Source organism: Herbaspirillum autotrophicum (genome assembly GCF_001189915.1).
In the GTDB taxonomy this organism is placed as follows: Bacteria; Pseudomonadota; Gammaproteobacteria; order Burkholderiales; family Burkholderiaceae_D; genus Herbaspirillum; species Herbaspirillum autotrophicum.
Map to the genome: position 1 here is coordinate 229,842 of NZ_LFLS01000004.1, position 42,059 is coordinate 271,900.

The 42,059-nt window shown below is 54.9% G+C and carries 55 protein-coding genes (1 of these 55 only partly in view); 10 read left to right on the plus strand and 45 right to left on the minus strand.

Annotated features, from left to right (window positions below):
- The 5 genes from msrP to AKL27_RS04945 all read right to left on the minus strand — a co-directional run.
- A protein-coding gene (msrP, locus tag AKL27_RS04925; protein WP_050461665.1) for a protein-methionine-sulfoxide reductase catalytic subunit MsrP crosses the window boundary here: on the minus strand, positions 1-650 show its 5' portion. It extends 331 nt beyond the left edge of the window; only the first 650 of its 981 coding nucleotides appear in the window; the start codon lies at positions 648-650; the stop codon falls past the left edge of the window.
- A gap of 185 nt (positions 651-835) precedes the next feature.
- Positions 836-1,492 (minus strand): HAD family hydrolase, encoded by a 657-nt coding sequence (locus AKL27_RS04930; RefSeq protein WP_050461666.1) that lies wholly within the window; start codon positions 1,490-1,492, stop codon positions 836-838.
- Between the two features lies 1 nt (position 1,493).
- The gene (gene ccsB / locus AKL27_RS04935; protein WP_050461667.1) at positions 1,494-2,639 is read right to left on the minus strand and encodes a c-type cytochrome biogenesis protein CcsB; all 1,146 of its coding nucleotides are present in this window, start codon (positions 2,637-2,639) and stop codon (positions 1,494-1,496) included.
- A 117-nt stretch (positions 2,640-2,756) separates the two neighbouring features.
- Entirely contained in the window at positions 2,757-4,859 is a 2,103-nt protein-coding gene (locus AKL27_RS04940) for a cytochrome c biogenesis protein ResB (protein WP_050461668.1), read from the minus strand.
- 174 nt (positions 4,860-5,033) lie between these two features.
- Positions 5,034-5,699 carry a c-type cytochrome gene (locus tag AKL27_RS04945; RefSeq protein ID WP_050461669.1) on the minus strand — a complete coding sequence of 222 codons (666 nt, stop codon included), beginning with the start codon at positions 5,697-5,699 and terminating at the stop codon, positions 5,034-5,036.
- A 200-nt stretch (positions 5,700-5,899) separates the two neighbouring features.
- Between AKL27_RS04945 and yihA the strand changes: the two genes are divergently transcribed.
- From yihA to cuyB, 6 genes are all read left to right on the plus strand, one after another.
- Positions 5,900-6,649 (plus strand): ribosome biogenesis GTP-binding protein YihA/YsxC, encoded by a 750-nt coding sequence (yihA, locus tag AKL27_RS04950; RefSeq protein ID WP_050461670.1) that lies wholly within the window; start codon positions 5,900-5,902, stop codon positions 6,647-6,649.
- Between the two features lie 219 nt (positions 6,650-6,868).
- Positions 6,869-7,882 carry a porphobilinogen synthase gene (hemB, locus tag AKL27_RS04955; protein WP_050461671.1) on the plus strand — a complete coding sequence of 338 codons (1,014 nt, stop codon included), beginning with the start codon at positions 6,869-6,871 and terminating at the stop codon, positions 7,880-7,882.
- 314 nt (positions 7,883-8,196) lie between these two features.
- On the plus strand, positions 8,197-9,228 hold the full coding sequence (locus AKL27_RS04960; protein ID WP_050461672.1) for a taurine ABC transporter substrate-binding protein: 1,032 nt from the start codon (positions 8,197-8,199) through the stop codon (positions 9,226-9,228).
- Between the two features lie 25 nt (positions 9,229-9,253).
- Positions 9,254-10,027: an ABC transporter permease gene (locus AKL27_RS04965; protein ID WP_050461673.1), complete on the plus strand. Its 774-nt coding sequence runs from the start codon at positions 9,254-9,256 to the stop codon at positions 10,025-10,027.
- Positions 10,024-10,839 (plus strand): ABC transporter ATP-binding protein, encoded by an 816-nt coding sequence (locus AKL27_RS04970; RefSeq protein WP_050461674.1) that lies wholly within the window; start codon positions 10,024-10,026, stop codon positions 10,837-10,839. Before AKL27_RS04965 ends, AKL27_RS04970 begins: the two co-directional genes overlap by 4 nt.
- Positions 10,840-10,847: 8 nt before the next feature.
- On the plus strand, positions 10,848-11,558 hold the full coding sequence (gene cuyB, locus AKL27_RS04975; RefSeq protein ID WP_050461675.1) for a cysteate racemase: 711 nt from the start codon (positions 10,848-10,850) through the stop codon (positions 11,556-11,558).
- A gap of 68 nt (positions 11,559-11,626) precedes the next feature.
- On the opposite strand, the gene AKL27_RS04980 is transcribed toward cuyB, so the two are convergent.
- The 3 genes from AKL27_RS04980 to AKL27_RS04990 form a co-directional block, all read right to left on the minus strand.
- The gene (locus tag AKL27_RS04980; RefSeq protein WP_408609755.1) at positions 11,627-12,826 is read right to left on the minus strand and encodes an ABC transporter substrate-binding protein; all 1,200 of its coding nucleotides are present in this window, start codon (positions 12,824-12,826) and stop codon (positions 11,627-11,629) included.
- Positions 12,827-12,908: 82 nt separating this feature from the next.
- Complete coding sequence (locus AKL27_RS04985; protein WP_050461677.1) at positions 12,909-14,495, minus strand: aldehyde dehydrogenase (NADP(+)); 1,587 nt, start codon at positions 14,493-14,495, stop codon at positions 12,909-12,911.
- 34 nt (positions 14,496-14,529) lie between these two features.
- Positions 14,530-15,669 carry an iron-containing alcohol dehydrogenase gene (locus AKL27_RS04990; RefSeq protein ID WP_050461678.1) on the minus strand — a complete coding sequence of 380 codons (1,140 nt, stop codon included), beginning with the start codon at positions 15,667-15,669 and terminating at the stop codon, positions 14,530-14,532.
- A 180-nt stretch (positions 15,670-15,849) separates the two neighbouring features.
- Between AKL27_RS04990 and AKL27_RS04995 the strand changes: the two genes are divergently transcribed.
- A complete protein-coding gene (locus AKL27_RS04995; RefSeq protein WP_050461679.1) occupies positions 15,850-16,800 on the plus strand; it encodes a LysR family transcriptional regulator in 951 nt (316 codons plus the stop codon).
- A gap of 119 nt (positions 16,801-16,919) precedes the next feature.
- Positions 16,920-17,720 (plus strand): MetQ/NlpA family ABC transporter substrate-binding protein, encoded by an 801-nt coding sequence (locus AKL27_RS05000; protein ID WP_050461680.1) that lies wholly within the window; start codon positions 16,920-16,922, stop codon positions 17,718-17,720.
- Between the two features lie 69 nt (positions 17,721-17,789).
- Here AKL27_RS05000 and AKL27_RS05005 read toward each other — a convergent pair whose 3' ends face one another.
- The 4 genes from AKL27_RS05005 to AKL27_RS05020 all read right to left on the minus strand — a co-directional run bounded on the left by AKL27_RS05005 (position 17,790) and on the right by AKL27_RS05020 (position 20,928).
- Positions 17,790-18,533 (minus strand): aspartate/glutamate racemase family protein, encoded by a 744-nt coding sequence (locus tag AKL27_RS05005; RefSeq protein WP_050461681.1) that lies wholly within the window; start codon positions 18,531-18,533, stop codon positions 17,790-17,792.
- A complete protein-coding gene (locus tag AKL27_RS05010; protein WP_050461682.1) occupies positions 18,533-19,054 on the minus strand; it encodes a carboxymuconolactone decarboxylase family protein in 522 nt (173 codons plus the stop codon). Before AKL27_RS05010 ends, AKL27_RS05005 begins: the two co-directional genes overlap by 1 nt.
- A gap of 47 nt (positions 19,055-19,101) precedes the next feature.
- Positions 19,102-20,199: an NAD(P)/FAD-dependent oxidoreductase gene (locus AKL27_RS05015; protein WP_050461683.1), complete on the minus strand. Its 1,098-nt coding sequence runs from the start codon at positions 20,197-20,199 to the stop codon at positions 19,102-19,104.
- A gap of 90 nt (positions 20,200-20,289) precedes the next feature.
- On the minus strand, positions 20,290-20,928 hold the full coding sequence (locus AKL27_RS05020) for a peroxiredoxin (protein ID WP_050461731.1): 639 nt from the start codon (positions 20,926-20,928) through the stop codon (positions 20,290-20,292).
- A gap of 264 nt (positions 20,929-21,192) precedes the next feature.
- Here AKL27_RS05020 and AKL27_RS05025 point away from each other — a divergent pair, with 264 nt between their 5' ends.
- On the plus strand, positions 21,193-22,341 hold the full coding sequence (locus AKL27_RS05025; RefSeq protein ID WP_232310903.1) for an ABC transporter substrate-binding protein: 1,149 nt from the start codon (positions 21,193-21,195) through the stop codon (positions 22,339-22,341).
- 88 nt (positions 22,342-22,429) lie between these two features.
- Complete coding sequence (locus tag AKL27_RS05030; protein WP_050461685.1) at positions 22,430-23,578, plus strand: ABC transporter substrate-binding protein; 1,149 nt, start codon at positions 22,430-22,432, stop codon at positions 23,576-23,578.
- 8 nt (positions 23,579-23,586) lie between these two features.
- Here AKL27_RS05030 and dsbD read toward each other — a convergent pair whose 3' ends face one another.
- The 33 genes from dsbD to rpsJ all read right to left on the minus strand — a co-directional run bounded on the left by dsbD (position 23,587) and on the right by rpsJ (position 42,042).
- Positions 23,587-25,347, minus strand: a complete 1,761-nt coding sequence (gene dsbD / locus AKL27_RS05035; RefSeq protein ID WP_157056801.1) for a protein-disulfide reductase DsbD — start codon at positions 25,345-25,347, stop codon at positions 23,587-23,589.
- A complete protein-coding gene (cutA, locus tag AKL27_RS05040) occupies positions 25,340-25,699 on the minus strand; it encodes a divalent-cation tolerance protein CutA (protein ID WP_050461686.1) in 360 nt (119 codons plus the stop codon). The genes dsbD and cutA overlap by 8 nt, the downstream gene beginning before the upstream one ends.
- A gap of 29 nt (positions 25,700-25,728) precedes the next feature.
- Positions 25,729-26,505: an ABC transporter permease gene (locus AKL27_RS05045; RefSeq protein ID WP_050461687.1), complete on the minus strand. Its 777-nt coding sequence runs from the start codon at positions 26,503-26,505 to the stop codon at positions 25,729-25,731.
- A 1-nt stretch (position 26,506) separates the two neighbouring features.
- Positions 26,507-27,439 carry an ATP-binding cassette domain-containing protein gene (locus AKL27_RS05050; RefSeq protein ID WP_050461688.1) on the minus strand — a complete coding sequence of 311 codons (933 nt, stop codon included), beginning with the start codon at positions 27,437-27,439 and terminating at the stop codon, positions 26,507-26,509.
- A gap of 84 nt (positions 27,440-27,523) precedes the next feature.
- A complete protein-coding gene (rplQ, locus tag AKL27_RS05055) occupies positions 27,524-27,919 on the minus strand; it encodes a 50S ribosomal protein L17 (RefSeq protein ID WP_050461689.1) in 396 nt (131 codons plus the stop codon).
- A 145-nt stretch (positions 27,920-28,064) separates the two neighbouring features.
- A complete protein-coding gene (locus AKL27_RS05060; protein ID WP_050461690.1) occupies positions 28,065-29,042 on the minus strand; it encodes a DNA-directed RNA polymerase subunit alpha in 978 nt (325 codons plus the stop codon).
- A 102-nt stretch (positions 29,043-29,144) separates the two neighbouring features.
- Entirely contained in the window at positions 29,145-29,768 is a 624-nt protein-coding gene (gene rpsD, locus AKL27_RS05065) for a 30S ribosomal protein S4 (RefSeq protein ID WP_050461691.1), read from the minus strand.
- Positions 29,769-29,917: 149 nt separating this feature from the next.
- A complete protein-coding gene (gene rpsK / locus AKL27_RS05070; protein WP_007875349.1) occupies positions 29,918-30,322 on the minus strand; it encodes a 30S ribosomal protein S11 in 405 nt (134 codons plus the stop codon).
- 40 nt (positions 30,323-30,362) lie between these two features.
- Positions 30,363-30,728: a 30S ribosomal protein S13 gene (gene rpsM / locus AKL27_RS05075; RefSeq protein ID WP_050461692.1), complete on the minus strand. Its 366-nt coding sequence runs from the start codon at positions 30,726-30,728 to the stop codon at positions 30,363-30,365.
- Positions 30,729-30,756: 28 nt separating this feature from the next.
- Positions 30,757-30,870 carry a 50S ribosomal protein L36 gene (gene rpmJ, locus AKL27_RS27040; protein WP_014004415.1) on the minus strand — a complete coding sequence of 38 codons (114 nt, stop codon included), beginning with the start codon at positions 30,868-30,870 and terminating at the stop codon, positions 30,757-30,759.
- Positions 30,871-30,901: 31 nt separating this feature from the next.
- Positions 30,902-31,120 (minus strand): translation initiation factor IF-1, encoded by a 219-nt coding sequence (gene infA, locus AKL27_RS05080; protein ID WP_050461693.1) that lies wholly within the window; start codon positions 31,118-31,120, stop codon positions 30,902-30,904.
- 31 nt (positions 31,121-31,151) lie between these two features.
- Positions 31,152-32,483, minus strand: a complete 1,332-nt coding sequence (secY, locus tag AKL27_RS05085) for a preprotein translocase subunit SecY (protein ID WP_050461694.1) — start codon at positions 32,481-32,483, stop codon at positions 31,152-31,154.
- 25 nt (positions 32,484-32,508) lie between these two features.
- On the minus strand, positions 32,509-32,940 hold the full coding sequence (gene rplO, locus AKL27_RS05090; RefSeq protein WP_050461695.1) for a 50S ribosomal protein L15: 432 nt from the start codon (positions 32,938-32,940) through the stop codon (positions 32,509-32,511).
- Positions 32,941-32,967: 27 nt separating this feature from the next.
- On the minus strand, positions 32,968-33,147 hold the full coding sequence (gene rpmD, locus AKL27_RS05095) for a 50S ribosomal protein L30 (protein ID WP_050461696.1): 180 nt from the start codon (positions 33,145-33,147) through the stop codon (positions 32,968-32,970).
- 10 nt (positions 33,148-33,157) lie between these two features.
- Positions 33,158-33,676, minus strand: a complete 519-nt coding sequence (gene rpsE, locus AKL27_RS05100; protein WP_050461697.1) for a 30S ribosomal protein S5 — start codon at positions 33,674-33,676, stop codon at positions 33,158-33,160.
- An 11-nt stretch (positions 33,677-33,687) separates the two neighbouring features.
- Positions 33,688-34,050, minus strand: a complete 363-nt coding sequence (rplR, locus tag AKL27_RS05105; RefSeq protein WP_050461698.1) for a 50S ribosomal protein L18 — start codon at positions 34,048-34,050, stop codon at positions 33,688-33,690.
- A 12-nt stretch (positions 34,051-34,062) separates the two neighbouring features.
- Positions 34,063-34,596, minus strand: coding sequence for a 50S ribosomal protein L6 (gene rplF, locus AKL27_RS05110; protein ID WP_050461699.1), 534 nt, complete (start codon positions 34,594-34,596; stop codon positions 34,063-34,065).
- Positions 34,597-34,606: 10 nt separating this feature from the next.
- Positions 34,607-35,002, minus strand: coding sequence for a 30S ribosomal protein S8 (gene rpsH, locus AKL27_RS05115; protein ID WP_007875335.1), 396 nt, complete (start codon positions 35,000-35,002; stop codon positions 34,607-34,609).
- 14 nt (positions 35,003-35,016) lie between these two features.
- Positions 35,017-35,322: a 30S ribosomal protein S14 gene (rpsN, locus tag AKL27_RS05120; RefSeq protein WP_007875333.1), complete on the minus strand. Its 306-nt coding sequence runs from the start codon at positions 35,320-35,322 to the stop codon at positions 35,017-35,019.
- 7 nt (positions 35,323-35,329) lie between these two features.
- A complete protein-coding gene (rplE, locus tag AKL27_RS05125; RefSeq protein WP_050461700.1) occupies positions 35,330-35,869 on the minus strand; it encodes a 50S ribosomal protein L5 in 540 nt (179 codons plus the stop codon).
- A 6-nt stretch (positions 35,870-35,875) separates the two neighbouring features.
- On the minus strand, positions 35,876-36,190 hold the full coding sequence (gene rplX, locus AKL27_RS05130; RefSeq protein ID WP_050461701.1) for a 50S ribosomal protein L24: 315 nt from the start codon (positions 36,188-36,190) through the stop codon (positions 35,876-35,878).
- A 9-nt stretch (positions 36,191-36,199) separates the two neighbouring features.
- Positions 36,200-36,568 carry a 50S ribosomal protein L14 gene (gene rplN, locus AKL27_RS05135; RefSeq protein WP_006464924.1) on the minus strand — a complete coding sequence of 123 codons (369 nt, stop codon included), beginning with the start codon at positions 36,566-36,568 and terminating at the stop codon, positions 36,200-36,202.
- Between the two features lie 201 nt (positions 36,569-36,769).
- A complete protein-coding gene (gene rpsQ, locus AKL27_RS05140) occupies positions 36,770-37,042 on the minus strand; it encodes a 30S ribosomal protein S17 (RefSeq protein WP_050461702.1) in 273 nt (90 codons plus the stop codon).
- Entirely contained in the window at positions 37,039-37,233 is a 195-nt protein-coding gene (gene rpmC, locus AKL27_RS05145; protein ID WP_050461703.1) for a 50S ribosomal protein L29, read from the minus strand. The genes rpsQ and rpmC overlap by 4 nt, the downstream gene beginning before the upstream one ends.
- 12 nt (positions 37,234-37,245) lie before the next feature.
- A complete protein-coding gene (rplP, locus tag AKL27_RS05150) occupies positions 37,246-37,665 on the minus strand; it encodes a 50S ribosomal protein L16 (protein ID WP_007875315.1) in 420 nt (139 codons plus the stop codon).
- A gap of 2 nt (positions 37,666-37,667) precedes the next feature.
- Positions 37,668-38,495 (minus strand): 30S ribosomal protein S3, encoded by an 828-nt coding sequence (gene rpsC, locus AKL27_RS05155; RefSeq protein ID WP_050461704.1) that lies wholly within the window; start codon positions 38,493-38,495, stop codon positions 37,668-37,670.
- A gap of 9 nt (positions 38,496-38,504) precedes the next feature.
- The gene (gene rplV, locus AKL27_RS05160; protein ID WP_198155889.1) at positions 38,505-38,837 is read right to left on the minus strand and encodes a 50S ribosomal protein L22; all 333 of its coding nucleotides are present in this window, start codon (positions 38,835-38,837) and stop codon (positions 38,505-38,507) included.
- A gap of 6 nt (positions 38,838-38,843) precedes the next feature.
- Positions 38,844-39,119 (minus strand): 30S ribosomal protein S19, encoded by a 276-nt coding sequence (rpsS, locus tag AKL27_RS05165; RefSeq protein ID WP_050461705.1) that lies wholly within the window; start codon positions 39,117-39,119, stop codon positions 38,844-38,846.
- A 9-nt stretch (positions 39,120-39,128) separates the two neighbouring features.
- The gene (gene rplB, locus AKL27_RS05170) at positions 39,129-39,956 is read right to left on the minus strand and encodes a 50S ribosomal protein L2 (protein ID WP_050461706.1); all 828 of its coding nucleotides are present in this window, start codon (positions 39,954-39,956) and stop codon (positions 39,129-39,131) included.
- Positions 39,956-40,273 (minus strand): 50S ribosomal protein L23, encoded by a 318-nt coding sequence (gene rplW / locus AKL27_RS05175; RefSeq protein ID WP_050461707.1) that lies wholly within the window; start codon positions 40,271-40,273, stop codon positions 39,956-39,958. Before rplW ends, rplB begins: the two co-directional genes overlap by 1 nt.
- On the minus strand, positions 40,270-40,890 hold the full coding sequence (gene rplD, locus AKL27_RS05180; RefSeq protein WP_050461708.1) for a 50S ribosomal protein L4: 621 nt from the start codon (positions 40,888-40,890) through the stop codon (positions 40,270-40,272). Before rplD ends, rplW begins: the two co-directional genes overlap by 4 nt.
- Before the next feature lie 3 nt (positions 40,891-40,893).
- Positions 40,894-41,550, minus strand: coding sequence for a 50S ribosomal protein L3 (gene rplC / locus AKL27_RS05185; RefSeq protein ID WP_050461709.1), 657 nt, complete (start codon positions 41,548-41,550; stop codon positions 40,894-40,896).
- Positions 41,551-41,727: 177 nt separating this feature from the next.
- Complete coding sequence (rpsJ, locus tag AKL27_RS05190; RefSeq protein ID WP_050461710.1) at positions 41,728-42,042, minus strand: 30S ribosomal protein S10; 315 nt, start codon at positions 42,040-42,042, stop codon at positions 41,728-41,730.
- Between the last annotated feature and the right edge of the window lie 17 nt (positions 42,043-42,059).

Genomic DNA, 42,059 nt, shown 5'->3' on the forward strand with positions numbered 1-42,059 from the left:
CCGAGCGTCAGCAATGTCAGCGGATGATTGGCTTCGTCCAGACGCAAGCCCTCGGTGTACGGCCATTGCAGTACCCGGTCGCCGATACCCGGCATCTGATTTTTATCTGCCAGCGTCACGAACTCCACGTATTTGGCATTACTGGTCGGTTCAACTTTCTTGATCAGTTCCGACAGTGAATAACCAATCCACGGAATCACCATCGACCAGCCTTCGACGCAACGCAGTCGGTAAATCCGCTCTTCCAGCGGTGCCAGCCTGGTCAGGCTGTCGATGTCCAGCGTCATCGGCTTCTTGACTTCACCTTCGATGGCAATCGTCCAGGGACGGGTTTTCAGGGTGCCGGCATTTTGCGCCGGGTCTGCCTTGTCGGTGCCGAATTCATAGTAATTGTTGTAGGTGGAGGCATCCTTGAAGGATGTTTGCTTGTCCATCACCACATAGGACGAGTTGGGCCTGGCGGCCAGTTTCGCCAGCGGCGCACCTTGCGCAAATGCATCGCGCGAAGCGAATTCCAGCAAGCCGGCACCGGTGACGGAAGCCACCGCCATCTGCTTCATGAAACTGCGGCGCGCGTCGAATACCTCACGCGGTGTAATTTCGGAAGGCAATGGCAGGCCATCACCATGAGATTGACGTTTGATCAGCATAGAAACTCCATATACGATGCGGCGGGATGCAGCTTGGTCGGTTCGACCAATTCGATCTTACACAATTCCGCTACTTTCTTTTTCTTATACGGAGCAACGGCCGTTGCGGATGCAAGGCGCAGGTGGCGACAGGTGACGCCGGGAAATAGTGCCGACAGGCAATGCAGTCCGGATCCGGACCGCCTTCAGGACAGCGCGGCGATACGAGCCGGCAGCTCGGCCAGGGTACGGATGATATGCACGTTGGCCGGCAACTCGGCATCGTGATCGCTGTGCCACAAGGCAAATACTTGCATGCCCGCTGCCAGACCGGCCTGAACACCGGGCAAACTGTCTTCGACCACGACGCAACGGTCCGGTGGCACCCCCATCGTTTCGGCAGCATGCAGGAATAAACCCGGTTCGGGTTTCCAGCTCTGGACATCGTAGGCACTGAAGATACGCCCCTCGAAATAGGGCAACAGATTGGTGACCTTGAGGCAGAGTTCGATTTTTTCGCGCGGTGCGTTGGAGGCCAGACAAAACGGTACCGACAATTCCTGCACCATGTCCAGCGCACCGGGGATCGGTTGCAGATGTTCGCGCAACAGTTGCGCCATCACCGCCCGTAATTCAACCACAAAGGTGTCCGGTACCGGCGCCCCGCGCAAGCGCTCGACTTCGGCTACGCACTCACCCATGCCGACCCCTTTGAAACTGGCCAGCGCCTGCGCCGCCGACATCGTCACGCCGTGGACCGCCGTGTATTGCGCCCATGCCTGGGCAGTGACGATTTCACTATCGACCAGCGTGCCGTCACAATCGAACAGCACCAGATCAACTGCGGGCCCGGCTGCCGTCATGTCAAAGCTCGCCGTAAGAATGCAAACCGGACAGGAACATGTTGACGCCGAGGAACGCGAACGTCGTCACCAGCAAGCCGACCAGTGCCCACCATGCCGCCACTTGTCCGCGCAGGCCCTTCATCAGCCGCATATGCAACCACGCAGCGTAATTGAGCCAGACGATCAGCGCCCAGGTTTCTTTCGGATCCCAGGACCAGTAGCCGCCCCATGCTTCGGCCGCCCACAGGGCGCCCAGAATGGTAGCAATCGTGAAGAAGGCGAAGCCGACCGCGATGGCTTTGTACATGACGTCGTCCAGTACTTCCAGCGCCGGCAGACGATCGACCAGATAACCTTTGGATTTGAGCAGATACGCCACCGCGACCATGGCCGCCAGGGCAAAAGTGCCGTAGCCGATGAAGTTGGCCGGTACGTGAATCTTCATCCACCAGCTTTGCAAGGCCGGCACCAGCGGCTGGATCTCGGCCGCATCGCGCGACACGGTGTACCACAGCAGGAAACCGACCGCCGCAGAAATCACCAGCAGCACGAACGCGCCCAACTGACGGGTACCGTAATGTTGCTCATAGTAAAGATAGAACAATGCGGTGATCATGCAAAACAGGATGAATACTTCATACAGATTGGAAATCGGAATGTGACCGATATCAGCGCCAATCAGGTAGGACTCATACCAGCGCACCAGCATGCCGGTGAAACCAAGAATCACGGCCGCCCAGCACAGCTTGGAACCGATCGCGCCGCCTGTTTCGGAGCGTGCAATCAGGCCGCCCCAGTAAAACAGTGTCGACAGGAAAAACAGCGCGCTCATCCACAAGATTGCCGATTGGCTGGAGAGAATGTATTTCAGAAAGAATTTCTTCTCGGCCATGTCGAGCGAACCGCCATACAGCGCGATGGCCGACAGCGACAAGACTGCCAGCACCACCATCAGCCAGCGTATCGATTTCCAGTTCCAGCCCAGCCAGGCAAAGGTCGGCGCCGCCAGCAGCAGCACGCCCTTTTCGTAATAATCCATATGCGCGCCATAGCGATTCAGCGCAAACAGAGAGGCCGCCACCAACGCCAGGGCATACAGCCAGTCAAGCACGCTCAGGCGCTTGAAAAATCCCGGCTCCTGTTGATAGGTTTGAGTCAGTTCCATCGTGTTCTCCAATTCCCTTCCTGCACGCTATCCTACATGCCTCCATGACCGGATATATACGTACAGGAAAATAGTCGCTACGGCATGCCGCCATAATCGTTCATATGCGGCGCAAGCTTACGCCGATTGCGTCAGTTTCGCTTTGAGCGTCTCAAATTCTTTTTCGAAATCCAGCGTCTTGCGTTGCGAACTCATTGCCATTAATGCATGTGATCCGCCATCGTCTTGCGGCCGGATCCAGATCCACAGACGACGTTCGCGAATATACAGCATCGAGAACACGCCGAGCACCAGAAACAGGCAACCCAGATACACGACTTTTTTACCCGGCGAACGTGTCACCTGAAAAACCGACGCCTTGATTTCGTCGAATCCGGTCAATTGCAGATAAACCGGCGCATGGTAGAAGCCGGCATCGGCCAGGGCATTGGTCGACAATTGCAGGAAACGGGCATGCTTCTCGTCGCTCGGCACATCCTTCAGACCGGCCTGTTCGCGCGCCGCCTGCCACAACTCCCACATGCCGCCGTTGAGAATCTTCATGAAAATGTCAGCGGCCTTTTCCTGTTCTGCGGCCGGTACATTTTCCAGGAAGCGCGATACCGCGATGTAACCGAATTCCTTGTCGTTGCCGGCAAAGATCGTCAATCCGCGCAGCGCCGATTGCTGCAATTGCATGCGCAACTGTTCCGGCACATCGTTGCCGGTCATTGCATGTTTCGCATAACGTTGCGCTGCCAGTTCGCGCATGGCCGGATTCACCAGTGCCGCGCGCAAACGCATCCATTCGACCACGCTGTCTTCGTCATCTGCGGGAATGCGCAAATAACGGAACGGCTCGGCCGGGGTATCGCGCATCCCGGCCAGGAACACATAGGCACCATCGACTTGCACCGGTTGCATGTAATTCAGATATTCACGCGCCTGCCCGGTCTTGTCGCGCAGCTTGTATTGCACGCTGGGACCGACGTTTTTCAAATCCTTGCTGTTGGCGTTCTTGGCGCCGGAGCCGAGATGCTTGTCGAGACTGGAAGAAAACTTGCTGTTGAGGCTCTTGTTCTGGGCCACCGAGCGGGCATCATTGTTATTGCTCATGTTTTCGACGTTGAACGGCCGGAAACCCGACCACTCCACCGTGTATTCATTGTCGCCGACAGTCGTCAGCGGTGTCGTGCCATTCACTTCACCGGCGATTTCAAATACCTTGTCCTGACCGCCGGTCATCGAGTGCCCGGTCAGCCGCAGTTTGCTGCCGCCGTCTTCGAAGCTCGACTGATACACCGCCACACCGTTGAATATCAGCGGTTCGTTGACCTTGATCGTGGCCGGGAATTCCTTGCCGGTGACATGATCGCGCACGACCACATCGCTCGCGAACAGCTTCGGCATGCCGGTCGAGTAGTAATCGATGACAAAACGCTTGAGCTGGATCGTGAATGGCAGATCCTGAATCATCACTCCGCTTTGTTGCGGAATGATTGCCGTACTGCTGCTGGCACCTTCAGGAATCAATGTATTGCCGCGGAAGGTCGGATTGCCCAGACCCAGGCGGTGCTTTTCCGGAATTTCGGAAATGATGCCGTTACCCGAAAACGGTACCTTGCCGTAAAACCATTGCTGGAAACGAATCGGCAAATCAGAGTCGAGCAAACCGCCGAGACAGATGATCACGATCGCGGCGTGGGCGAAGATATAACCCCATTTGTTGCCTGCGCCCTGCTTGGCGGCGATCAGCGTTGCATTGTCCTTTTCGACAACCTTGACCTTGTAGCCCTTGCTGACAATCCGCGGAATCAATTGTCTGGCCAGATCCCCGACCGCAAGGGGTGCTGTCCATTCGAGCTTGTGGTGGAAGTTGCGCAGCGACTGTTCGCGCACATTTTCACGCCAGCTCTTGACATCCTTGAGCATCTTGGGACCGTTGCGGGAAATGCACAGCGAGGTGGACAACACCAGAAACGCCATGATCAGCAGGAACCACCAGGCCGAATACAGGGCATACAAACCCAGCTTGGCAAAGACTTCAAACCAGAACGGGCCGAATTGATTTACATAGTTCGGCATCGGCTCGTTTTGCTTGAGCACGGTGCCGATGATCGATGCAATCGCAATCAGCGTCAGCAGGCTGATCGCAAAACGCATCGAGGAAAACAACTCAACCGCCTCGGCAACCCAGCGTTGCTTGGTCTTCAGTTGAATGCCTGCGGTGTTGTCCGTCATATACCTGTCTCTAAAAAATACTGGCCTGCCCAATCCGGAAACCGGCATGGTGCAGTTGCGCCATCTCGGAAATCCATCCGGCTGCTACATGGATCGTCAAACCTGTGATTGCGTTCGCTTTCGTAAAAAAAAAGGGGCGGCTTTTAGCCACCCCCTCCTACCATTCTTTGTTTTTTACTTCAGACCGGCGATGTAGTCTGCAACAGCTTTGATTTCCTTATCCGACAGACGCTCTGCAATCGTCGTCATCTGCGGGCTGTTGGTACGAGCCCCGCTGCGGAAGTTGGTCAGCTCGGCGGCCGTGTAATCCTGATGCTGTCCTGCCAGACGCGGGTACTGCGCAGGAATGCCGGCACCGTTCGGGCTGTGGCAGCCGGCGCAGGCCGGAACATTCTTCGAAGCGATACCGCCGCGGTAGATATGCTTGCCCAATTCCAGTGTGTCCTTGTTCTTGGCAGCGCCCGGCTTCGGTGCCTGTGCGCTCAGATAGGCGGCGAGATTCTTCAGATCTTCGTCGGACAAGGCCTTGGCCAGTGGCGACATGATCGGATTATTGCGATCGGCAGTTCTGAAATTGGTCAGTTCCTTGACCAGGTAGGCAGCGTGCTGGCCGGCCAGTTTCGGATTGGCGGAAATGGTCGAATTGCCTGCAGCACCGTGGCAGGAGACGCATGCCGTGATATTGCGGGTGGCATCGCCGTTGGTGTAGAGCGCCTCGCCCTTGGCCGGATCGGCCTTGACGGCAACGGCCGCCTTTTCGTCAGCCGCATGTGCCAGCGCAGAAACTGCCAGCAATGCAACAAATATGGATTTTAATAATGGAGAAAAGGCACGGTTCATTCAAACACCCTGAGACTTTGATTTTAAGATTCTGCCCTGTTGGCGGCGGCTTCGCGTTGTTTTTGACTGCCCTTCCCCTGCCATTTATGGCTAACTGCGAAAAAGTGCTCCCCAGACTCAACGCAACAAGAGATAACCCCTTATTGTACAATAGCTTTTCGGCATTTTCGCCCCCTCCTACTGCATTTTCTGCTCAAACTATGTCCCAACTTTGGCAAGCCCGCTTCTTTACCACGGTCAACCATCTCCGTGATTTGCCAAATACGCACGTCCCCGAGATCGCCTTCGCCGGCCGCTCGAACGCCGGCAAATCCACGGCCATTAACGTGTTGTGCAATCAAAAAAAACTGGCCTTCGCCTCCAAAACACCGGGCCGGACGCAGCATATCAATTACTTTTCGATTGGTGGTGCCCATGTCGGGCAACATCGCAAAGATGAGACAAAAGTCGACGAAATCCGCGCATTATTGGTCGATTTGCCGGGATATGGCTACGCCGAAGTGTCCGGTTCGGCCAAATTGCACTGGCAGGAATTGCTCGGCGACTATGTCCGCCGCCGCGAACAATTGGCCGCATTGGTCATGATTATCGACTCGCGCCGTCCGTTTACCGAACTCGATCTGCAAATGGTGGAGTGGTTTGCACCGACCGGCAAGCCGATGCATTGCATTTTGAGCAAGGCCGACAAACTCAACCGCAATGATGCCGCCAACGCCCTGCGTCAGGCCCGCACCGTGTTGTCCAGCTATGTCGATGCCGAAGGCAAGCCGTTTCCGTTCACGGCGCAGCTTTTTTCTGCCTTGAAGCGGACCGGGCTGGAAGAAGCGAATGACCGCATTCTGGAATTGGCCGGACTGAACGCGCCGGAACCGGATGCCTCAGAAGAAACCGGAGCCGCCGCCGACAGCGACACGCCGCCAGACAACGCCCAAAGCGACGAGCAGAAATAAAAATGCCCTGAAGATGACCAGCATCTTCAGGGCAAACGCTGATTGTTTGCACGATCAGCCCCGCTCAGGGAGGGAAGGGGAAGCGGGAGGCAACATAAATTGCCTAAGCGTCAGAACCCTGCCCTGCAAAAAAGTTTCCCCTCGCAGGAAAAAATTTGTTTATCGACAATTAATCAGTTTTTCATTGAATTCTGTTAGAAAAATTAGCGAGAAATCTACATGACTTACGCATCGACATCCGCCCGATATCCAGCCATCCGCATGCGCCGCATGCGCAAGGACGCGTTCTCGCGCGCCCTGATGCAGGAAAACGTGATCACTGCTTCAGATCTGATCTACCCGGTATTCATCCAGGAAGGCCAGAATCAGCGCACTGCCGTCGGCTCACTGCCCGGCGTCGAGCGCTTGTCGGTCGACTTGTTGCTGCCGGTGGCAGAAGAATGCGTGGCATTGGGCATTCCGGTACTGGCGCTGTTTCCCGTCATCGACCCGTCGCTGAAAACACCGGATGGCATCGAAGCCATCAATCCGGACGGTTTGATTCCGCGCGCCGTCAGCGAACTGAAAAAGCACTTTCCGGAATTGGGTATCCTGACCGACGTCGCACTCGATCCGTACACCAGCCACGGCCAGGACGGCGTCATGAATGCCGACGGTTATGTATTGAATGATGAAACCACCGCATTATTGGTGCAGCAGGCGCTCACACAAGCGCAGGCCGGCGTCGACATCGTCGCCCCCTCGGACATGATGGATGGCCGCATCGGTGCCGTCCGCAATGCACTTGAAGCACAGCAATTCATTCATACCCGCATCATGGCGTACTCGGCCAAATATGCATCCGCCTTTTACGGTCCGTTCCGCGACGCGGTCGGCTCTGCCGCCAATCTCGGCAAGGGCAGCAAAAGCACGTATCAGATGGATCCGGCCAACAGCGATGAAGCGTTGCGTGAAGTGGCACTGGATCTCGAAGAAGGTGCCGACATGGTGATGGTCAAACCCGGCATGCCCTATCTGGATATCGTGCGTCGCGTAAAAGATGAATTCAAGGTGCCGACGTTTGCCTATCAGGTCAGCGGCGAATACGCCATGATCAAGGCAGCGGCACAGAACGGCTGGCTCGATCACGACAAGAGCATGATGGAAGCCATGCTGGCATTCAAGCGCGCCGGCGCCGACGGCGTGCTGACTTATTTCGCGCGCGACATTGCCCGCCTGCTGAAAAAAGCCTGATCGCCGCCGATCACTCTGCAGTCCTTCGCCCTACCCACGATGCCGGAAAACAGTTCACCTGTTTTCCGGCATCGTCATTTCTGCTCATCAACAATCCTTACCCTCACTCATTGGCCGCCTGCCGCCCGGCATATCTGAAAACCGGATATGCAATCTCCATCTTGGTATTTTTATAAAGCGGCAACTCTCTTTATAGTCGGCACATACGGAGTCGGCACAGACTCCGGTTCTGTTGGCACGGCGCCTGAACGGCGCCCTTCCTTATGGATGACCGTACAACGGCATACAAGCCAAATATCATCAGGGAGTCGGGAATGAAATTGCATCATCTCATCAAGGGATCCATTGTGGCCGCTATCGCCGCACTGGGATTTTCCAGCATCAGCGCCGCCCACGCCGAAGATGTACCAGCCGAAGTCCGGCTGGCATGGGCCGGCGGACCGCGGGTCTGGATTCTCGGCAAAATCGACAAGTCATTCGACAAATCCGTCGGCACCAATGTGCGCTGGATTCCGTTTGCCACCGGCGCCGATGTATTGTCGTTGTTTGCCGCCAAGGAAATCGATATCGCGCGCTTCGGCTCCAGCCCTGCAGTCGCAGGCATTGCCCGCAAACTGCCGATCGAAATCATCGGCATACCGGAAGTGATCGCCACCAGCGAACGCCTGATCGGCCGCAAGAGCAAGAACATCAACAGCATCAAGGATATCGAAGGCAAGACGGTCGCCTATCCGCCCAACTCCACTGCCCAATATGCATTGGAACTGGCCATCAAGGTCAATCGCCTCGACAAGTCGAAGATCAAACTGGTGCCACTCAAACCAGCCGATCAAGTGGCGGCATGGAAGCGCGGCGACATTGATGCGGCCTATGTCTGGGGACCATTCACGCAACAATTCGAAGCTGACGGCGGTCACGAAATCTTCGTCACCAAGCAACTGCAAAAAGACGGCTATCTGATCTATAACAACTTCGTGGTGCGTAAAGAATTTGCAGAAAAATATCCGCAATTGCTGGTCAAGTTCCTGCGGACTTATCAGGAAAAAGTGGATCAGTACAAGAAAGATCCTGACGGTTCGGCACAACTGATCGCCAAGCATCTGGACATTCCTTTTGAAAGTGCGCGCAGCGTATTGACCGGTCTTGAATATCCTTCCAGCGCCGAACAATTGTCTCCGGCATTTCTCGGCAACGGCGCCACCACGGCAACGTCCGGTATCGCCAAAGCGGCCAAGGATACGGCCAACTTCCTGGTAGAAATTGGTGACCTGCGCAAGAGTGACGTGCCCGAATCATTTGCACCGGCAATCAACACCACGTACTTAAAGCAATCGACCGCCAAGTAGTACGGCATCAAGTATCGAGAACAGCATGCATGCATTACAACGCGCTGCAATCAGTACCGGCGCGGTGGCGCTGGTACTCGGCGTCTGGCAGTTATCCGGCAGTCTGCATTGGATCGATCCTTTGCTGCTGCCGCCCCCGACCGAAATCCTGCACAGTACCGCTGAAATCATCGAAGGCGGTTACCGTCAGGTGCCCTTGTCGCATCACATCCTGATCAGTGTGCTGCGCGCATCACTGGCCTTTATCGCCGCCATCATCATCGGTATTCCGCTGGGGCTGGCAATGGGATTATCTCCGGTGACCAGCGCCATCCTTGATCCGTTTGTCCAGTTCCTGCGTCCGCTGCCAAAGATCGCCCTGATTCCGCTGACGGTGGTCTGGTTCGGCATCGATGAAGGATCAAAGTTTTTCCTGATTTTCATTTCCTGTTTTCTGAGCGTCACCGTCAGTGCGGCAGCGGCCGTGGCCGGCGTCAGCAAAAATCGTCTGCGCGCAGCGCAATCGCTGGGTGCCAACCGGCGTCAATTATTTACGCGGGTGGTATTGCCGAATGCGTTGCCGGAAATCTTCACCGGCGTACGGCTGTCCATCGGTATCGGCTGGACCTCGCTGATTGCCGCCGAGATGGTGGCGGCCACTTCCGGCCTCGGCTGGATGGTCATCAATGCCGGCACCTATCTGCGCACGGATGTCGTCATGCTCGGCATTTTGTTGTTGGGCGGGATCGGTTATCTGTTCGATTATTTGCTGGTGCTGCTGCAGCGCTCTTTCATCCCTTGGGCAGGACGCGAATCATGAACCAACCCGTCATTTCTCCTTCACGCATTGAACTGATTGGCGTGAACAAGACATTTCCCGGCAATCGCAACGACACCACGACACCGGTGCTGGACAACATTTCCCTGCGCATGGACGAAGGCGAATTCGTGTGCCTGCTCGGGCCATCGGGTTGCGGCAAATCGACCATCCTCAATCTGATTGCCGGTTTCGAACATGCAGACAGCGGTCAGATTCTGCTGGATGGAAAAAAGATCAGCCGGCCGGGTCCCGAGCGCGGCGTGGTGTTTCAACAACCGACGTTGTTTCCATGGCTCTCGGTGCTCGACAACGTCACCTTCGGCCCGCGCATGGCGGGCGCCAAAACGGCCAGCTATCTGCCGGATGCAGAACGCTATCTGCGACTGGTCGGGCTGCAGGATTTCCAGCATCACATGCCATGGCAATTGTCAGGCGGCATGCGACAACGGGTGGCACTGGCACGCGCATGGTTGCCGAATCCCGAAATCCTGCTGATGGATGAGCCGTTCGGTGCACTCGACGCACAAACCCGTCTGATGATGCAAGAGTTACTGACACGCCTGTGGCAAACCACCGGCACCACCATTCTGTTCATTACGCACGATGTCGACGAAGCCTTGTTTCTGGCAGACCGGGTATTGGTCATGGCGGCACGTCCGGGACAAATCCGCGCCGAATTCAAGTCACCGTTCACACGGCCGCGCGACGTCGAAGAGCTGGTCGCCGATCCTGCCTATGGCGTCCTGAAACAAAAGATCCTGCACATCGTGCGCGAAGAGGCCCACAAGAGCATGACGGCGGACGCATTCTGAGAGATGGCATGCAACCCCTGATCGGCATTCTCGGTGGCATGGGCCCGTTGGCGGCGGTGGATTTCACGCGCAAGATTCTGGATGAAACCATCACCGCACGCGAACAGGAACACGTCCCGGTCTTGCTTTGGAATGTACCCCAGATACCGGATCGTCAGGTCGCCCTGTCCGGCATCGGTGAGTCACCGTTGCCGGCCATGCTGCAAGGGATTGCCGTACTCAATGCAGCCGGTGCCACGCGCATTGCGATTCCTTGCAATACCGCGCATTACTGGTTCAATGAACTGGCAGCTGCCAGTGCTGCACCGCTGTTTCATATCGTCGATGCCACCCTGGCGCTGATTGGCGACAATCCCGGCACTATCGGCATACTGGCGACGCGCGGTGCGTTCCAGGCCGGCATTTATCAGGAACGCCTGGCGGCGCTGAATCTGACCTGTGTCATCAACACCGAACAGGAGCTGGATCAGTTATTCATGCCCGGTTGTTATGCCATCAAGAATGGTCAGCTGGATCGCGGCGGCGACTTGCTGCAACAAGCGGCGGAACAGTTGATGGTCCGTGGCGCCGACACCTTGTTGCTGGCGTGTACTGAAGTGGGGCTGGGACTGGAACACGTGCGTTCCGACTTGCTGCCGCGCGCGATCGACACCAATCGCGCACTGGCCAAAACCTGCGTGCAATACTGGCGGTCACATCCCGCTCATCCGCAGCCATAAAAAAACGGCGCATTCCGGTATCAACCGCAATACGCCGCCAAGAACTTCAAACCGTTTTACTCAATCATTCATTTCCACAACGCGCACTTGGATTCAGCCTTGGTCATATAGGCTTGTTCGCCGGGAATGGTCTGCACCAGCTTGTAGTAATCCCATGGACGCTTGGATTCAGATGGCTTTTTCACTTCCATCAAATACATGTCATGCACCATGCGGCCGTCAGGACGCACTACACCGTTCTGGGTGAAGAAATCATTGATGCGTGTCTTGCGCAGGTACGCCATGATTTTGTCCGGATCGGTATTGCCGACTGCCTTGACCGCATTCAGATATTGCGTGGCGGCCGAAGCATCACCTGCCTGGAACATCGATGGCATCTTCTTCATCTTCATGAAGTAACGATTGGCCCAGGCACGCGACTTGTCGTTCAGATCCCAGTACCAGCCATCCGTCAGGTACATGCCTTGTGTCAGTTGTAAACCGAGTGAGTGAGTATCATTGATGAAGATCAGCAAACCCGCCAGCTTCATCGTCTTGTTCACGCCGAATTCATTGGCTGCCTTGATGGCATTGATGACGTCGCCGCCGGCAACAGCCAGACCCAGAATCTGCGCCTTGGATGCTTGTGCCTGCAACAGGAACGAGGAGAAGTCGGACGTTGCCAGCGGCACGCGAACCTGACCAACCACATTACCGCCGCTCGACTTGATCACTTCGGAGGTGTCTTTTTCCAGTGATGTGCCAAACGCATAATCGGCAGTCAGGAAGTACCACGACTTGCCGCCTTGCCTGGTGATCGCCGCACCGGTGCCGCGTGCCAGCGCCGTGGTGTCATATGCGTACTGAATGGTGTAGGCATTGCACTCTTCATTGGTTTGACGGGTAGTGCCGGCACCCACCGAAATGAAAACCTTTTTCTTTTCACCGGCCACTTTGCCCATGGCCAGGCTGGCTGCCGAATTGACGCCGCCGATCAGCATGTCGACGCCGTCGCGGTCAAACCATTCGCGCGCCTTGTTGGCGGCGATGTCAGCCTTGTTCTGATGGTCGGCGACGACCAGTTCGATCTTCTTGCCATTGATGCTGCCACCGGCATCAGCGATTGCCATCTTGATCGCTTCTACACCGCCCTGACCGTCGAAGTCGGCATACGTGCCGGACATGTCGGTGATGAAACCGATCTTGATGACATCACCAGACGCAGCGGCATTGCCCGACATACCGAAGGCCGCGCACAGCGAAGCGGACAGCACAGCCAGTTTCAACATTTTCTTCAAAATCATCTCCTCATTTTTTTGACATTGCCCTGTCATGACGACAGGGCAGATTCTTGCATTGGATTGCTATCGCTTATGCGCTGATTGCCGCGCGGGTCTGCTCGGTATCAACCAGCCGCAGAATACCAAGCGGATTGGCATTTTGCAGTGCCTGCGGCAATAATGCATCCGGATAATTCTGGTAGCAGATCGGACGCAGGAAACGCTCAATCGCCAGCGTCCCCACCGAAGTGCCGCGGGCATCGGAAGTCGCAGGATACGGACCGCCATGCACCATGGCATCGCATACTTCGACGCCGGTCGGATAACCATTGACCAGCAAGCGTCCGGCTTTCTGCTCCAGCAAGGCGATCAAATCCTGGTGCGCATGCAGATCATCCGGTTGCGCCTGCAATGTCGCCGTCAGTTGACCATGCATGTTGCGTGCGAAATCCAACAACTGGTCGCGGCTGTCGAGTTCCACCACGACTGTGGCCGGACCGAACACTTCATCTTCCAGCGGCGAGTCCTTGCCGAACAACACCGAGGCGTCGGCCTTGAACAAATGCGGTACGGCTTGCGTCGCGCTCTCGCCGCCTGCGGCCAGCACTTCGACGCCGGCGATTTGACGCAGGCGCTGTACACCTGAAGAGTAACTGTCCAGACCACCGCGGTTCAGCATGGTTTGCGGCGCCTGAGTTGCCATCGCCGCCTGCAATTGCGCCACGAACTGCGTGAACGCAGGTGAACGCACGCCGAGTACCAGACCAGGGTTGGTACACAATTGGCCGCAACCGACCACGACCGAACCGATCAATTCCCTGGCAATCTGCTCACCCCGTTGTTCCAGTGCCTGCGGCAACAGAATGATGGGGTTGATGCTGGACATCTCGGCGAACACCGGGATTGGTTGCGGACGTGCCGCTGCCATATCGCACAGGGCGCGGCCACCAGGCAGGGAACCGGTAAAACCGACCGCCTGAATGCCGGGCGCTTTAACCAATTGACCGCCAACGCTGCCGTAGACCATATTGAACACGCCAGCCGGCACGCCGCTGCGCTTGACCGCACGCGCAATCGCGTCTGCCACGCGTTCCGATGTCACCAGGTGACCCGAGTGAGCCTTGAATACTACCGGGCATCCTGCTGCCAACGCGGCCGCAGTATCGCCACCCGCCACCGAAAATGCCAGTGGGAAGTTGCTGGCACCGAAGACCGCGACCGGACCCACGCCGATCTTGTATTGACGGATATCCGGACGCGGCAGCGGTTGCCGTGCCGGCAGCGCGGTATCAATGCGGGCGCCATAAAAATCGCCGCGACGCAAGACCTTGGCGAACAGGCGCATCTGGTTGCTGGTACGACCGCGTTCACCTTGCAGGCGCGCTGCCGGCAGCGCGGTTTCACGCGAGACTTCGGCGATGAAATCATCACCCAATGCATCGATTTCATCAGCGATGGCATCCAGAAATTGCGCCCGCACTTCAGCTGACAATGCACGATATGCAGGATAAGCTTGTACCGCAGCATCTACTGCCGCATTGACTTCCTGCTCAGTGGCTTGCACAAAAGCGACCGGATAAACATCGCCGCCGGCAGCAGCAAGACTTGGTAATGTGACGTTGCCCTGACCGCTGCGCTGACCGCCGATATAGTTATGACCGAGAATGGTTGTAGCCAATTAAAACTCCTTGATTGCCTGAAATGACACTGAATTACATGGACTCGCTGAGCATGCGCGCATAGTCTGCTTCGGAAGCGACGCGCGGATTGGTTTTGTGGCTGTGGTCGGCCAGTGCGCCCTGAATGATCTTGGGGAACATGTCTTCGGTCACGCCCAGTTCTTTCAAACCGGCAGGCAAACCGAGACGCTGATTGAGCGCCTTGATGGCCGGTCCGATTTCCGCTGCATCTTTCAAACCCATCGCTTGCGCAATGCGTTCCAGTTTCTTTTCCTTGATGACGGAATCGGAATCCTTGTTGAAGGCAATGATCGACGGCAGGAAAATGGCATTCAGGGTGCCATGATGCAAACGCGGATTGATGCCGCCGAGCGAGTGGCTCAGGCTGTGCACACAGCCCAGGCCCTTTTGGAATGCCATCGCACCCTGCATCGATGCGCTCATCATGTTGAGACGCGCTTCGCGGTCATGCGGCTCTTTGGTCGCACGTTCGATATGCGCCCACGCACGCCACAGACCATCCAGCGCAATCCCGTCTGCCGGCGGATTGAACGCTGGCGCCATGAAGGTTTCGAGGCAATGGGCAATCGCATCCATGCCGGTGGCCGCCGTCATCATGGCCGGCAGATTCAGTGTCAGCTCCGGATCGCAAATCGCCGACCGCGGCACCAGATAGGGCGACAACACACCGACCTTGCGACCGTCGTCAAGAATCAGGATGGCGCCGCGCCCGACTTCACTGCCGGTACCGGCAGTGGTGGGAATGGCGATCACCGGTGCAGTCGCTGCGGTGATCTTGGCCATGCCGCCTTCGATCACGGCGAAGCTCTTCAATGGACCTTCGTGGGTACCGCACACCGCCAGGCCCTTGGCGAGGTCGATCGAGGAACCGCCGCCGACGGCGATGATGCCGTCGAAACCGCCGTCACGATACAGTTGGACCGCAGCGCGTACTGCACCTTCGTTCGGGTTCGGCGGCGTCTGATCAAACACGCCGGCTTCAGCCGGGTTCTTCAGTTGTGCCAGCACCTTATCAATAATCCCGGCGGCCTTGATGCCGGCGTCGGTAACGATGAACGGACGGCGAATGCCGATGCGGTCGCATTCCTGCTGCAATAACGCCAGCGCGCCGAAGTCAAATTGAACCTGGGTAATATAGTTAATCAGTGCCATTGCACATAGCCTCAAAGTTATAGATATACTTGCATAGTCACCGTCGCAACATGCATCCAGACTTGTCTTTTCGTGGGATCACCCCAGACAGAACAAGCTTTTGAGGCAAAACTCTAAGCCAAAGCAGGTGCTTTGACTAATGAGAGCTTCTGATACAGCTATAACTTCATCTCATACCAAATGCTGCCTTCGCTCAGTTCCATCACCTCCCGCCTGCATCTCAAGCAATTGCGCCTGCTGATCGCCCTTGCCGACCACGGTTCGCTGCTGCGCGCGGCGGAACAGGTTGCATTGACGCAACCCGGTGCCAGCAAGGCTTTGCAGGAAATCGAGCTGACCTTGGGAGCGCAGCTGTTCGTACGCACCAATCGCGGCCTGGAACCGACCGACCTCGGCCATTGCGTCATCCGCTATGCGCGGCTGATCCACACCGATCTCGCGCATCTGCGCGAAGAAATGATAGGCATCATGCAAGGTCATGGCGGCCGGCTGGCACTGGGGGTCATCATGGGCGCCGTACCGTTGCTGACCGATGCCTTGTCGCGTCTGCTGGAGAAGCGCCCGGCCTTGTCGGTAGAGATTGTCGAAGACACCAGTGCACGCCTGTTGCATTTGCTCGACCAGGGTCGTCTGGATATGGCGATCTGCCGCACCAGCATCAGCCAGCGCCCTTACTTATATGACAGCGTCAATATTCACAACGAGCAACTGGCAGTGGTCGCCAACGTCAACCATCCGATGGCAGCACAACCGCAATTGCAACTGGCCGATCTGGCGGAGTCACGCTGGGTGGTGTATTCCGCCAACATGCCGATGCGACTGTCGCTGGAACGGGAATTTCATGAAGCCGATCTGCGCTTCCCCTTGCACTTGCTGGAAACCACCTCAGCCTTCACTACACTCTCCCTGCTGCAAAAAAATCCATTGTTCGTGGCATTGATGTCGGTGGACGTGGCCCAATTTTGCACCGGCTTTGGCATGACCTGCATCCTGCCGCTGCAATTGCAATCGCGCAGCGAGCCATATCAGCTCGTCACCCGCCGCGATACACCGTTGTCGCCCGTGGCACAGTTGTTCATCAAGGAATTCACCGAAGTGCCGCTGCCGGAGAGCGACGCGACAGAACAATGAACACTGTCGCCGAAGATTGAAAATCAATAGAAGAAAAACGCATATGGAGTTGAGAAATACGTCCTTAGTAATCAGATTTTCCGCTGCTAGAATCAATCGCCAATTCACAGTCAGGGAAAATGAACGTGTTTCAATCCAGTTTAGTCCGCAATTTGCTTGTCATCGCATCGCTCACATTTTCCGCCGCTGCGGCGCAAGCAGCCGACGCCCCGCTGCGCATCGGTGCCTCTCCCGGCCCCTTCAGCGACTTCTTGCAAGAGGCCGCCAAGATTGCCAACGCACAAGGCTTTCCGGTCAAGGTCATCGAATTCACCGAACCGACGCAGATCAATGAGGCGACACAAGCCGGCGACATCGATTTGAATAATTTCCAGCATGTGCCTTACATGCAAAAACAGAATGAATCGCGCGGCTACAAGATCGTGTCGATCAAACCCAGCTATGTCGCACCGGCCGGCATCTATTCTTCCAAACACAAATCGCTGACGTCATTCCCGAACGGCGCCAAGATCGGTATCCCCAACGATCCGGCCAACGAAGCACGGGCTTTGTTCCTGTTGCAAAAGGCTGGCCTGATCAAGTTGAAAGCCAATGCCAACACCAATGCCAGCGTCGCCGACATTGCCGAAAATCCGAAGAAGCTCAACATTGTGTTGCTCGACGAAGTGCAATTGCCGCGCGTACTGGTGGATATCGATGCCGGTGTCATCACGCTGAACAAGGGCGTACTGGCAGGACTCAATCCAAAAGATGCATTGCTGCTGGAAGATCAGACCTCGCAATGGGCCATCATCTGGGCGGCACGCGCCGACCGCAAGGATGATCCCCGGATTGCACGCTTCATCAAGATTTTCGAATCGGATCGCATCAAGCAATTCATCATTCAAAAATTCAATGGCACGGTGATTCCAGCCTGGTAATGGGCATCGCCTGAAGCACACATGACACCATCAAAAAGAGCTTGCGGATAATAATCGCAAGCTCTTTTTTTATTCCGCCGGATAACGTCGCGGTCGCAAGCCGGCCTGAAACCAGGTCACCATCGATACCGTGTCGTATACCGGAATGCCGAAGGCTTGCTGGATGTCCGCAGTGAACGGCGCCAGATTGGTACATTCGGAAACGATGGCGCCGATGTCGGGATTTTCGCGCAGCATGCGCGCCGCCAGATCCAGCACCTCCTGTCGCAATACCTGATACGGCACGGTATCGTCACCTTCCTTGATCGAGCGCACGAACTCGGAAGTTTGCGGCATGCCATACACCGGCGTATCGGCGGCAATGCCGACGGCTTCCAGATATTTCCCGCCCAATGCTTCGGCGTTGTATGTCAGTATGCCAACGCGCTGCTTCGATGGAATGATCCGCTGCACCAGCGGCACCTGCAACAGACTGCTGGTGGCCACCGGCACGCCAAGAAAATCCACCAGCTCTTGCTGATAGATCGACAGGAAACCACAGGTCGTGGTGATACCATCGACACCGGCTTCTACCAGCTCCAGCGCGGCTTTCTTGAACGGCTCCAGCAAACTGACGTTGTGCAGGTCGGTCATCTTGGCCGGCACGGCATCTTCGACGATGCGGTACTGCACCGGAAACGGCCAGGTACCGGCATGGCCGATGTCGCCGAGGTAGCGTCGGAAATGCGTCTTGACCATGAGGATGCCGATACTCACGCCGTAATACGTTTTCTTTGCCGCTGTCACATTCAATCCTTCAAAAGTCGTGGTCATTATTGCGCCGGATCCAGTAGGGAATCATCCAGATCGACTTCCAATATGCTGTTGAAGATATTGGTCGCGACCATGGTGCCGCCAAAACCGATCAGATTGACAATCGCCGTGTCGTCATAACGCTGTTTCAGACGCGCCCACAATGCTTCATCCAGTTGCATCGAACGACCGCCGATCTTGCTGCCGAGATCGATCAGCAATTGCTCTTCCTCGTTCGGCTGGAACTCTGCCGGCGCGACGTTTTCTGCGGCCAGTGCGCGCCGGAAATAAGTCGAACACAACAGGCAATCGGATGCCGACGAAATGGCATGCGCATAGATATTGAAGGCACGCTTTCCGAGCAGCTTGATCAGTTCTGCCTTGATCAGATACGAACCGTGATAGGCCAGATGGGCCGGCAGGGAATGCAAAATGGTCCCCTTCATATTGGTGACCGAACCTACTCTGGCGATTTCCTGATCGAATGCTTCGCGCCGTGCTTCATCGAGCGCTGCGCGCTCTACGAGATTGATTCTTGCCATGTGAATTTTTCCTTGCTTACCTTGATTTGCGTGAAGAGAATGGTGAATCAGTGAAAGAACCTGCCCGGACGGAAATCCGTCAGTTCCGGGCGTGATACACCATTGAGAATTTCATCGGCCACTGCCGCACCGATAAACGGTGCCAGCGTTACGCCACTGTGGGTGACCGCGGCATAGTAGCCGGAGGTATCAGGCAGCGCGCCGATGGCGGGAAACTGATCTGCCGGAATGGCGCGCACGCCGATACGCAGTGCTTCTGCCGGCACCCCGCGCAACACCGGCAGCACAATGGCGGCAGCCTGCAGCAGCGCCGCGACCTGAGGCCAGCGCGGATCGGGAATGGTATCGGCCGTGAGCGCCAGATCCAGATCATTGCGACAGATCAGCAAACGACCCGCACCATCGGGCCGAATGTGTACCTGCGGTGAAAAAATCACGCGCTGCACACTACTGGCAACCGGCGGCGTAAACAACATCAAACCGGCCGAGGGTGCCATTGGAATTTGCAGTGCTGGCGGAAAGGCTGCCTGATCGGCCCAGCGACCAGTGCAGTTGATGACGACGTCGGCATCAAGCGTGCCGCCATCAGCGGTAGTCACACCGGTCACCTGAGTGCCTTGGCGACGGATCGCGGTGACACCCAGATGCGGCAGAATGCGGGCGCCATGTTGGCGAGCCGCAGCCAGTAAAGCCTGACTGTAGACCACAGGGTCAACCCAACCGTCATCAGGAAAAAAAGCGACTGGAGCATCGCCAATGGCCCCGGTATCAATATCCGGTTCCAGTTCGCGTACCTGCGCGGCGTCAAGCCATTGCGCGGCATATCCGGATGATTGCAGCAGCGCCACTTTTTGACGGTAGCGCCCGGGGTCGGTGCTACCTTCCCATTCAATGGTGCCACCGCCGTGCCACCAGGGGGACTGTTCGAAACGGTTGCGCAGTTCCGCGTGCGCCCGCATGCCGGCGACGTTCAGTTCGTGGTACGCGCGCGGCGCCTTGTTATGTGAATTGACCCAGGCGAAACTGGCGCTGCTGGTACCGCCGCCGATACGACCGGCATCGATGACAGTGACCGCAGTCCCGGCGCGCGCCAGTTCATAGGCGATGGAAGCGCCGATGATGCCGGCGCCGATAACGATATACATGCTCAATGTCCAAAGCAGCGCCGGGATTGCCGGCGCCACATAAAAAAAGCCCCGTTCAGAACGAGGCCGATGCTGATGAAACGCCTGCCCTTACTTGTTAGGCTGTGGCGTCAGTCGCAAATACGGACGGGCTGCCTTGTAGCCTTTCGGATACTTTTGCTTGATGACTTCTTCATCCTTGACGGTCAGCGGAATGATCACGTCATCGCCATCTTTCCAGTTGCCCGGTGTCGCTACCGTGTAACCGTCGGTCAGTTGCAATGCATCCAGCACGCGCAGCACTTCATCAAAGTTGCGGCCGGTGCTCAGCGGATAAGTAATGATCAGACGAATCGTCTTTTTCGGATCGATGATGAACAAGGAACGCACCGTTGCCGTACCCGACTGATTCGGATGAATCATGTCATACAGATCGGCGACCTTCTTGTCAGTGTCGGCAACGATAGGGAAACCGACCACGGTGTTCTGGGTTTCTTCGATATCCTTGATCCATTGTTTGTGCGACTCCGCCGCATCCACCGACAGTGCCAATGCTTTCACATTGCGCTTGTCAAACTCGGGCTTCAGCTTGGCCGTCAATCCGAGTTCGGTGGTGCATACCGGCGTAAAGTCCGCAGGATGGGAAAACAACACTACCCAGGAATCCCCTGCCCACTCATGAAACTTGATCTTGCCCTGGGAAGAATCTTGCTCAAAATCGGGTGCTGTATCGCCTAGTCGCAGTGTCATATCAATCTCCATGTAACGAAAAATGCCAGTTTCTCACTATAGCCATGGTCGCGGGCCAGCCCAACAACTAATAACGAGTATCTAAATAACAGAATGCTATTTAGCCCGTGAACCCAAGACGCCGGGCTCTTGCAGGCAAACCCGCTGGCGGAAAAAAGAAAATACGCAACCCATCTTATATTTCCCAATAGAAACATTTAGAATTAGCCATCGTCGTTATGGTTAATACGACAACAAATCTGAGCGAATTTTTCGACAGGTCCCATGAAAACACTACGCTGCCTGATACTGTTTGCCATGTTCCATGGCGGAGTTGCCCTGGCAACGCCGTCCGGCGACGAAACCGGAATTACCGATAACCGCATTCTGATCGGCCAGTCAGCAGTCTTCAGCGGTCCCTCTGCCAGTCTCGGCATCCAGTTCAGCAGTGGCGCCATGGCATACTTCAACATGATCAATGCACAGGGCGGCATCTATGGCCGGAAACTGGAGATCATTGCCATTGACGATCAGTACGAACCGGCGCTGACCATTGAGAATACCAATCGCCTGATTCATCGGGAACGGGTTTTCGCCCTGTTCGGTTATGTGGGTACCCCTACCAGCAATGCGGTTTTGCCGTTGATCAGCAAGGAAAAGATTCCCTTTTTTGCGCCGGTCTCAGGTGCCAAATCGCTGCGGGATCCCTTCAATCCCCTCATTTTTCATATCCGCAGCAGCTATGCCGACGAAATCCAGTATCTGGTAAAGCAACTGGCCGGTACCGGCAAAAGCCGTGTGGCAGTGTTCTATCAGGACGACGACTTCGGTCGTGCCACATTGTCGGCGCTCGAAATCAAGCTCAAGGAGAAAGGGCGGCATGTGGTGGTATCGGCACCGGTCATCCGCAACAGCGCCGACATAGACAATGCGGTCGCCACCATTTTGCCGTACCAGCCGGAAGTCATCATTCAGGCCACCGCCTACGTCTCGGCGGCGGCCTTCATCAAGAAAATGCGGGACAAAGGCTATAAGGGCGATTTTTACAATCTGTCCTTCGTCGGCAGTCAGGCACTGGCCGAAGCTCTCGGATCAACCGGCGTCGGCGTGGTCATTTCGCAGGTAGTGCCGTTTCCATGGAAGGCGCGCATTCCCATCATCAACGAGTATCACAAGATTTATGGCGACACTGATGGCGCCAATGTGAACTTCTCCAGCCTGGAAGGATTTATCGCTGCCAAGGTGCTGGTAGAAGGTATCCGGCGTGCCGGCAAACATCTGACCCGGAGCAAACTCATCAAAGCCCTGCGTACCATCAACACCGGCAATTACGATATTGGCGGTTTCAATATCAATTTCTCGGCGAAACACCATTGCGGCTCGGCCTTTGTCGATATGACAGCGATTTCTTCGGATGCCCGTTTCATCAACTAGAGCAATGTTACGATAGAGGCCATAATCAATTCTTCCATTTGTCATACACCGTATATGACATTGCAGTCGATATCAGGAGGAGGGGGAAATGGCTGGTCGCAAACATTCGGTTTTCCTGCTTTGCATCACGCTCGCCGCGCTGCTTTCGCCCGCGGCCCGGGCTGAGCCTGGCATTACCGATAACCAGATCTTGCTGGGTCAGTCGGCGGCATTTACCGGCCCTACCGCACCACTCGGGATTCAGTTCAGTCTCGGCGCCAAGGTCTATCTGGATAAAATCAATAGCAAAGGCGGTGTGTATGGACGCCGGATAGAGATTCGCGCCCTCGATGATCAATATGATCCTGATCTGGCCCTGAAAAATACCGTGCAGTTAATTGAGAAAGATCGTGTATTCGGTCTGTTCGGCTATGTCGGCTCACCTACCAGCAAAGCCGTCATTCCGCTGGTGAGCAAGGCCAAAATTCCGTTCTTCGCACCGATGTCCGGCAATGGTTCTCTGCGCACACCGTTCAATCGCCTGATATTCAATATCCGCGCCAGCCACCGTGATGAAATCGAATTTCTGCTGACGCAACTGATGACCATGGGGCTGAAAAATCTGGCCGTGTTTTATCAGGATGATGCTTATGGACGCACCGGGCTGGCCGGGATTGAAGAAAAGCTGCGCGAAAAGGGCGGCAGGCTGCTGGTCGCCACACCGGTACAAAAAAACAGCACCGACGTCAGTGAAGCCGTGGCAGCGATTCTGCCGTTACGCCCCGATGCCGTGTTGCTGGTCAGTACCTACAACTCCAGCGCAGCACTGATCAAGGCCTTGCGTGCCCAATCCTATCGCGGTCAGTTTTACAGTATGTCGTTTATCGGCAGTCAGGCTTTGCTCAGCACCCTCGGTACCGAGGGCGCTGGCGTGGTGATCTCGCAGATCGTGCCGTTTCCATGGCAGGTATCGCGCCCGGTGGTTGGCGAGTATCAGAAAGCGTTTGCCCAAAGCGGCATTCAGACGCTCGACTTCTCCAGTCTCGAAGGATTCATTGCCGCCAAAGTGCTGGTGGAAGGATTGCGACGTGCCGGCCTCAACCCGACCCGGGAAAAATTCATTCGCGCGCTCGAAACGATACGGCATGACAATTACGATGTCGGAGGTTTCGGCATTCAGTTTTCTGCCACCAATCATGAAGGGTCGAAATTCATCGACATGACGGCCATTTCACGCGATGGCAAATTCCTGAACTGATACAGAAACTACCGCAGCGCATCCAATGACTGCAAGAACTTGTCGCTGTTCTGGAAACCGACGACCCGCTTGCCCGCCAGTTCCTGTCCCTTGGCATCAAAGAAAATGATGCCCGGCGGACCGAACAGCTGAAAGCGTCTGAGCATCGCCTTGTCGTCAGCATTATTGGCGGTGACGTCGATCTGCAGCAATACCATGTCCGCCAGCCGGCTTTTCACGCTTGCATCGGTAAAGGTGAATTTTTCCATTTCCTTGCATGACACGCACCAGTCCGCATAAAAATCGAGCATCGCCAGTTTGCCGTTGGTTTTCGCCAGCGCAGCATCGAGTTCGGCACTCGATTTGACCCGGATGAATTCGGTATGCGCGGCCGGCGCACCGCCCAGATGTGACAACGGCGTCAGGGCATCGCGGCCGCCTGTTGCAACACTCACCAGTTGCAACAGGCCCAGCGCGGCAAACACCAGTCCGAACGCGCGCGCTACCCAACTGGCCTGCGGCTGCCACAACAAATAAGCGCCGTAACCGATACCCAGCACGGCCCAGCCTGCGACATACGACCATGCCGGAATCACCGGCGATACCATCCACAAGGCAGTGGCCAGCATCAGCACGCCAAACAGACGCTTGACCGACTCCATCCAGACGCCGGCGCGTGGCAACAAGGTGCCGGCCGAGGCACCGATCAACAGTAACGGCACACTCATGCCGACCGCCATCGCGAACAGCGCGCTGCCGCCGGTAAGCACATCGCGGGTCTGGCTGATATACACCAATGCGCCGGCCAGCGGTGCCGCTACGCAAGGGCCGACGATCAATGCCGAGATCGCGCCCATGATGAATACACCGGCCAGTTTGCCACTGCCTTGTTTACCGGAAGCCTCGCTCAACTTCGATTGCAGCGACGCCGGCAATTGCAATTGGTAGACGTTGAACATCGACAACGACAAGCCCACCATCAACAACGCGAACAGGCTGAGCACCCACGGATTTTGCAATGCGGCCGACAAGCCTTCACCGATCAGACCGGCCGACACGCCAAGAATCGTATAGACCAGTGCCATGCCGAGCGCATACATCACCGATAACAGAAAGCTGCGTCCACGTCTGGTTTGCGCACCTTCGCCGACAATGATCGACGACAGGATCGGCAACATCGGCAACACGCAGGGCGTGAATGAAAGTCCCAGGCCGAGCAGGAAAAACAGGGACAGAATCGCCAGCAATTTTCCACTCTTCAATGTCGCTGCAATGCCTTCGAGATCCGACAGCGATGACGGCGCGGCATCTGCAATGGCGGGACCGACGGACTTGCCGACCACGTCCGGCGACAAGGTCGCCGGCGTATCCATCGGCGGATAGCACAGACCGGCATCGGCACAGCCTTGCGCGGTTGAGGTCAGTTGAAAAGTGCCTGCTGCGTCCACCGGTATGCGAATCGCGATACGGTGATGATAGGTTTCCACTTCCTTCTGGAAGTTTTCGTCGTACTTCACTTTGCCCGGAGGAATGACCGGCGTTCCCAGCGTTGCCCCCTGTGCTGCGAAGTGAAAACGGTCGCGATACATGTAATAGCCATCGGCAATGTCGTACACCACTTCCGCAGTCCTGGCGTCGACCATGCTGGCGGAAAACCTGAATGCAACTTCCGGCGCCAGATACTCTTCTGCCCGTACCTTCGGTTGCAACAAGATTGCTGCCACCAGGAACAGACCAAGCATCAGGAGCGCACGCGGACGGCGGACGATTGCAGACAATTGCTTAAACATGCATTTCTTTCTTTGTTTCTGTAATGAGCCACTGCAAATAAGCAGGCAAACCACCGGTAATCGGCAACGCAATGATTTCCGGTACATCATAGACATGATTTTTCTTGATCGTCGCTTCCAGCTCAGGATAGCGCGCTTGCGTGGTCTTGATGAGCAGACTGACTTCCTCGGCTTGCGCCACTTTCCCCTGCCATTGGTAGACCGACTTTACCGCAGGCAAGATATTGACGCACGCGGCCAGCCTTTGTTCCACAAGAATATGCGCCAGCGATGTTGCCGCCGCGATATCCGGCACATTGGCCATCACCAATAATGCCTGCCCTGCCAGTTCCGCTGTCGCTGGTACTGTCATTTCACTCTCCCGCTGCAATTCCGGCCGGCTCAGAAACGGCGCCGGGTCAGAATCATTGCCACATAAAATCCGCCGCAGCAATACATGCACAAAATGGCGATATCCATCACCGGATGCGGCGGCCAGGTGCCGAGTATCAACGGCCGAATCAGATTGACTGCAGCACCCAGCGGCAAGATGCGCGAGATCAGCTGCAGCCAGTCAGGCAATTGCGTCACAGGATAGTACACGCCCGACAGGAACACCATCGGCGTCAGGATCAGCGTGAAATAATACGTAAAGAAATCATAACCGCGCGCCAGCGCATTCATGATCAGACCGAGCGCGGCAAACGTCATCCCGATCAGAAACAGCAATGGCAGCACTAGCAAGACCTGCGGATGCAGGCCGATGCCGAGCGCGAAGATCACGCCCAGAATGGCGACACCGCTGAACAACGATTTGGTGGCGCTCCACAACAGTTCTGCGAGCACGATGTCGTCGAGGGCCAGCGGCGCATTCAGCAAGGCGTCCCAGGTGCCCTGTACGCTCATGCGCGAGTACGCCGAGTACAAGGCTTCGAATGAGGCGGCCATCATCACCGACATGCAAATCGAACCGGATGCCAGATAGTGCAGATAGGGCACACCGCCAACGTGGCTGAGCAAACTGCCGAGGCCGTAACCGAATGCAATCAGGGTGATCAGGGGATCGGCAATATTGCCGATGACACTGGCAAACGCCAGTTTTTTCCAGACCAGAAAATTGCGTCTCCAGATCGGGTAAAAACGCGTAGAGAAACGCGGTATCGCATATGTGGCATTCATATCAATCCCTCATCTCGCGACCGGTCAGCTTCAGGAACAAATCCTCCAGATTGGCCGGGCGATGCATATAACGCACGCCTTCCGCGTATTGCAGGCTGGACAGCAGCAGTTGTACGCTGTTGGTATAGCAGAACACGGTTTCGCCGCTGTATTCGATGCGTCCCGCCAGTTCCTTGCCCTGGCGTTCACCCCAGGCACGGGCACTCTCGCCGTAGACTTCCACCACCTGCGTTTCGATATGCTCGACGATCAAGGAGCGCGGCGAGCCTTCGGCAATCATCTTGCCATGATCAATCACGGCCAGCCGGTCGCACAAGCGCTCGGCTTCATCCATGAAATGGGTGGTCAGCAAAATGGTTTTGCCTTTGGACAGCAAGCTTTTGAGACGCTCCCAGATCATGTGCCGGGCTTGAGGATCGAGGCCGGTGGTCGGCTCGTCCATGAAAATGATGTCGGGGTCATTGACCAGGGCTCTGGCCAGCGTAAGACGACGTTTCATGCCGCCGGACAACTCGCCGATACGCGCATCCTTCTTGGCTTGCAGATTGGCGAATATCAACAGTTCGGGTATCCGTTCCAGCATGACGGCATCGGCGATGCCGAAGTAGCGGCCGTAGACCAGCAGGTTTTCCTGCACTGTAAAATCCGGATCGAGATTGTCTGCCTGCGGCACTACGCCCACCTGCATGCGTGCAGCTCTTGCCTGGGCCGGTACCGGCTTTCCCGCCAGTTGGATATCGCCGCCATCGGGAGTCGTCAATCCCAGGCACAGACGCAGCGTGGTGGTCTTGCCGGCGCCGTTGGGGCCCAGCAAGCCATAGCACTCGCCGCGTTTCAATGAAAAGGAAATGCCGTCGACAATCGTGGTACGCGCACTGCCGTTGCCGTAGGTCTTGTAGAGTCCGTTAACGCTGAGTATGGGTAATTCCTGCATGTCTTCTATCCATATTTTCTGATCCCGGCACCCAATAAAAAAGCCAGGCTAAGCCTGGCTTTTCTTCGCTACTGATGACCGGAATTACTCGACGCTTGGCGCATCGGCTTCGTCAGTCACTTCAGGACGATCAACCAGTTCAACAAAAGCCATCGGTGCATTGTCGCCGACGCGGAAACCCATTTTCAGGATACGCAGGTAGCCGCCGTTACGTGCAGCGTAGCGTGGACCCAGTTCGGAGAACAGCTTGCCGACGATTTCACGATCGCGCAGGCGGGAAAATGCCAGACGCTTGTTTGCCAGTGTATCAGTCTTGCCCAAAGTCAGAATTGGCTCAACGACGCGGCGCAGTTCTTTTGCTTTTGGCAGAGTTGTCTTGATTGCTTCGTGGCGCAGCAGGGATACTGTCATGTTGCGCAGCATCGCCAGGCGATGCGAGGAAGTACGATTCAGTTTACGGAGACCGTGACGGTGACGCATGATATTTCCTTTCGGTTAGTATTAATCCAGTTCTTCGATCGACACCTTGTTGCTGTGCCGCGGACCGGTATGATGATGAAAACAGGTGCTACAGGATGCTGCAAATAACGAACTGCCACGAATGGCAGCCCGCTATTATCGCATATTATTTCTCGAGACCGGCTGGTGGCCAGTTTTCCAGCTTCATGCCCAGTGTCAGACCGCGCGATGCCAGTACTTCCTTGATTTCGTTCAGGGACTTGCGGCCCAGATTCGGCGTCTTCAGAAGTTCGTTTTCGCTGCGCTGGATCAGATCGCCGATGTAGTAAATATTTTCGGCTTTCAGGCAGTTCGCGGAACGCACTGTCAGTTCCAGGTCGTCGACCGGACGCAACAGGATAGGATCGACCTGCGGTGCACGCGATGGCGCTTCTGCAGTTGCTTCGGTACCTTCCAGTGCGGCAAACACATTCAGTTGGTCAACCAGAACGCGGGCCGATTGACGGATCGCTTCTTCCGGCGTGATCACACCGTTGGTTTCGATATTGATGACCAGCTTGTCCAGATCGGTACGTTGTTCCACACGAGCGGATTCAACGGCATACGACACGCGACGGACAGGCGAGAACGATGCGTCCAGAATGATACGACCGATGGTCTTGTTCGCATCTTCGCTCAGACGGCGAACGTTACCTGGCACATAGCCACGGCCCTTTTCAACCTTGATCTGCATGTCGAGCTTGCCGCCGGCAGTCAGATTGGCAATGATGTGATCCGGATTGATCAGCTCAACATCGTGCGGCAGATCGATATCCGATGCCAGCACAACGCCTTCGCCTTCTTTCTTCAGGGTCAGTGTCACTTCGTCGCGGTTATGCAACTTGAACACAACGCCCTTCAGGTTCAACAGAATATCAACGATATCTTCCTGCACGCCGTCGAGCGACGAGTACTCGTGCACAACACCAGCGATGGTCACTTCGGTTGGCGCGTAGCCGATCATCGAGGACAACAGGACGCGGCGCAATGCGTTGCCCAGTGTGTGGCCGTAACCGCGTTCAAATGGCTCCATCACGACTTTGGCGTGACCGGCGCCGAGCGCTTCGACTTCGATGATACGTGGCTTCAACAAACTATTTTGCATGAAATGTCCTTTTCAATACCCTCGGCTCATTACACCGATAAGGCTGATGGCATTACGAAAAAAGCCCGCCGGTCGATATGACCGGCGGGCCGGGAAAACTGATTAACGGGAATACAGTTCGACGATCAGCGATTCGTTGACGTCGTTGGCGATTTCGTTACGGTCCGGCGAAGTCTTGAAAGTGCCTTCCAGCTTCTTGGCATCAACGGAAACCCATGCAGGGAAACCGGATTGCTCAGCCAGCGACAGCGCTTCAGCGATACGCACTTGCTTCTTCGCCTTTTCACGAATGGCGATAACATCACCAGCCTTGACTTGGTACGAAGCGATGTTGACAACGATACCGTTGACGGTCAGCGCCTTGTGCGACACCAGTTGGCGCGCTTCAGCACGAGTCGAGCCGAAACCCATACGATAGACAACGTTGTCCAGACGCGCTTCCAGCAGCTTCAACAGCGTTTCGCCGGTGTTGCCCTTGCGACGGTCCGCTTCTGCGAAATAACGACGGAATTGACGCTCGAGCACGCCGTACATACGCTTGACCTTTTGCTTTTCGCGCAGTTGGTTACCGTAGTCCGAAGTACGAGCACCGGAAGTACGACCGTGTTGACCAGGCTTGGAGTCCAGTTTGCACTTGGAGTCCAGCGAGCGACGTGCGCTCTTGAGGAACAGATCGGTGCCTTCGCGGCGGGAGAGTTTTGCTTTTGGTCCAATATAACGTGCCACGATAATTCCTTTGTAGATATGACGTCCGGTACACAGTCCGGGCGCTAGTTTGATCTGCCTGCTATCAAACGGTGGGCTTAAGAACAAAACCCGCCAAGTTCATTGGCGGGTAGTTTACTGACTGTAAACCACGAGAGTTTACACCAGAATCAGATGCGACGGCGTTTCGGCGGACGGCAACCGTTGTGCGGAACTGGTGTCACGTCTTGAATCTGGGTGATCTTGATACCGAGATTGTTGAGTGCACGAACTGCGGACTCACGACCAGGACCAGGGCCCTTGATACGTACTTCCAGGTTCTTGATACCGCATTCAATTGCAACCTTGCCAGCGGCTTCGGCAGCTACCTGTGCAGCGAACGGAGTCGATTTGCGCGAGCCCTTGAAACCTGCACCACCAGAAGTTGCCCAAGACAAAGCATTACCTTGGCGATCAGTGATCGTGATGATGGTATTGTTGAACGAAGCGTGAACGTGAGCGATACCTTCTGCTACGTTCTTCTTAACTTTCTTGCGCACACGTGCTGCTGCGGCGTTATTTGGGGCTTTTGCCATAATTATTTCCTTGAATCCGAACGACTTGCGTCAGGCGGTATTATTTCTTCAACGATTGAGCGGCCTTACGCGGTCCCTTGCGTGTACGCGCATTGGTACGTGTACGTTGGCCACGGCAAGGCAAGCCCTTACGATGACGCATGCCACGATAGCAACCGAGGTCCATCAAACGCTTGATGTTCATCGACAGCTCACGACGCAGATCACCTTCAACAACGAATTTTGCAATTTCGTCGCGAAGCTTTTCCAGTTCGTTGTCGTCCAGATCTTTGACCTTCTTAGTGGTCAAAACACCCGTGTTGGCGCAAATTTCTTGCGCACGTGGGCGGCCAACACCGTAGATAGCCGTGAGGCCGATAACAGTGTGCTGATGGTTGGGGATATTTACCCCTGCAATACGTGCCATGCGTTATTCCTCGATCAATAACGTTAAATTAACCTTGGCGCTGTTTATGACGCGGTTCTGTGCAGATAACACGAACTACGCCTTTGCGCTTGATGATCTTACAGTTGCGGCAGATCCGCTTGACTGATGCGAGCACTTTCATTGTGGCCCTCTTTCTTTCAATAGTTTCACTCTTACTTGGTACGGAACACAATACGTGCCCGGCTCAAATCATAAGGAGTCAGTTCCACCGTTACCTTATCTCCTGGCAGGATGCGAATATAGTTCATCCGCATCTTGCCGGAAATATGTCCTAGTACAACATGTCCGTTTTCCAACTTAACTCTGAATGTCGCATTCGGAAGGTTTTCCAGAACCTCGCCTTGCATCTGGATAACATCGACTTTTGCCATTCGCCAACTCGTTCCTGGGCCATACCCTCACTTATCGTGAGGTCATACCGCCCTTGAAATTCGCTTTACGAAGCAACGAATCATACTGCTGCGACATTACATAATTCTGTACCTGCGCCATGAAGTCCATCGTCACGACCACAATAATCAGAAGGGATGTACCACCGAAGTAGAACGGTACCTTCCAGCGTGCGATCAGAAACTCGGGCAACAAACACACCAGCGTGATATACACCGCACCGGCCAGCGTCAGGCGCATCAGGATCTTGTCGATATAGCGTGCGGTCTGCTCACCTGGACGAATCCCCGGGACAAAGGCACCACTCTTCTTCAAGTTATCTGCAGTTTCTTTGCTGTTGAACACCAGCGCAGTATAGAAAAAGCAGAAAAATACAATAGCAATTGCGTACAACAAAGCGTGGATCGGCTCACCTGGCGCCATCGATGCCGCCAAATCTTTCAGGAAACGAATGAAAGGATTGGTGGTGTCACCGGATGTAAACCAGCTGGTAATCGTTGCCGGGAACAAGATGATCGACGAAGCGAAGATAGGAGGAATGACGCCTGCCATATTCAGCTTCAGTGGCAAATGACTGCTTTGACCACCGTAAATCTTGTTACCGACCTGACGCTTGGCGTAATTGACCAGAATCTTGCGTTGACCGCGTTCGATAAAGACCACCAGGAATGTGACCAGGGCCACGATCAGGCAGATCAGAATCGCCGACAGCGCATTCATCGATCCGGTACGCACCAGCTCAAACAAGCCACCCAGTGCATTCGGCAAACCTGCAGCAATACCGGCAAAAATGATGATCGAAATGCCGTTACCAAGTCCGCGCTCAGTAATTTGTTCACCCAGCCACATCAGGAACATCGTACCGGTTACCAGCGTCACTACTGTCGTGAATCGGAACGCCAGGCCTGGATCCAGCACCAGACCGGCTTGCGACTCGAGTGCAACAGCAATGCCCAGAGCCTGAAACGTTGCCAGCAACAAAGTGCCGTAACGGGTGTACTGGGTAATCTTGCGACGCCCCGCTTCACCTTCCTTCTTCAGCGCTTCCAGCTGCGGTGACACAACCGACAACAATTGCATGATGATCGATGCCGAAATGTACGGCATGATACCAAGTGCGAAAATCGTGAAGCGGGACAGAGCACCACCCGAGAACATGTTGAACATGCCCAGAATGCCACCCTGATTCTGCTTGAACAATTGCGCCAATTGCGTCGGGTCAATTCCTGGAACAGGAATATGTGCGCCGATGCGATATACAACCAATGCTGCCAGCAAAAACCACAAACGGCCCCAGGGGAAACCTTTTGCAGCGCCTTTAGCAAGTTGAGGGGTAGTCGCCAATTAATGCTCCGCGTCAATCGTCAGATTACGCAACCGAGCCGCCGGCAGCTTCAATAGCAGCCTTCGCACCCTTGGTCGCAATCAAACCCTTGACAGTGACTTTCTTGGTCAATTCGCCCGACAGGATGATGCGAACGACTTTGGCCAGTTCAGGAACGACACCGGCTTGCTTCAATGCCAGGATATCGACTTCGCCAACTGGGAGTTTTTCCAGATCGGACAAGCGAACTTCTGCTTTGAACGGGGTTGCCAGCGATTTGAAACCACGCTTTGGCAAACGACGTTGCAGAGGCATCTGACCGCCTTCGAAACCGACCTTGTGGAAACCGCCTGAACGGGATTTCTGACCCTTGTGTCCGCGACCGGCTGTCTTGCCCAGGCCCGAACCGATACCACGACCTACGCGACGCTTGTAGTGCTTGGCGCCATCTGCGGGTTGGATGTTGTTTAATTCCATGATTTGCTCCGTTCGCAAGCCAGCGGCTTACGACACCACTTTCACAAGATAGGACACTTTGTTGATCATGCCGCGCACTGCAGGCGTGTCTTCCAGTGTCGAAACCGAATTCACGCGACGCAGGCCGAGGCCACGTACGGTCGCACGGTGCGATTCGCGAGTGCCGATCAAACCCTTGACCAACTGGACTTTAACTGTGTTTGCCATCTGTTTCACCTTAACCCAGGATGTCTTCAACAGACTTGCCGCGCTTGGCTGCAATTTCTGATGGAGTATTCATTTTGGACAAACCGTCGAGTGTAGCGCGAACCATGTTGTACGGATTGGTGGAGCCATTCGACTTCGCCACGACGTTGGTTACGCCCATCACTTCGAAAATCGCACGCATTGGACCGCCGGCGATAACACCGGTACCGTCCTTGGCTGGCTGCATCAACACCGATGATGCGCCGTGCTTGCCGGACACTGTATGTTGCAGAGTGCCGTTCTTCAGTGTGACCTTGATCATTTTGCGACGGGCTTCTTCCATCGCCTTCTGCACAGCTACCGGCACTTCTTTCGATTTGCCCTTGCCCATGCCGATACGACCATCGCCGTCACCAACAACTGCCAGCGCAGCGAAACCCATGATACGGCCGCCCTTGACCACTTTGGTCACACGGTTCACCGCGATCATTTTTTCGCGCATGCCGTCATCTGGCTTGTCGCTTTGCGTTTTGGATTGCATTTTTGCCATGATGATTTTCCTTAGAACTTCAGGCCGGCTTCACGCGCAGCTTCAGCCAACGCCTTGACGCGACCGTGATAACGGAAACCGGAGCGGTCAAACGCGACTTCGGTCACTCCAGCCTTCAACGCCTTTTCAGCAACGAGCTTGCCAACCAGCGTAGCAGCGGCAGCATTGCCGCCCTTGCCGGATTGACCAGCCAACTGTTGGCGCACTTCTGCTTCCAACGTCGATGCCGAAGCCAATACATTTGCGTCGGGGCCGATTACGCTGGCGTAAATGTGCGTATTCGTACGATGCACGGCCAGGCGATTCACCTTTAATTCTGCGATCTTGGCACGGGTTTGAGTCGCGCGGCGCAGACGTGATTGTTTCTTGTCCATCGTCAACCCCTATTACTTCTTCTTGGTTTCTTTGAGTACAACCACTTCGTCCGAATAACGAACGCCCTTGCCCTTATATGGCTCTGGCTCACGATATGCACGGATTTCAGCGGCGACCTGGCCGACTACCTGGCGGTCGATACCCTTGATTAAGATCTCGGTTTGAGTCGGTGTTTCGCACTTAATGCCTTGTGGCATTTGATGTACGATCGGGTGCGAAAAGCCCAGCGACAGATTCAGCTTGTCGCCTTGTGCTTGTGCACGGAAACCCACGCCAACCAAGTTCAGCTTCTTTTCGAAACCCTTTGTGACACCGTTGACCATGTTATTGACCAACGCACGCAGGGTACCGGACATCGCATTTGCTTCGCGGCTGTCATCAGCCACTTCGAAGTTCAGCGTGCCATTGTTGTTCGCCACTTTCACCAAGCCAGTCAATGGCTGCGAAAGGGTGCCCAAAGGGCCTTTTACTGTGATCTGCGCTGCAGAAATGGTCGCTTCCGCGCCACTTGGCAGTGCAATCGGCATTTTACCAACACGAGACATATTGCACTCCTTAGGCCACGTAGCAAATCACCTCGCCACCGACACCGGTTGCGCGTGCTTTACGATCTGTCATTACGCCGCGTGGAGTGGACACAATCGCCACACCAAGGCCGTTCATCACATTAGGAATTTCATCCTTGCCCTTGTAGATACGCAGCCCTGGACGGGATACGCGCTCAAGACGCTCAATGACCGGACGACCGGCGTAATACTTCAAACCAATCTTCAATTCTGCCTTGCCACCTGCTTCAGCAACAGCGAAATCTTCGATGTAACCTTCGTCCTTGAGGACGTTGGCGATCGCGATTTTCACCTTCGACGATGGCATTGCCACTGTCGTCTTTTGCACTACTTGCGCATTGCGGATACGGGTCAGCATATCGGCGATAGGATCGCTCATACTCATTGCATCTTCTCCTATTACCAGCTAGCTTTTGTCAAACCGGGAATCTCACCACGCATGGCGATTTCACGGACCTTAATACGGCCCAATCCGAATTTACGGAAAGTACCACGTGGACGACCGGTCAGTGCGCAACGGTTACGTTGACGCGTCGGAGCCGAATTACGCGGCAGCGCTTGCAACTTCAGGCGCGCTTCGTAACGTTCTTCTTCCGACTTGGATTGGTCGTCGATAATAGCCTTCAACTCAGCGCGCTTGCCGGCATATTTCTTTACCAGATCTGCACGCTTTTGTTCACGGTTAATCAGTGCCAGTTTCGCCATGGCAGCCTCAGTTTCTGAACGGAAATTTAAATGCGGCGAGGAGCGCTTTCGCTTCGTCGTCGGTCTTCGCTGTCGTCGTGATACTGATATTCAGACCACGCAGCGCGTCGATTTTGTCGTACTCAATTTCGGGGAAAATAATTTGCTCTTTCACACCGATATTGTAATTACCGCGACCGTCGAACGCACGACCGGAAACACCGCGGAAGTCACGTACGCGTGGCAGCGCCACGGTGATCAAGCGATCCAGGAACTCATACATATGAGCGCCACGCAATGTCACCATACAACCAATCGGATAGCCTTCGCGAATCTTGAAACCCGCGATCGCTTTACGCGCCTTGGTAACGACTGGCTTCTGACCTGCAATCTTGGTCAGATCGCCAACAGCGTGCTCGATGATCTTCTTGTCCGCAACCGCTTCCGACAAACCCATGTTCAATGTGATTTTCAGAATGCGCGGAACTTCCATTACCGACTTATAAGCGTACTTAGCAGTCAAGTCGGCAACGACCTTTTCTTTATAGAACTCTTGGAGACGTGCCATGATCTATTAAACCTTAACGACTTCGCCGCTGGATTTGTAAGCGCGGACTTTCTTGCCGTCCACTTCTTTGAAACCCACACGATCAGCCTTGCCGGATGCTGCGTTAAACAACGCAATATTCGACACATGAATTGGCATCAGCTTATCGACAATGCCGCCAGTTGCACCAGTCATTGGATTCGGCTTAGTCGCTTTCTTAGCAACATTAATGCCGTCAACAACAACGTAATCAGCGCTAACGCGTTGAGTTACCACACCGCGTTTGCCCTTATCTTTACCGGTCAACACGATGACTTCATCGTTCTTACGAATCTTACCCATGACCACTCCTTACAGAACTTCAGGCGCCAGAGAGACGATCTTCATGAAGCGCTCTGTACGCAGCTCACGAGTAACTGGCCCGAAAATACGAGTACCAATCGGCTCAAGCTTGGCGTTCAGCAGCACTGCAGCATTACCATCAAACTTGACCAACGAACCATCCTGACGACGCACGCCCTTGGCGGTACGAACGACGACAGCGTTATAAATTTCACCTTTTTTGACGCGACCGCGTGGAGCTGCGCTCTTCACGGTAACTTTGATCACGTCACCGATACCTGCGTAACGACGCTTGGAACCACCCAAGACTTTGATGCACAAAACTTCGCGCGCACCGGTGTTGTCGGCCACTTCGAGCCGGCTTTCAGTTTGAATCATGATATTTTCTTTCCCAACTTAATCCGTGATGCACACAATGTGAAAAACGGTCAGTCTTGGTCCTGTTAGCAAGCGAACTCGCTAGTTAGGGGACGATTAAGCTACGTAAAGCATCTTGTATTTCTTTCCTTGCCAAACACCAAGAAGCAAGGAAAGAAGCTCAGCATTATGTCATCCAAATGCTGAGCGGGCAAGCGATACTTAAACTATTTGTGCCACTTGTACAACGCGCGTCACGCTCCAGGCTTTAGTCTTGGAGATTGGGCGACCTTCCTGGATCTCTACTGTGTCGCCGGTCTTCGCCTGGTTGGTTTCATCATGAGCGTGGTACTTGTTGGTACGCACGATGATTTTGCCATACAGAGGATGCTTGACGTGACGCTCGATCAGCACGGTAACAGTCTTATCCATTTTGTCGGACACAACTTTGCCAATCAGCGTGCGCTTGAGCGCTTGTTTCACTTGATCGTTCATTGTTGACCATCCTTCGAATTGATTACTGTCTTCACACGTGCGATGTCGCGACGTACTTTTTTCAGTTGTGCAGTATTGTTCAGTTGCTGTGTCGCCACTTGCATGCGCAAGCTGAAATGAGCCTTCAACAGCTCATTCAGTTCTTTAGCGAGTGCAGCCTCATCTTTACCGCGGAGTTCTGATGCTTTCATATTCCGCTCCTGTTATTGACCGACTTGACGAACAACGAAAGTCGTCGACAATGGCAATTTGGCTGCTGCCAAGCGGAACGCTTCACGCGCCAGAGCTTCGTCAACACCGTCCATCTCGTACAGCATCTTACCCGGCTGAATTTCTGCCACGTAATATTCTGGATTACCCTTACCGTTACCCATACGCACTTCAGCAGGCTTCTGGGAAATTGGCTTGTCCGGGAAAACGCGAATCCAGATACGACCGCCACGCTTGATGTGACGGGTCATAGCACGACGAGCTGCTTCGATCTGACGCGCCGTGATACGACCACGACCAACTGCCTTCAGACCGAACTCACCAAACGATACGGCTGTACCGCGTGAATGCGATATACCCGTATTACGACCTTTTTGTTCTTTACGATATTTTCTACGTGCTGGTTGCAGCATGATTATTCTCCTGCTTTCTCGGCCGATACACCGGCATCGGCAGCTTGAGGCGCACGTGGAGCACGCTTGGCACCAGCTGGTGCACCACCAGGTGCGCCAGTCTTGGAACGAGGACGAGCACCTGGCTTGCCATCGTCACGACGTGGACCACGACGCTTCTTGTCGTCTTCCGGCTCACCGACCAACACTGGCGATTCGCCATTTGCCAGACGATCACCCTTGTAGACCCAGACCTTGATACCAATGATGCCGTAGGTAGTCTGCGCTTCGCCAAAACCGTAATCGATATCTGCGCGCAGAGTATGCAGAGGCACGCGGCCTTCGCGATACCATTCCTTACGCGCAATTTCAATGCCGTTCAAACGACCGGACGACATGATCTTGATACCTTGCGCGCCCAAACGCATTGCATTTTGCATCGCGCGCTTCATTGCACGACGGAACATGATGCGCTTTTCCAACTGTTGCGCGATCGAATCAGCGATCAATTGCGCGTCAGCTTCAGGCTTGCGGATTTCTTCGATATTGACGTGCACAGGCACGCCCATCAACTTCGCCAGTGCCGACTTCAGCACTTCGATGTCTTCGCCTTTTTTACCAATCACAACACCTGGACGGGAGCTGTAAATGGTAATGCGGGCATTCTTCGCCGGACGCTCGATAACGACGCGACCAACCGAAGCGTTCTTCAGTTTTGTCTTCAGGTAAGCACGAACCTTCAGATCTTCGTTGAGCATTTCGGCAAAATTGCTGTTGCCGGCATACCAACGTGATCCCCAGTTACGTGTGACCGCAAGACGGAAACCGGTTGGATGAATCTTCTGTCCCATCGTGACTCCTTAGTTTCCGACAGTCACGTAAATGTGACAGGATTGCTTGGAAATACGATCACCACGGCCTTTTGCACGCGCTGTGAAGCGCTTGAGGACCGTACCTTTTTCGACATAAATCGTCTTGACTGTCAGTTCGTCGATGTCAGCACCATCATTGTGTTCGGCGTTCGCGATTGCGGACTCCAGAACCTTCTTGATGATGACCGCACCCTTTTTCGGGCTGAAGGCCAAGATATTCAGTGCCTGATCAACTTTTTTGCCGCGGATCAGGTCTGCAACCAGACGGCCCTTTTGGGCCGACAGGTGCACACCACGCAGAGTAGCTTTAGTTTCCATCATCGGACCTTATTTCTTAGCCTTCTTATCGGCGGCGTGACCCTTGAACGTACGGGTCAGCGCGAATTCGCCGAGCTTATGACCAACCATGTTTTCGGAAACATAGACCGGCACGTGCTGCTTGCCGTTATGTACCGCGATCGTCAAACCGATGAAATCCGGCATGATTGTCGAACGACGGGACCAAGTCTTGATTGGCTTCTTGTCTTTGGTCGCTTGTGCGGTTTCAACTTTTTTTACCAAGTGAGCGTCGCAAAACGGCCCTTTTTTCAATGAACGTGTCATGTTTTATCCTTATTTCTTGCCGCGGCGCGAGACAATCATTGAAGTCGTACGCTTGTTGCTGCGTGTCTTCTTGCCCTTGGTCTGTTGACCCCACGGCGAAACCGGATGACGACCTGCTGCAGTCTTACCTTCACCACCACCGTGCGGGTGATCGACCGGATTCATGACCACACCACGAACTGTCGGACGCACACCGCGCCAGCGCATTGCACCAGCTTTACCGATTTTGCGCAGATTGTGTTCGCCGTTGCCGACTTCACCGATCGTTGCACGGCATTCGATATGGATGCGACGCACTTCGCCGGAGCGCAAGCGTACCTGAGCGTAAGTACCTTCACGCGCCATCAGCACCACACCGGCGCCGGCAGTACGTGCGATCTGAGCACCCTTGCCTGGCAACATTTCCACGCAGTGGATGGTTGTACCGACAGGAATGTTGCGGATCGGCAGTGCATTGCCCGACTTGATTGGCGCTTCTGCGCCGCTCAACAGTTGATCGCCGACCGACAGACCCTTGGGAGCGATGATGTACTTGCGCTCACCATCCGCGTAGCACAACAAAGCGATGTGCGCTGTACGGTTTGGATCGTATTCGATACGTTCAACCTTGGCCACGATGCCGTCCTTGTTGCGACGAAAATCGACAACACGGTAGTGTTGCTTGTGACCACCACCGATATGACGAGTAGTGATATGACCGTTGTTGTTACGACCGGCAGTCTTGGATTTCTTCTCGATCAGGCCGGCAAACGGACGGCCCTTGTACAAGTCGCTATTAACGACTTTGACCATACCACGCCGACCTGGCGAGGTTGGTTTGACTTTTACGAGTGCCATTATTTAGCCTCCTCGGAGAAGTTGATTTCTTGACCGGGCTTCAAACTTACAAATGCGCGACGTGTGTGGTTGCGACGACCGATCGAACGACCGGAACGTTTTTGCTTACCTTGACGATTCGCGACTTGCACGGATTCAACTTCGACCTTGAACAGCAGTTCGACCGCAGCCTTGACTTCCAGCTTGGTCGCATCTTGCGTTACCAGAAAAACGACTTGCTCGTTTTTCTCTGCAACGAAGGTAGCTTTTTCAGAGATCACCGGCGCCAGCAGCACCTTCAACAGGCGCTCTTCGCTATGTTTCACGATTGCGTTCATGCCAGCAACTCCTCAATCTTAGCCAGTGCTTGCTTGGTGATCAGAATTTTCTTGTAAAAAACCAGGGAAACCGGATCCGCTTGACGTGGCTCAACAATCAGAACGCCTGGCAAATTGCGCGATGCCAGCAACAGGTTCTCTTCCAGATTGTCGGTGATGATCAGCACGGAATCCAATCCCATGCCCTTCAGTTTTTGTGACAGCAGCTTGGTCTTTGGCGCTTCCACCGAGAAATTCTCGACGATCGACAAACGGCCTTCGCGAGCCAACTGGGACAGAATCGAGCAGATACCTGCGCGATACATCTTCTTGTTGACCTTGTGCGAGAAGTTTTCGTCTGGCGAATTCGGGAAAATACGACCACCGCCACGCCACAGTGGCGACGACGACATACCGGCACGAGCACGACCCGTACCTTTTTGACGCCATGGCTTCTTGGTCGTGTGGTGCACTTCTTCACGATCTTTTTGCTTGCGGTTACCGCTACGAGCATTTGCCTGATACGCCACCACTACCTGGTGAATCAGCGCTTCGTTGTAATCGCGACCAAAAATCGTATCCGGAGCTGCAACATTCGATGCTGCTTGACCTTGATCATTCAGGAGCTTGAGTTCCATGAATTAGGCTCCCTTCTTGGCTTTAACTTTAACTGCAGGCGACACGATAACTTGGCCGTTCTTTGCACCTGGAACAGCACCCTTGACCAGCAACAGTTGACGCTCAGCGTCAATGCGTGCGATTTCGAGGTTTTGTACAGTGCGTGTAACGTCACCCAAGTGACCGGTCATGCGCTTACCAGGGAAAACACGACCTGGATCTTGCGCCATACCGATGGAACCTGGCACGTTATGCGAACGGGAGTTACCGTGAGATGCGCGACCGGAAGCGAAGTGATAACGCTTGATCGTACCAGCATAGCCCTTACCGATGGACACGCCTTGCACGTCCACTTTCTGACCAGCTTCGAACAGGCTTGCTGCGACGACGTCGCCTGCCTTCAGTTCGGCAGCTTTGGCTGCATCAATACGGAATTCTTTCAGAACGGTTCCAGCCTCAACGCCAGCTTTGGCGTAATGACCGGCAGCAGCTTTAGTCACGCGGGAAGCGCGACGCTGACCGTAAGCGACCTGAACAGCGGAATAACCATCCACTTCAGGTGTTTTGATTTGAGTCACGCGGTTGTTCGACACATCCAGCACGGTCACAGGAATTGAATCCCCGTCTTCCGTGAAGATACGCATCATACCAACCTTACGACCAACAAGGCCCAGGCTCATTGTTTTCTCCATTCCCGCCTGCGATTGGGCGGGGCTGATGTTTGTACTACCAATAATTACGAGTGCACAATTTGCGCACTCGTATCGAAGCCGAGCATTATAGCTCGATTACTCACATAACACAACTTTATGCAGATTCACTACTAATTTGTGTTTTTTTCCAACAGATTCTACTTATTACAGCTTGATTTCAACGTCGACGCCGGCTGGCAAGTCGAGCTTCATCAGTGCATCAACAGTCTTGTCAGTAGGATCAACGATATCCATCAGACGTTGGTGCGTACGGATTTCAAACTGATCGCGCGATGTCTTGTTGACGTGCGGCGAACGCAGAACGTCGAAACGTTCGATACGTGTTGGCAGCGGGACCGGGCCCTTGACGACAGCGCCAGTGCGCTTTGCTGTTTCGACGATTTCCAGTGCGGATTGGTCGATCAGACGATAGTCGAATGCCTTCAGGCGAATACGGATTTTTTGGCTAGGAACTGACATGGTTTTCCTTTAAAGAG

Bases quoted from the DNA above. Each gene is read 5' to 3' on its own strand.
- AKL27_RS04930 (WP_050461666.1), bottom strand. From the start codon at position 1,492: ATGACGGCAGCCGGGCCCGCAGTTGATCTGGTGCTGTTCGATTGTGAC.
- ccsB (WP_050461667.1), bottom strand. From the start codon at position 2,639: ATGGAACTGACTCAAACCTATCAACAGGAGCCGGGATTTTTCAAGCGC.
- AKL27_RS04940 (WP_050461668.1), bottom strand. From the start codon at position 4,859: ATGACGGACAACACCGCAGGCATTCAACTGAAGACCAAGCAACGCTGG.
- AKL27_RS04945 (WP_050461669.1), bottom strand. From the start codon at position 5,699: ATGAACCGTGCCTTTTCTCCATTATTAAAATCCATATTTGTTGCATTG.
- yihA (WP_050461670.1), top strand. From the start codon at position 5,900: ATGTCCCAACTTTGGCAAGCCCGCTTCTTTACCACGGTCAACCATCTC.
- hemB (WP_050461671.1), top strand. From the start codon at position 6,869: ATGACTTACGCATCGACATCCGCCCGATATCCAGCCATCCGCATGCGC.
- AKL27_RS04960 (WP_050461672.1), top strand. From the start codon at position 8,197: ATGAAATTGCATCATCTCATCAAGGGATCCATTGTGGCCGCTATCGCC.
- AKL27_RS04965 (WP_050461673.1), top strand. From the start codon at position 9,254: ATGCATGCATTACAACGCGCTGCAATCAGTACCGGCGCGGTGGCGCTG.
- AKL27_RS04970 (WP_050461674.1), top strand. From the start codon at position 10,024: ATGAACCAACCCGTCATTTCTCCTTCACGCATTGAACTGATTGGCGTG.
- cuyB (WP_050461675.1), top strand. From the start codon at position 10,848: ATGCAACCCCTGATCGGCATTCTCGGTGGCATGGGCCCGTTGGCGGCG.
- AKL27_RS04980 (WP_408609755.1), bottom strand. From the start codon at position 12,826: ATGTTGAAACTGGCTGTGCTGTCCGCTTCGCTGTGCGCGGCCTTCGGT.
- AKL27_RS04990 (WP_050461678.1), bottom strand. From the start codon at position 15,669: ATGGCACTGATTAACTATATTACCCAGGTTCAATTTGACTTCGGCGCG.
- AKL27_RS04995 (WP_050461679.1), top strand. From the start codon at position 15,850: ATGCTGCCTTCGCTCAGTTCCATCACCTCCCGCCTGCATCTCAAGCAA.
- AKL27_RS05000 (WP_050461680.1), top strand. From the start codon at position 16,920: ATGAACGTGTTTCAATCCAGTTTAGTCCGCAATTTGCTTGTCATCGCA.
- AKL27_RS05005 (WP_050461681.1), bottom strand. From the start codon at position 18,533: ATGACCACGACTTTTGAAGGATTGAATGTGACAGCGGCAAAGAAAACG.
- AKL27_RS05010 (WP_050461682.1), bottom strand. From the start codon at position 19,054: ATGGCAAGAATCAATCTCGTAGAGCGCGCAGCGCTCGATGAAGCACGG.
- AKL27_RS05015 (WP_050461683.1), bottom strand. From the start codon at position 20,199: ATGTATATCGTTATCGGCGCCGGCATCATCGGCGCTTCCATCGCCTAT.
- AKL27_RS05020 (WP_050461731.1), bottom strand. From the start codon at position 20,928: ATGACACTGCGACTAGGCGATACAGCACCCGATTTTGAGCAAGATTCT.
- AKL27_RS05025 (WP_232310903.1), top strand. From the start codon at position 21,193: ATGAAAACACTACGCTGCCTGATACTGTTTGCCATGTTCCATGGCGGA.
- AKL27_RS05030 (WP_050461685.1), top strand. From the start codon at position 22,430: ATGGCTGGTCGCAAACATTCGGTTTTCCTGCTTTGCATCACGCTCGCC.
- dsbD (WP_157056801.1), bottom strand. From the start codon at position 25,347: ATGTTTAAGCAATTGTCTGCAATCGTCCGCCGTCCGCGTGCGCTCCTG.
- cutA (WP_050461686.1), bottom strand. From the start codon at position 25,699: ATGACAGTACCAGCGACAGCGGAACTGGCAGGGCAGGCATTATTGGTG.
- AKL27_RS05045 (WP_050461687.1), bottom strand. From the start codon at position 26,505: ATGAATGCCACATATGCGATACCGCGTTTCTCTACGCGTTTTTACCCG.
- AKL27_RS05050 (WP_050461688.1), bottom strand. From the start codon at position 27,439: ATGCAGGAATTACCCATACTCAGCGTTAACGGACTCTACAAGACCTAC.
- rplQ (WP_050461689.1), bottom strand. From the start codon at position 27,919: ATGCGTCACCGTCACGGTCTCCGTAAACTGAATCGTACTTCCTCGCAT.
- AKL27_RS05060 (WP_050461690.1), bottom strand. From the start codon at position 29,042: ATGCAAAATAGTTTGTTGAAGCCACGTATCATCGAAGTCGAAGCGCTC.
- rpsK (WP_007875349.1), bottom strand. From the start codon at position 30,322: ATGGCAAAAGCCCCAAATAACGCCGCAGCAGCACGTGTGCGCAAGAAA.
- rpsM (WP_050461692.1), bottom strand. From the start codon at position 30,728: ATGGCACGTATTGCAGGGGTAAATATCCCCAACCATCAGCACACTGTT.
- rpmJ (WP_014004415.1), bottom strand. From the start codon at position 30,870: ATGAAAGTGCTCGCATCAGTCAAGCGGATCTGCCGCAACTGTAAGATC.
- infA (WP_050461693.1), bottom strand. From the start codon at position 31,120: ATGGCAAAAGTCGATGTTATCCAGATGCAAGGCGAGGTTCTGGAAAAC.
- rplO (WP_050461695.1), bottom strand. From the start codon at position 32,940: ATGGAATTAAACAACATCCAACCCGCAGATGGCGCCAAGCACTACAAG.
- rpmD (WP_050461696.1), bottom strand. From the start codon at position 33,147: ATGGCAAACACAGTTAAAGTCCAGTTGGTCAAGGGTTTGATCGGCACT.
- rpsE (WP_050461697.1), bottom strand. From the start codon at position 33,676: ATGGCAAAAATGCAATCCAAAACGCAAAGCGACAAGCCAGATGACGGC.
- rplR (WP_050461698.1), bottom strand. From the start codon at position 34,050: ATGGACAAGAAACAATCACGTCTGCGCCGCGCGACTCAAACCCGTGCC.
- rplF (WP_050461699.1), bottom strand. From the start codon at position 34,596: ATGTCTCGTGTTGGTAAAATGCCGATTGCACTGCCAAGTGGCGCGGAA.
- rpsH (WP_007875335.1), bottom strand. From the start codon at position 35,002: ATGAGTATGAGCGATCCTATCGCCGATATGCTGACCCGTATCCGCAAT.
- rpsN (WP_007875333.1), bottom strand. From the start codon at position 35,322: ATGGCGAAACTGGCACTGATTAACCGTGAACAAAAGCGTGCAGATCTG.
- rplE (WP_050461700.1), bottom strand. From the start codon at position 35,869: ATGGCACGTCTCCAAGAGTTCTATAAAGAAAAGGTCGTTGCCGACTTG.
- rplX (WP_050461701.1), bottom strand. From the start codon at position 36,190: ATGGGTAAGATTCGTAAGAACGATGAAGTCATCGTGTTGACCGGTAAA.
- rplN (WP_006464924.1), bottom strand. From the start codon at position 36,568: ATGATTCAAACTGAAAGCCGGCTCGAAGTGGCCGACAACACCGGTGCG.
- rpsQ (WP_050461702.1), bottom strand. From the start codon at position 37,042: ATGAACGATCAAGTGAAACAAGCGCTCAAGCGCACGCTGATTGGCAAA.
- rpmC (WP_050461703.1), bottom strand. From the start codon at position 37,233: ATGAAAGCATCAGAACTCCGCGGTAAAGATGAGGCTGCACTCGCTAAA.
- rplP (WP_007875315.1), bottom strand. From the start codon at position 37,665: ATGCTGCAACCAGCACGTAGAAAATATCGTAAAGAACAAAAAGGTCGT.
- rpsC (WP_050461704.1), bottom strand. From the start codon at position 38,495: ATGGGACAGAAGATTCATCCAACCGGTTTCCGTCTTGCGGTCACACGT.
- rplV (WP_198155889.1), bottom strand. From the start codon at position 38,837: ATGATGGAAACTAAAGCTACTCTGCGTGGTGTGCACCTGTCGGCCCAA.
- rpsS (WP_050461705.1), bottom strand. From the start codon at position 39,119: ATGACACGTTCATTGAAAAAAGGGCCGTTTTGCGACGCTCACTTGGTA.
- rplB (WP_050461706.1), bottom strand. From the start codon at position 39,956: ATGGCACTCGTAAAAGTCAAACCAACCTCGCCAGGTCGGCGTGGTATG.
- rplW (WP_050461707.1), bottom strand. From the start codon at position 40,273: ATGAACGCAATCGTGAAACATAGCGAAGAGCGCCTGTTGAAGGTGCTG.
- rplD (WP_050461708.1), bottom strand. From the start codon at position 40,890: ATGGAACTCAAGCTCCTGAATGATCAAGGTCAAGCAGCATCGAATGTT.
- rplC (WP_050461709.1), bottom strand. From the start codon at position 41,550: ATGAGCCTGGGCCTTGTTGGTCGTAAGGTTGGTATGATGCGTATCTTC.
- rpsJ (WP_050461710.1), bottom strand. From the start codon at position 42,042: ATGTCAGTTCCTAGCCAAAAAATCCGTATTCGCCTGAAGGCATTCGAC.